Source organism: Pseudomonas sp. AM14(2022) (assembly GCF_036346455.1).
Classification (GTDB): domain Bacteria; phylum Pseudomonadota; class Gammaproteobacteria; order Pseudomonadales; family Pseudomonadaceae; genus Aquipseudomonas; species Aquipseudomonas putida_A.
The window spans coordinates 57,086-114,756 of the sequence record NZ_JAOTNY010000010.1 but is presented as its reverse complement, the minus strand read 5'-3'; the positions used below and the strand labels follow the sequence as shown (position 1 = coordinate 114,756).

At 60.6% G+C, this 57,671-nt stretch carries 54 protein-coding genes and 1 pseudogene (2 of these 55 running past the window's edge); 3 read left to right on the top strand and 52 right to left on the bottom strand.

Going from position 1 to position 57,671, the window contains the following annotated elements; genetic code table 11:
* Positions 1–663: the end of a hypothetical protein gene (locus tag V3W27_RS19705; protein ID WP_330207328.1), read on the top strand. The gene continues 2,283 nt to the left of window position 1, outside the view; 663 of the gene's 2,946 nt are visible here — the last part of the coding sequence; its start codon lies off the left edge, out of view; its stop codon occupies positions 661–663.
* Positions 664–1,146: 483 nt separating this feature from the next.
* Positions 1,147–1,506: a DUF6124 family protein gene (locus V3W27_RS19700; protein ID WP_330207327.1), complete on the top strand. Its 360-nt coding sequence runs from the start codon at positions 1,147–1,149 to the stop codon at positions 1,504–1,506.
* A 229-nt stretch (positions 1,507–1,735) separates the two neighbouring features.
* Here the strand turns inward: V3W27_RS19700 and flhB are convergent, their stop codons facing one another.
* From flhB to V3W27_RS19635, 13 genes and pseudogenes are all read right to left on the bottom strand, one after another.
* Entirely contained in the window at positions 1,736–2,875 is a 1,140-nt protein-coding gene (gene flhB / locus V3W27_RS19695; RefSeq protein WP_330207326.1) for a flagellar biosynthesis protein FlhB, read from the bottom strand.
* A 3-nt stretch (positions 2,876–2,878) separates the two neighbouring features.
* Positions 2,879–3,664: a flagellar biosynthetic protein FliR gene (gene fliR / locus V3W27_RS19690; RefSeq protein ID WP_330207325.1), complete on the bottom strand. Its 786-nt coding sequence runs from the start codon at positions 3,662–3,664 to the stop codon at positions 2,879–2,881.
* A 3-nt stretch (positions 3,665–3,667) separates the two neighbouring features.
* Positions 3,668–3,937, bottom strand: coding sequence for a flagellar biosynthesis protein FliQ (gene fliQ, locus V3W27_RS19685; RefSeq protein ID WP_007920026.1), 270 nt, complete (start codon positions 3,935–3,937; stop codon positions 3,668–3,670).
* Positions 3,934–4,692, bottom strand: coding sequence for a flagellar type III secretion system pore protein FliP (fliP, locus tag V3W27_RS19680; protein WP_003222895.1), 759 nt, complete (start codon positions 4,690–4,692; stop codon positions 3,934–3,936). Before fliP ends, fliQ begins: the two co-directional genes overlap by 4 nt.
* Positions 4,692–5,144, bottom strand: coding sequence for a flagellar biosynthetic protein FliO (gene fliO / locus V3W27_RS19675; RefSeq protein ID WP_103368107.1), 453 nt, complete (start codon positions 5,142–5,144; stop codon positions 4,692–4,694). Before fliO ends, fliP begins: the two co-directional genes overlap by 1 nt.
* Positions 5,145–5,603 (bottom strand): flagellar motor switch protein FliN, encoded by a 459-nt coding sequence (gene fliN / locus V3W27_RS19670; RefSeq protein ID WP_003222891.1) that lies wholly within the window; start codon positions 5,601–5,603, stop codon positions 5,145–5,147.
* Positions 5,604–5,658: 55 nt separating this feature from the next.
* Complete coding sequence (gene fliM / locus V3W27_RS19665; RefSeq protein ID WP_003222890.1) at positions 5,659–6,627, bottom strand: flagellar motor switch protein FliM; 969 nt, start codon at positions 6,625–6,627, stop codon at positions 5,659–5,661.
* Between the two features lie 9 nt (positions 6,628–6,636).
* On the bottom strand, positions 6,637–7,140 hold the full coding sequence (fliL, locus tag V3W27_RS19660; RefSeq protein WP_047599975.1) for a flagellar basal body-associated protein FliL: 504 nt from the start codon (positions 7,138–7,140) through the stop codon (positions 6,637–6,639).
* A gap of 212 nt (positions 7,141–7,352) precedes the next feature.
* On the bottom strand, positions 7,353–8,747 hold the full coding sequence (locus V3W27_RS19655) for a flagellar hook-length control protein FliK (RefSeq protein WP_330207324.1): 1,395 nt from the start codon (positions 8,745–8,747) through the stop codon (positions 7,353–7,355).
* A gap of 106 nt (positions 8,748–8,853) precedes the next feature.
* Positions 8,854–9,201 carry an Hpt domain-containing protein gene (locus tag V3W27_RS19650; RefSeq protein WP_330207323.1) on the bottom strand — a complete coding sequence of 116 codons (348 nt, stop codon included), beginning with the start codon at positions 9,199–9,201 and terminating at the stop codon, positions 8,854–8,856.
* 37 nt (positions 9,202–9,238) lie between these two features.
* A complete protein-coding gene (locus tag V3W27_RS19645; protein WP_247267709.1) occupies positions 9,239–10,936 on the bottom strand; it encodes an ATP-binding SpoIIE family protein phosphatase in 1,698 nt (565 codons plus the stop codon).
* 5 nt (positions 10,937–10,941) lie between these two features.
* Positions 10,942–11,247, bottom strand: a complete 306-nt coding sequence (locus V3W27_RS19640; protein WP_096796263.1) for an STAS domain-containing protein — start codon at positions 11,245–11,247, stop codon at positions 10,942–10,944.
* 192 nt (positions 11,248–11,439) lie between these two features.
* Positions 11,440–11,550: pseudogene (locus V3W27_RS19635) on the bottom strand (flagellar export protein FliJ); the annotation flags it as partial.
* Positions 11,551–11,686: 136 nt separating this feature from the next.
* On the opposite strand from V3W27_RS19635, the gene V3W27_RS19630 reads away from it, so the two are divergent.
* Positions 11,687–12,031 (top strand): hypothetical protein, encoded by a 345-nt coding sequence (locus V3W27_RS19630; RefSeq protein WP_330207322.1) that lies wholly within the window; start codon positions 11,687–11,689, stop codon positions 12,029–12,031.
* 35 nt (positions 12,032–12,066) lie between these two features.
* Here the strand turns inward: V3W27_RS19630 and fliJ are convergent, their stop codons facing one another.
* The 39 genes from fliJ to flgG form a co-directional block, all read right to left on the bottom strand.
* Positions 12,067–12,516: a flagellar export protein FliJ gene (fliJ, locus tag V3W27_RS19625; RefSeq protein ID WP_095139370.1), complete on the bottom strand. Its 450-nt coding sequence runs from the start codon at positions 12,514–12,516 to the stop codon at positions 12,067–12,069.
* A gap of 6 nt (positions 12,517–12,522) precedes the next feature.
* Complete coding sequence (gene fliI / locus V3W27_RS19620; protein ID WP_007966241.1) at positions 12,523–13,881, bottom strand: flagellar protein export ATPase FliI; 1,359 nt, start codon at positions 13,879–13,881, stop codon at positions 12,523–12,525.
* Positions 13,871–14,677 (bottom strand): flagellar assembly protein FliH, encoded by an 807-nt coding sequence (fliH, locus tag V3W27_RS19615; protein ID WP_330207321.1) that lies wholly within the window; start codon positions 14,675–14,677, stop codon positions 13,871–13,873. The genes fliI and fliH overlap by 11 nt, the downstream gene beginning before the upstream one ends.
* A gap of 4 nt (positions 14,678–14,681) precedes the next feature.
* Positions 14,682–15,701 carry a flagellar motor switch protein FliG gene (gene fliG / locus V3W27_RS19610; RefSeq protein WP_007920042.1) on the bottom strand — a complete coding sequence of 340 codons (1,020 nt, stop codon included), beginning with the start codon at positions 15,699–15,701 and terminating at the stop codon, positions 14,682–14,684.
* Positions 15,694–17,481 carry a flagellar basal-body MS-ring/collar protein FliF gene (gene fliF / locus V3W27_RS19605; RefSeq protein WP_027614236.1) on the bottom strand — a complete coding sequence of 596 codons (1,788 nt, stop codon included), beginning with the start codon at positions 17,479–17,481 and terminating at the stop codon, positions 15,694–15,696. The genes fliG and fliF overlap by 8 nt, the downstream gene beginning before the upstream one ends.
* A gap of 15 nt (positions 17,482–17,496) precedes the next feature.
* Complete coding sequence (gene fliE, locus V3W27_RS19600; RefSeq protein ID WP_096796266.1) at positions 17,497–17,826, bottom strand: flagellar hook-basal body complex protein FliE; 330 nt, start codon at positions 17,824–17,826, stop codon at positions 17,497–17,499.
* A 252-nt stretch (positions 17,827–18,078) separates the two neighbouring features.
* Positions 18,079–19,458 carry a sigma-54-dependent transcriptional regulator gene (locus V3W27_RS19595; protein WP_096796267.1) on the bottom strand — a complete coding sequence of 460 codons (1,380 nt, stop codon included), beginning with the start codon at positions 19,456–19,458 and terminating at the stop codon, positions 18,079–18,081.
* A 5-nt stretch (positions 19,459–19,463) separates the two neighbouring features.
* The gene (locus V3W27_RS19590) at positions 19,464–20,657 is read right to left on the bottom strand and encodes a sensor histidine kinase (protein ID WP_167797091.1); all 1,194 of its coding nucleotides are present in this window, start codon (positions 20,655–20,657) and stop codon (positions 19,464–19,466) included.
* 125 nt (positions 20,658–20,782) lie between these two features.
* Positions 20,783–22,258 carry a sigma-54 dependent transcriptional regulator gene (locus V3W27_RS19585; RefSeq protein WP_003222863.1) on the bottom strand — a complete coding sequence of 492 codons (1,476 nt, stop codon included), beginning with the start codon at positions 22,256–22,258 and terminating at the stop codon, positions 20,783–20,785.
* A gap of 172 nt (positions 22,259–22,430) precedes the next feature.
* Positions 22,431–22,727, bottom strand: coding sequence for a flagellar protein FliT (gene fliT, locus V3W27_RS19580; RefSeq protein WP_007966233.1), 297 nt, complete (start codon positions 22,725–22,727; stop codon positions 22,431–22,433).
* Positions 22,728–22,738: 11 nt separating this feature from the next.
* The gene (gene fliS / locus V3W27_RS19575; protein ID WP_027614233.1) at positions 22,739–23,137 is read right to left on the bottom strand and encodes a flagellar export chaperone FliS; all 399 of its coding nucleotides are present in this window, start codon (positions 23,135–23,137) and stop codon (positions 22,739–22,741) included.
* 129 nt (positions 23,138–23,266) lie between these two features.
* Positions 23,267–24,739, bottom strand: a complete 1,473-nt coding sequence (gene fliD, locus V3W27_RS19570) for a flagellar filament capping protein FliD (RefSeq protein WP_103368115.1) — start codon at positions 24,737–24,739, stop codon at positions 23,267–23,269.
* An 83-nt stretch (positions 24,740–24,822) separates the two neighbouring features.
* Entirely contained in the window at positions 24,823–25,182 is a 360-nt protein-coding gene (locus V3W27_RS19565) for a flagellar protein FlaG (protein WP_150367992.1), read from the bottom strand.
* Positions 25,183–25,255: 73 nt separating this feature from the next.
* Positions 25,256–26,116 carry a flagellin domain-containing protein gene (locus tag V3W27_RS19560; protein ID WP_007958307.1) on the bottom strand — a complete coding sequence of 287 codons (861 nt, stop codon included), beginning with the start codon at positions 26,114–26,116 and terminating at the stop codon, positions 25,256–25,258.
* Between the two features lie 237 nt (positions 26,117–26,353).
* Positions 26,354–26,626, bottom strand: coding sequence for a hypothetical protein (locus V3W27_RS19555; RefSeq protein ID WP_330207320.1), 273 nt, complete (start codon positions 26,624–26,626; stop codon positions 26,354–26,356).
* A complete protein-coding gene (locus tag V3W27_RS19550) occupies positions 26,623–27,912 on the bottom strand; it encodes a motility associated factor glycosyltransferase family protein (RefSeq protein WP_330207319.1) in 1,290 nt (429 codons plus the stop codon). The genes V3W27_RS19555 and V3W27_RS19550 overlap by 4 nt, the downstream gene beginning before the upstream one ends.
* Positions 27,913–27,997: 85 nt before the next feature.
* Complete coding sequence (locus V3W27_RS19545; protein WP_096796272.1) at positions 27,998–28,924, bottom strand: ketoacyl-ACP synthase III; 927 nt, start codon at positions 28,922–28,924, stop codon at positions 27,998–28,000.
* Positions 28,925–29,151: 227 nt separating this feature from the next.
* The gene (gene pseI, locus V3W27_RS19540; RefSeq protein WP_330207318.1) at positions 29,152–30,204 is read right to left on the bottom strand and encodes a pseudaminic acid synthase; all 1,053 of its coding nucleotides are present in this window, start codon (positions 30,202–30,204) and stop codon (positions 29,152–29,154) included.
* Entirely contained in the window at positions 30,197–31,702 is a 1,506-nt protein-coding gene (gene pseG, locus V3W27_RS19535; protein ID WP_330207317.1) for a UDP-2,4-diacetamido-2,4,6-trideoxy-beta-L-altropyranose hydrolase, read from the bottom strand. Before pseG ends, pseI begins: the two co-directional genes overlap by 8 nt.
* Positions 31,699–32,394, bottom strand: coding sequence for a pseudaminic acid cytidylyltransferase (gene pseF / locus V3W27_RS19530; RefSeq protein ID WP_330207316.1), 696 nt, complete (start codon positions 32,392–32,394; stop codon positions 31,699–31,701). Before pseF ends, pseG begins: the two co-directional genes overlap by 4 nt.
* Entirely contained in the window at positions 32,391–33,011 is a 621-nt protein-coding gene (locus V3W27_RS19525; RefSeq protein ID WP_247267717.1) for a pseudaminic acid biosynthesis-associated methylase, read from the bottom strand. The genes pseF and V3W27_RS19525 overlap by 4 nt, the downstream gene beginning before the upstream one ends.
* 31 nt (positions 33,012–33,042) lie before the next feature.
* Positions 33,043–34,200 (bottom strand): UDP-4-amino-4,6-dideoxy-N-acetyl-beta-L-altrosamine transaminase, encoded by a 1,158-nt coding sequence (gene pseC, locus V3W27_RS19520; protein WP_330207315.1) that lies wholly within the window; start codon positions 34,198–34,200, stop codon positions 33,043–33,045.
* Complete coding sequence (gene pseB, locus V3W27_RS19515) at positions 34,197–35,198, bottom strand: UDP-N-acetylglucosamine 4,6-dehydratase (inverting) (RefSeq protein WP_007966209.1); 1,002 nt, start codon at positions 35,196–35,198, stop codon at positions 34,197–34,199. The genes pseC and pseB overlap by 4 nt, the downstream gene beginning before the upstream one ends.
* 30 nt (positions 35,199–35,228) lie before the next feature.
* Positions 35,229–38,144, bottom strand: coding sequence for a TIGR00180 family glycosyltransferase (locus V3W27_RS19510; RefSeq protein ID WP_330207314.1), 2,916 nt, complete (start codon positions 38,142–38,144; stop codon positions 35,229–35,231).
* A gap of 55 nt (positions 38,145–38,199) precedes the next feature.
* Complete coding sequence (locus V3W27_RS19505; protein WP_027614220.1) at positions 38,200–38,937, bottom strand: cephalosporin hydroxylase family protein; 738 nt, start codon at positions 38,935–38,937, stop codon at positions 38,200–38,202.
* A gap of 17 nt (positions 38,938–38,954) precedes the next feature.
* Entirely contained in the window at positions 38,955–40,025 is a 1,071-nt protein-coding gene (locus tag V3W27_RS19500; protein WP_123589232.1) for a class I SAM-dependent methyltransferase, read from the bottom strand.
* Entirely contained in the window at positions 40,022–40,873 is an 852-nt protein-coding gene (locus V3W27_RS19495) for an NAD-dependent epimerase/dehydratase family protein (protein ID WP_330207313.1), read from the bottom strand. The genes V3W27_RS19500 and V3W27_RS19495 overlap by 4 nt, the downstream gene beginning before the upstream one ends.
* On the bottom strand, positions 40,870–42,096 hold the full coding sequence (locus tag V3W27_RS19490) for a class I SAM-dependent methyltransferase (RefSeq protein ID WP_330207312.1): 1,227 nt from the start codon (positions 42,094–42,096) through the stop codon (positions 40,870–40,872). The genes V3W27_RS19495 and V3W27_RS19490 overlap by 4 nt, the downstream gene beginning before the upstream one ends.
* On the bottom strand, positions 42,093–42,653 hold the full coding sequence (locus V3W27_RS19485; protein ID WP_330207311.1) for a dTDP-4-dehydrorhamnose 3,5-epimerase family protein: 561 nt from the start codon (positions 42,651–42,653) through the stop codon (positions 42,093–42,095). The genes V3W27_RS19490 and V3W27_RS19485 overlap by 4 nt, the downstream gene beginning before the upstream one ends.
* The gene (gene rfbG, locus V3W27_RS19480; protein WP_330207310.1) at positions 42,650–43,732 is read right to left on the bottom strand and encodes a CDP-glucose 4,6-dehydratase; all 1,083 of its coding nucleotides are present in this window, start codon (positions 43,730–43,732) and stop codon (positions 42,650–42,652) included. The genes V3W27_RS19485 and rfbG overlap by 4 nt, the downstream gene beginning before the upstream one ends.
* Positions 43,714–44,487, bottom strand: coding sequence for a glucose-1-phosphate cytidylyltransferase (gene rfbF, locus V3W27_RS19475; RefSeq protein WP_095139348.1), 774 nt, complete (start codon positions 44,485–44,487; stop codon positions 43,714–43,716). Before rfbF ends, rfbG begins: the two co-directional genes overlap by 19 nt.
* A 255-nt stretch (positions 44,488–44,742) precedes the next feature.
* Positions 44,743–46,749: a calcium-binding protein gene (locus V3W27_RS19470; RefSeq protein ID WP_330207309.1), complete on the bottom strand. Its 2,007-nt coding sequence runs from the start codon at positions 46,747–46,749 to the stop codon at positions 44,743–44,745.
* 220 nt (positions 46,750–46,969) lie between these two features.
* Positions 46,970–50,575: a glycosyltransferase gene (locus tag V3W27_RS19465; protein ID WP_330207308.1), complete on the bottom strand. Its 3,606-nt coding sequence runs from the start codon at positions 50,573–50,575 to the stop codon at positions 46,970–46,972.
* 109 nt (positions 50,576–50,684) lie between these two features.
* Positions 50,685–52,256, bottom strand: a complete 1,572-nt coding sequence (locus V3W27_RS19460) for a flagellar hook-associated protein 3 (RefSeq protein ID WP_150367978.1) — start codon at positions 52,254–52,256, stop codon at positions 50,685–50,687.
* Positions 52,257–52,269: 13 nt separating this feature from the next.
* A complete protein-coding gene (flgK, locus tag V3W27_RS19455) occupies positions 52,270–54,315 on the bottom strand; it encodes a flagellar hook-associated protein FlgK (protein ID WP_330207307.1) in 2,046 nt (681 codons plus the stop codon).
* Between the two features lie 21 nt (positions 54,316–54,336).
* The gene (gene flgJ, locus V3W27_RS19450) at positions 54,337–55,623 is read right to left on the bottom strand and encodes a flagellar assembly peptidoglycan hydrolase FlgJ (protein ID WP_330207306.1); all 1,287 of its coding nucleotides are present in this window, start codon (positions 55,621–55,623) and stop codon (positions 54,337–54,339) included.
* 11 nt (positions 55,624–55,634) lie between these two features.
* Entirely contained in the window at positions 55,635–56,723 is a 1,089-nt protein-coding gene (locus tag V3W27_RS19445; protein ID WP_177325661.1) for a flagellar basal body P-ring protein FlgI, read from the bottom strand.
* A 27-nt stretch (positions 56,724–56,750) separates the two neighbouring features.
* Positions 56,751–57,446, bottom strand: a complete 696-nt coding sequence (flgH, locus tag V3W27_RS19440; RefSeq protein ID WP_027613958.1) for a flagellar basal body L-ring protein FlgH — start codon at positions 57,444–57,446, stop codon at positions 56,751–56,753.
* A 52-nt stretch (positions 57,447–57,498) separates the two neighbouring features.
* On the bottom strand, positions 57,499–57,671 hold the 3' portion of the coding sequence (gene flgG, locus V3W27_RS19435) for a flagellar basal-body rod protein FlgG (protein ID WP_003222804.1). It continues 613 nt past the right edge of the window; the window shows 173 of its 786 coding nt (coding positions 614–786); the start codon falls outside the window, past its right edge; the stop codon is at positions 57,499–57,501.

The following is a 57,671-nucleotide window of genomic DNA, read 5'->3' as shown; positions in this document are numbered from 1 at the left end:
TCGGGAAAAGACGACAACAATGACGACTACACAATCCCGATATTGACCAACCACAAAATAACCCATACGGAAACAACCTCTGGAATAAAAGAAACACTGACGAGAGAAAAACTCGCAACCCTTAAACATGACACCGAATTGAAATTACCCTTTGAAGTATTGCCAGACACCACCAATAATTTGACGCCCATTATGTTTCCGACTTTGATTTTAAAATTATTGAAAAATCCTTTAGTAACTTTAGAGGATTTCGAGACAGGCTCAGTTGGTGATAAACCTGTTGGTACAGTCATGGATTTCCCCAGCATGACGGTAACGGTAGTTGTGGGGCATGTAAAAGTCTTAATTTACGGCGATACTCATGCCCCTCAGATAACATCTATGCATTTATACCTTGCCCCCCGCACAACTATAAGACTCACACTAAAACACCCAGCAAAAAGCATACGATTCGGAATTGCCGACAATTTAAGAATCCCATCATCTTACAAATGCTATGAAGAAAACTTACAACTAGTCAAAGCCGAACCCACACCACCATATGATGGACAAAATCAAATATGGGTTGACATCACCGAAACACCAAATAGAAAAATTAAATACATAGATATAACCGATGGAGGTGGCGACTCAATCCTAGACAACTTCTCAATGAACTATTGAGAAACTTCTCTCTTCCGGCATAAATCGCCGAGCACAGCACATTTCGCCGTGCTCGGTGTGACGGCGAATCCTACAAGGGAAGTGGGATAGCCCTCTGCGCAGTCACTCCGACTTTTTTGCCTTTTAAATCCTAGCGTTTAAAGAACACTTCCAGACACGCCTCCAAGGCTACACATCCTTGCGCCATTGCCTACAGCTACGCCAGAATCCGCCGGCTTGTGCGCTTTGGGGGCGGGTTCTATTGTGGGTCGGTCGCTGACGAATCAGCGATCGGGTTTAGCGATCCGATACCTTACAGACGCTCAATCCCCAGTCTCAATTGCAGGTTTGTCTATCTGCACTTGGCGTCATGGTGGCTGTGCGCGGGAGACCTTCGGGTCTACCCGGGGTTTCTGTGACCCGGATCGCTAACCTGCGTACAGCCGCCACCTTTACTTGTTTAGCGATGAGCCGTGGCGGCCAAATCAACCACGGAGCTTCACCATGATCAAACCAACACCCAACCCACCCGAATCCGACGCCACCTCCCCCTACGAATCCCTCGATTCAAAAAAGCTCCACGAAGCCGCCGACCGCGCCCTCGACCACTACCTCTGCTCGCCCGGCGCCACGCCCATTCAACGCAAAACCCGCTCGATGTACGCCGTGACCGCAGACTTCAAAAACGAAGAACTGCTGGCCGATGCTTGCGAAACACTCGCTTCAGCCAGAACCATCGCCAATGACTTCGCCCACCTCATACCGGCGTCGCAGCGCAGGACGCTGCTGGGCATCGCGCAACTGATCATGCTCGGCGAACTGGCGGTGAATCGGGTGATGGATAATCTGGAGTTGCCGCAGTAGCAGGGAACTGTGACAAGCCCTGGGTGAGGCGTTGTGGCTGCTGACGTCTTCGCGAGCAAGCCCGCTCCCACAGGGATTGGTGTCGATCACAAACCTGTGCCTGCACGCCGAACCCGTGGGAGCGGGCTTGCTCGCGAAGGCGGCCTCACAGTCGACACATGTCTTCAGGCTTAAAAAAACCGCCGCCCCGTTCAATCGGGATGGCGGTTTTTATTGCGTTACTGTCAAGTCAGGAATCGCGCCGCAGATCCGGCGGGATCGGCAGATCGTCTTTCAGCGGATCCGGGCGTTTGCCCTTGCCGGCGCGGTACTGGCGGATCTGGTAGACGTAGGCCAATACCTGAGCGACCGCCAGGTACAGGCCGCCGGGGATTTCCTGCTCGAGTTCGGTGGAGTAGTAGATCGAACGCGCCAGCCCCGGCGATTCGAGGAGCATGACGTTGTTGGCGACGGCGATTTCGCGGATCTTCAGCGCGAGGAAGTCGCTGCCCTTGGCCAGCAGCACCGGCGCGCCGCCCTTCTCCGAGTCGTACTTGAGCGCGACGGCGTAGTGGGTCGGGTTGGTGATGACCACGTCGGCGTCGGGAATCGCCGCCATCATCCGCCGCTGCGACATCTCGCGCTGGGTCTGACGGATGCGCTGCTTGACCTCCGGCCGACCTTCCTGATCCTTGTGCTCGTCGCGCACTTCCTGCTTGGTCATCAGCAGTTTCTTGTGCGCTTCCCAGAGCTGCACCGGCACGTCGACGGCGGCAATGATGATCAGGCCGCAGGCCAGCCACAGCGTACTCCAGCCGACCAGCGTGACGCTGTGAATGATCGCCATTTCGAGCGGCTCGTGGGCGATCCGCAAGAAATCATCGACGTCCGCCGACAACACCACCAACGCCACCCCCAGGGTGATCAGAAACTTGGCCAGCGCCTTGAGCAGCTCGACCACAGCCTTGAACGAGAACATCCGCTTCAGGCCCGCCGCCGGGTTCATCCGGCTGAATTTGGGCGCCATGGAACCGGCGGCAAACAGCCAGCCACCGAGGGAGATCGGCCCGATCAGCGCCGCCAGCAACAGGGTGATCATGATCGGCTGGATCGCCAACAGCGCCATCTGGCCCGACTGCAACAGGAAACTGCCCATGGCCCCCTGATCCATGATCACCTCGCGCGAGAGAGTGAAGTTCAGGCGCATCAGCTCCATCAGGTCTTCGGCCAGCATGCCGCCGAACACCAGCAGCGCACCGGCACCGGCCATCATCACGGCGAGGGTGTTGAGCTCTTTGGAACGGGCAATCTCACCCTTCTCACGGGAGTCTTTTTTGCGTTTGTCCGTGGGGTCTTCTGTTTTGTCCTGACCGCTTTCGCTCTCTGCCATGGCTCAGCGCGCCCGTGCCAGTTCGCGTAACAACTGCAAGGCCTCGGAGGCCAGCGGTTGATACTGATTGAGGATGTCCGCCAGACCGACCCAGACGATGAACAGGCCCAGCACCAGGGTCAGCGGGAAACCGATGGAGAAAATGTTCAGTTGCGGCGCGGCGCGGGTCATCACGCCGAAGGCGATGTTGACCACCAGCAGCGCGGTGACCGCCGGCAGCACCAGCAGCAACGCCGCCCCGAGAACCCAGCCAAGCTTGCCGGCCAGCTCCCAGTATTGCGCCGTCATCAATCCGCCGCCGACCGGCAGCGTGGTGAAGCTTTCGGTGAGCACTTCGAAGACCACCAAGTGGCCGTTCATCGACAGGAACAGCAAGGTCACCAGCATGGTGAAGAACTGCCCGATCACCGCCACCGAGACACCGTTGGCCGGGTCCACCATCGAGGCGAAGCCCATGCCCATCTGGATCGCGACAATCTGCCCGGCCACGGCAAATGCCTGGAAAAACAGTTGCAGGGAAAACCCCAGCACCGCACCCACCAGAATCTGCTCGGCAATCAGCAACCAGCCGCTGAGAGCAAGCGGACTGACGTCCGGCATCGGCGGCAGCCCCGGGGCAATGCATACGGTGATGGCCATGGCGAAATACAGGCGTATCCGCCGCGACACCAGCGTGGTGCCGAACACCGGCATGACCATCAGCATCGAGGCGACGCGAAACAGTGGCAACATGAACGACGCCACCCAGGTACTGATCTGGGTGTCGGTCAACTGAAGCAGCGATTGCATGGCTTAGCCGATGACCATCGGAATGTTTTTGTACAACTGAATGATGTATTCCATGAACGTCTGCACGATCCACGGGCCGGCGACGATCAGGGTCACCAGCATCACCAGCAGACGCGGCAGGAAGCTCAGGGTCTGTTCGTTGATCTGCGTCGCCGCCTGAAACATCGCCACCAACAAACCGACCAACAGGCTCGGCACCACCAGAATCGCGACCATCAATGTGGTCAGCCAAAGGGCTTCACGAAAGATATCGACCGCAACTTCCGGCGTCATGGCGAGACACCTCCGAAACTGCTGGCCAGGGTGCCGATAATCAGCGCCCAGCCATCCACCAGCACGAACAGCATGATCTTGAACGGCAGCGAAATGATCAGCGGCGAGAGCATCATCATACCCATCGCCATCAGCACACTGGCCACGACCAGGTCGATGATCAGGAACGGAATGAAGATCATGAAGCCGATCTGGAACGCGGTTTTAAGCTCAGAGGTGACGAACGCCGGCACCAGAATCGTCAGTGGCGCCTGATCCGGCGTGGCGATGTCGGTGCGTTTGGACAAGCGCATGAACAGCTCCAGATCACTGGTGCGGGTCTGGGCGAGCATGAAGTCCTTGATCGGTACCTGAGCCTTTTCCACCGCCTGCTGCGCGGTGAGCTTTTCCGCCAGATACGGCTGCAGCGCATCGTTGTTCACCCGATCGAACACCGGGGCCATGATGAACATGGTGAGGAACAGGGCCATGCCGGTGAGGATCTGGTTCGACGGCGTCTGTTGCAGGCCGAGGGCCTGACGCAGGATCGAGAAGACGATGATGATCCGGGTGAAACTGGTCATCAGGATCACGGCCGCCGGAATGAAGCTGAGGGCGGTCATGATCAGCAGGATCTGCAGGCTGACCGAATACTCCTGCGCGCCGTCGGCGTTGGTGCCCAGCGTGATCGCCGGAATCGACAACGGATCGGCGGCGAACGCCAGCGGCGCGGCCAGCATCAAGGCCAGCGTCAAGACGATGCGTAGCGCACCCATTACTTCTTATCCTTCTGATCCTTGCCGAGAATCTTCAGCAGATGCTGGGCAAATTCCGGGGTCGCTTTTTCGCTGCTGCTCGGCACTTGCACCGGCTCCTTGAGCACATGCAGCGCAGTGATGGTGCCAGGGCTCAAGCCGAGCAGAATCTGCTCGTTGCCGACCTGCACCAGCATCAACCGGTCACGCGGACCGAGTGCGCGGGAGCCGATCAGCTCGATCACCTGGCCCTTGCCTGCTGGCCCCGATTGCTGCACCCGGCGCAGCAGCCAGGCGAGGAAGAAGATCAAGCCCAGCACCAGCAACAGACCGAACACCAGTTGCGTCAGTTGCCCGGCCACGCCGCTGCTGACCATCGGCGCGGTGGCAGCAGGCACGGTGGTCGCCGTCGACGGCTCGGCGGCCAGCACGCTCAATGGCAGTGCCAGCAAAGCCCAGAGAAACCGTTTCACTCAGCGCAGCTTCTTGATGCGTTCGCTTGGGCTGATCACGTCGGTCAGGCGGATGCCGAACTTCTCGTTGACCACCACCACTTCACCGTGCGCGATCAGCGTGCCGTTGACCAGCACGTCCAGCGGCTCGCCGGCCAGACGATCGAGCTCGATCACCGAACCCTGGTTCAGTTGCAGCAGGTTGCGGATGTTGATGTCGGTGCTGCCCACTTCCATCGAGATCGACACCGGGATGTCGAGGATCACGTCCAGGTTCGGACCGTCCAGCGTCACCGGATCGTTGTTCTTCGGCACGCTGCCGAACTCTTCCATCGGCAGGCGGTTGGAGCTTGCGGCGCCAGCGTCGGCGGCCAGCAGCGCGTCGATGTCAGCCTGGCTGCCATCACCGGTCTCTTCCAGGGCCGCAGCCCATTCGTCGGCCAGTGCCTGATCGTCCTGGGCGTTCATTTCGTCGTTCATCATGTGTCCTCGGCGGGCAACAATTCAGTTAAATACGTGGGGTAAGAGCGCCGCTTCAGCGACGCTCGATCGGCTCGATCACCTGCAACGCGAGGTTGCCTTTGTGCGAGCCCATCTTGACCTTGAAGGCCGGTACGCCGTTGGCGCGCATGATCATGTCTTCCGGCATCTCGACCGGGATCACATCCCCCGGCTGCATGTGCAGGATGTCGCGCAGCTTCAACTGGCGGCGGGCCACAGTGGCGCCGATCGGTACATCGACATCGAGCACGTCCTGACGCAGGGCGTTGACCCAGCGCTCGTCCTGATCGTCGAGGTCCGACTGGAAACCGGCATCGAGCATTTCACGCACCGGCTCGATCATCGAGTACGGCATGGTTACGTGCAGGTCACCGCCACCGCCATCGAGTTCGATGTGGAAGGTGGAGACCACGATTGCTTCGCTCGGGCCGACGATGTTGGCCATGGCCGGGTTCACTTCCGAGTTGATGTACTCGAAATTGACTTCCATGATCGCCTGCCAGGCTTCCTTCAGATCGACGAAGGCCTGCTCCAGCACCATGCGCACCACACGCAATTCGGTCGGGGTGAATTCACGCCCTTCGATCTTGGCGTGACGGCCGTCGCCGCCGAAGAAGTTGTCCACCAGTTTGAACACCAGTTTGGCGTCAAGGATGAACAGCGCGGTGCCGCGCAGCGGTTTGATCTTGACCAGGTTGAGGCTGGTCGGCACGTACAGCGAGTGCACGTATTCGCCGAACTTCATCACCTGGACGCCACCGACGGCAACGTCCGCCGAGCGGCGCAGCATGTTGAACATGCTGATGCGGGTGTAACGGGCAAAACGCTCGTTGATCATTTCCAGAGTCGGCATGCGTCCACGGACGATGCGATCCTGGCTGGTCAGGTCGTAGCTTTTGACACTGCCGGGTTCGGCAGCGTTATCGGTCTGTACCAGACCATCGTCGACGCCATGCAACAGCGCGTCGATTTCATCCTGGGACAGCAGATCCTGCACGGCCATGTCGTGTTCCTACTGCAGTACGAAATTAGTGAAAAGCAACTGTTCGATCACCACTTTGCCCAGCTCTTTCTGCGCCACTTCCTGGACGCTGGCGGTAGCCTTCTGGCGCAACATCTCCTGGCCGACCGGAGTCGCCAAAGTGGCGAAATCCTGACCGGAGAAGAGCATCACCAGGTTGTTGCGGATCACCGGCATGTGCACTTTGAGCGCTTCCAGATCGGCCTGGTTACGCGCCAGCATGGTGATGCTCACCTGCATGTAGCGCTGACGGCCGTTCTGGTTGTAGTTGGCGACAAACGCCGGCGCCATCGGCTCGAAGATCGCCGGCTGCTTGCCGACCGGCGCAGCCTCGGCCGCTGCGGCAGGCTTGCTCTGAGCGCTGTGCATGAAGTACCAGGTCGCGCCCACGGACACACCGATCGCCAGCAGCAGAGCCACCACGATCAGGATGATCATCTTGAGTTTGCCTTTGGTCGCGGGGTCTTTTACAGCTGCTGCTTCGCTCTTCGCCATGCCAATAATCCGTCACTAATCGGGTTTTCACAGTCGCACGGCAAGGCAAGAGCAAGTGTTATGCCAGAAGTGTCGGGTCAGATTGGAAGGCACTGTAAAACCAATGTGGGAGCGGGCTTGCTCGCGAATGCGGTGTGTCAGCCGACATTGATGTCGATTGAACAACCGCATTCGCGAGCAAGCCCGCTCCCACAGGGGGATACAGCGTTGTATCAGGCGTAATAGTCGACGGCGCTGCTGCCGATCACGCTGGTGGTTTGTGCAGCGGCTTCAGCCACTGCCGCCGGCGTCAGCTCTTCTTCCGCCGAATCCAGTCGACCACCCGCAGCGCTGGTGCGACCACTCTGGCCCTGCTGCGCCTGCTCCTGACCCTGCTGACCCTGCCAGCCACGGCTCTGGTCGGAGACATTGACGTCGACCTGGCCCATGCCCTGCTGGGTGAACATGTCACGCAAGCGATGCATCTGACCGTCGAGCGCTTCGCGCACGCTTGGGTGCGCGCTCATGAAGGTCACCTGGGTCTGCTGGTCCGGCACCATGTTCACCCGAATATCCAGACGCCCGAGTTCCGCCGGCTGCAATTGAATATCCGCCGCCTTCAGGTTGGCGCTGGACAGGTACATGACGCGGTTGACGATTTCTTCGGTCCAGCCGCTCTGGTGCATGGCGATCGGTTGATTCACCGGCACCGCGTTCGCGGTTTTCGGAGTGGCCGCCTGAGTCAGCGCCGCCAGACGGTTGGCGAAATCATCGACACGGGTGTCGCTGGTAGCAGCCTTCAGATCTTTCAGGCCGTCGTCGATCAGGCCGCTGAAGGCCTTTTCACCATTCTGACTGGTGCTGTCCTTGTCGGCCTGCACGTCGAGCATGCTGGCCATGCCGGCAGCGAAGTTCTGCGCCGCAGTCAATTCACCGTCGGCCTGAGTCTGGGCCGGCGTAGCTTTCGGTTGGGCCTGGCTGCTGGCGGAAATGTGCCCGCCCTGCTCCATCGCCATACGCAGCGCCGGCAACGAGTCGAGTGGATCGGCCGCCGGGTCGAACGCGCTATCGGTTGATGCCGCCGGATCTTTGACCACGGCTGGCGCCAAGGTGGCGGCCACGACCGGCGTTTCGGTTTTGGCCGGTTCCGGTGTTGCAGCGACTGGCGCTGCCACCACCGGCGCGGTCACCAGCGGCTGCACGGTTTGCGCCAGTGCCGGATCCAGCGCCGGATCCACCGGGGTGGTGTCGGCCAGTGGCGTCTGCGCGCTGTCGGCGGCCGCATCGGCGGCGGCCTTGTCAGCGGCAGCCTGATCATCGGTGGTGGTCGCCGCGGTCTTGTCGGCAGGCAAGGCATTGCCGCTATCGGCAACGGTCTGTTGCGTGGCGGCAGACTTATCCTTGGCGAAATCTTTCTTGTCGCTGTTGTCGGCAACCTTGTCGCGCGCCGGTTTCAACGAACTGTCAGAGTTCGCAAGAGTCTTTTTCGGGCCTTGATCGGCGAACACCTGAGCGAAGCTTGAGGCCTTGTCCCCGGTGTCTGCGGCCATGACCGGCGTTTTCGCGGCGGCGGCTTGCGCCTTGGCCTGGGCGGCAGATTGAAGAAGAACATTGGGGGTCGCAGGCATGACACGGTCTCCGCTGCACTGGGATCGTAGGTACAGTTGCCGGGGATTATTGCAAGTGTCGGGCCAGATTTGTCCGGCGCTTGCGAAAAGCGCCGGACGGCAGGGTTCAATGGGTCAGGGCGTGCTGGCGTTCGTCTTCGTAGATCGGGCGAACATCGGCGAACTCGCGACTGATGTCAGCCACCAGCCTGGCAATGTCCGAGGGGATTTTATTTTTGGCTTCCGATTCCAGCTCCTGGCAGAGCGCCGCCAACCGGACAGCTCCCATGTTGCTGGCGCTGCCCTTGAAGCTGTGGGCAACTTCAGTCAAAGCCTTGGCATCCGCCGTGTTCTGCAGCTCAGCCAAGCGACTTTCGGAATCGGCCAGAAAGGTATCCAGAAGCTCCGGATAACCCTCCTCCATGACTTCGCGCAGTACGCTCAGCGCCTCGCGATCAATATGTGTGTCAGTCACTTGTTCACTCCTTGATCAAGAATCGGCGAATTATGCCTCAACCCTCCCAGAAAAACTCCACGCAAGCACTGCGACCTTCGTCCGACCAACTGGCGTTATGCCCCAACTGCCGGATCAGGCTGACCCCGCGCCCCGACAGACGGACACCATCCAGCGGCCGCTCCATCACCCGCGCCACGTCAAAACCCTTGCCGCTGTCCTCGACGCGGATCACCAGACAACCACCGGCACCTTGCGGCTTGACCTGCAGATGCACGCGCACGTAACCGTCCTGCAGGGCTTCGAGCCGCTCGTTGCGCTGTTCATAGTAACGAGCGAAGCCACTGGCATCACGCTTCAGGCTGGAATCCAGACCAAGAACACCGTGCTCCAGCGCGTTGGAGTACAGCTCGGCGAGCACGCTGTAGATCGCCCCGCCCTGGGTGCGCAAACCGTGCACTTCCTGCAACAACTGCAGCAGATACGGCAAAGGATTGAAGCGCCTGAGCGTCGCCCCGCGAAACTCGAAACCTACCGACCAGTCCAGCGGACAGGATTGACCACTGTCGGAATACACCGGTGCCGACGGCATCACCTGCGCCGCCTCCAGCAAGCTGATCTCGACCATGCTCACATCGTCGCGGGGCTCACCGCGAAAGGCGTGCAAGGCCTGCTCGATCTCGGCGAACAGGTTGTCCGGCTCACGATTGGCGGCGAACAGCTGCTGCAAACGCTCGACACCAAACAACCGGTCGTCGGCGTCAGTGGTATCGATCACCCCGTCCGACAGCAGGAACACCCGGTCGCCCACGGCCATGGTCTGTACTTCGGTGCGATCATCAAACGCTTGCGGACTGAGCACCCCCAGCGGCAAATGGCGCGCCGCCAGCGGCACCCGTTCGCCGGTGGCGATCCGGTGCAGATAACCGTCAGGCATGCCGCCGTTCCACACCTCTACCGAACGCCGCTGAAAACTCAGACAAAGCATGGTCGCGCAGCAGAACATGTCCACCGGCAGGATGCGCTTGAGCTTGGCGTTCATCTCGCGCAGGGTTTCGGCCAGGCCGTAGCCCTTGGCAGTCATGCCGTAGAACACTTCGGCCAGCGGCATCGCCCCCACCGCCGCCGGCAATCCGTGACCGGTGAAATCACCGAGCAGCACATGCATGTCGCCGGCCGGGGTGTAGGCCGCCAGCAGCAGGTCGCCGTTGAACAACGCATAGGGCGATTGCAGATAACGAATATTCGGTGCACTCAGGCAACCCGAATGCGCGACCTTGTCGAAAACGGCTTTGGCCACACGCTGTTCGTTGAGCAGGTAATCGTGATGTCTGGCGATCAGGTCACGCTGTTGCAGCACCGTGGCCTGCAAGCGGCGCAAGCGATCCATCGCCTTGATTTTGGCGGCGAGGATCACCTGGTTGTAAGGCTTCGCCAGAAAGTCGTCGCCACCCGCCTCCAGACAACGGGCCAGCGCTTCACTTTCGGTCAGCGAAGTCAGAAAGATGATCGGCACCAGGGTTTCCCCCGCCAGCGCCTTGATCTGCCGCGCCGCTTCGAAGCCGTCCATCACCGGCATCATCGCGTCCATCAGCACCAGATGCGGTGGCTGACGCTTGAACACCTCGAGCGCTTCGGCGCCATTGGCGGCGGTCAGCACTTCGTGCCCCTGGCGGCGGACGATGGTCGACAACAGTAAACGGTCGGCGGCGCTGTCTTCGGCGATCAGGATCGTCAGCGGCTCTTGCGCCTGCATGGCCGTCAACTGATGTCGAACAGTTTGTCGAAGTTGGAGATGGCGAGAATCTTGCGCACGTCGGAGTTGCTGTTGATCACGCGCACGTCCGACTCGTCGCCGCCGGCATGATCGCGCAGCAGGAGCAGCATGCCCAGCGCGGAGCTGTCGAGGTAGGTGGCATCTTTCAGATCAACCACGATGGAGTCGGGTTTCTGGTTAAGTCGCTCATAGGACTCGCGAAACTCCTGATGGCGCCCAAAATCGAACCGCCCCTTGACCGAAATCGTCAGTTTTTGACCATCCGGAGAGACTTCTGTAACGACTGACATTGACTGGCTTCCTTGTCATTGACGAACGTGTACAAGGTTTAGCACCTGGACAGGGTTGGGGCAAGGCTCAGCGCACAAGCAAATGTGGGAGCGGGCTTGCTCGCGAAGGCGGTGTGTCAGTCAACATTGCTGTCTCTGACACACCGCCTTCGCGAGCAAGCCCGCTCCCACAGGGAATGTTTGGGCAATTTGAAAAGGGTTGTGTCGCGGCAGGCGCTGCGACAACTGGTCCAGCAGCTTCTGCTCGCGCTTGTCTTCGAGGCCTTGCGCCTCTTCGCCGTAGCGCTGCACCCGTTTGCGAAGGAGAAGCTATGCCCTGCAGCCACTCCGCGACTGCCGCTTGTCGCCACTGTCAGATCTGACAGTAGACCGAGGAAAGAGGCATAGACCTTAATCAAGCGGCAGCAATTTCGCTGCGCTCAGGTCAAAGGACTGCATCATGAAATCGCCTAATGCACTTTTCGAAGCACCGTCCCTGGGTAACACCGCGTCACCAAGCATCATCACTCATGATGAATACCTAAAGGGTAAATCCGCCTTGCTGGCAAAATACACTGGTAAAGAAGGCGAACTAATCACGTTTTACCTGGTGTGCGACGCCGTCTATCCCACATTGCATACTGATACAGTCATTGCTGATCATGAGACATACGGTGCTTATATCGATTCTGCCAATCATTGGGATATTTTGGGCAAACAGATACTCGCTTTCTACACCGTAGTAAGTGACTCAAAGCTTCTAGGTTTCTCCGCAATGTTCAGTTTCACAATATTGGACAAATGACTCAGACCATCCTCTAGCACCACTGCTGCGGCACGTTAATACGGATCGTGCCGCGGCAAGCGCTGCGACAACTCGTCCAGCAGCTTCTGCTCACGCTTGTCTTCGAGGCGTTGCGCCTCTTCGCGGTAGCGCTGCACCAGTTTGCGCAAGCCTTCGACCTTGGCGAACGCCTGCTGCCAGGCATCGCGCGCCTTGATCAGGTTGTTCTGGTGCCAGACCAGACTTTGCCGCTGCTGGTCGATGGCCGTATCCAGTTGCGCGAGAAAGCCGTGATACCCCAGCAGCCATTGCCCGGAAACCCCGTCGCTGCCGCGCACGATCCACTGTTCCTGATAATCCAGACGAAAGGCGTCGAGGTCGGCGAGTTTGCTTTCAGCGACTTTGACCTGGCCTTGAAAGTAACCCAGGCGTTGCACGGCGGTTTTCTCGGCCTGTTCGGCCATTTCCACCACCGGCGCCAGGCGCGCAGCTCGGCTCACGGCCATGGCCGGTTACCCACCCGCCGCAGGCGCGAACAGGGTTTCGAGGTAAGCCTGGCTCTCGCCCATGTTGATCTTGTCGTTCAGCCCCTGCCGCTGGTAGCGGGTCAGTTGCGGTTGCAGCGAGATCGCCAGATCGGTCTCGCGGTCGCCACCGGCGACGTAAGCGCCGACGCTGATCAGATCGCGGCTCTGCTGATAGCGCGACCACAGCTGCTTGAAGTACTGCGCGCGCTGCATGTGTTCCGCCGAGACCACGGCCGGCATCACCCGGCTGATCGAGGCTTCGATGTCGATGGCCGGGTAGTGCCCTTCCTCGGCCAGACGCCGGGACAACACGATGTGGCCGTCGAGCACGCCCCGCGCCGAGTCGGCAATCGGATCCTGCTGGTCATCGCCTTCGGACAATACGGTGTAGAACGCAGTGATCGAACCGCCGCCCTTCTCCGCATTACCGGCACGCTCCACCAGTTTCGGCAGTTTGGCGAACACCGAGGGCGGATAACCCTTGGTCGCTGGCGGCTCACCGATGGCCAGAGCGATTTCCCGCTGGGCCTGAGCGAAACGAGTCAGCGAATCCATCAGCAGCAGGACGTTCTTGCCCTTGTCGCGGAAATACTCGGCGATGCGCGTGCAGTACATGGCCGCGCGCAGACGCATCAGCGGCGCATCGTCCGCCGGCGAGGCGACGACCACCGAACGCTTGAGGCCTTCTTCACCGAGGATGTGCTCGATGAACTCCTTAACTTCTCGACCCCGCTCACCGATCAGACCGACGACGATAATGTCGGCCTCGGTGAAGCGGGTCATCATGCCCAGCAGCACCGATTTACCGACACCGGTACCGGCGAACAGGCCCAGACGCTGACCACGCCCGACCGTCAGCAAACCGTTGATGCAGCGGATGCCGACGTCCAGCGGTTCGTGGATCGGGTCGCGGTTGAGCGGGTTGATGGTCGGGCCGTCCATTGGCACCCAGTCTTCAGCCTTCATCCCGCCCTTGCCGTCCAGCGCACGTCCGGCGCCGTCGAGTACGCGACCGAGCATGCTCATGCCCATCGGCAGGCGCCCGGTTTCGGCCAGCGGCACCACACGGGCGCCCGGGGCGATGCCGGCAACGCTGCCGACCGGCATCAGGAATACTTTACTGCCTGAGAAGCCCATGACTTCCGCTTCCACCTGGGATGGGTGATAGCTGTCGTCATTGATGACCAGGCAGCGCGTGCCCATGGCGGCGCGCAGGCCTTCGGCTTCGAGGGTGAGGCCGACCATGCGCAGCAGGCGGCCTTCGAGAATCGGCGCGCCGGCGATTTCAGTGGCGTCGGCATAGGTGCTGAGGCGCTTGGCGAAACTGGTGCGTTCAAGGCGCATCGGGGGTGTCCGCGAGCGGCTCTTCAGGCGCAGCCGCCAGTTGGCTTTCTTCAGGAATGTCCAGACTCAGATCCGGCGCGGTCGGGTGCAGAGCCTGTTCGTGCAACTGGTCGAACAGCTTGGCCATGACCTGGGTCACGCGGGTCTCGATGCTGGCGTCGATGCGGCTGTGTTCGGTTTCAACCCGGCAACCGCCCGGCAACAGCGAGTCGTCTTCGACGATGCGCCAGGATTCCTCGTGACGCTCGCGCAAGGCCTTGGCCTGCTCGAAGTCCTGCGGATTGACGTACAGACGCACGTTGTCCACGCCCAACGGTAGCAGCTTGAGCGCGTCGCGCATGACGTGTTCGATCTGGCTGGAATCGATGGCCAGCTCGCGCTTGATCACCTGTCTGGTGATGTGTTGTACGAGGTCGACCAGCGATTTTTCGATCTGCGTGTCTTGCTCGGCAATCGGCTCGAACAGATGGGTCATCAGTTGCTCGAGGCTGGCGAGTTTTGCCGCCAGCGCCACTTCGGCTTCCTGCCGCACCTTGAGCGTGGCGCTGTGAAAACCTTCCTTCTCGCCGATGCCAAAGCCCTCGTTGTAAGCCTCCTGACGGATGCTTTCGAGTTCTTCCAGGGTCAGTGGCTGGACTTCTTCCAGCGGCACTTCTTCCATTTCCGGCGGTTCGGGCTCCGGTTCCGGCTCGGGTTCCGGTTTCGGCGGATCGAAGCTGGGCAGTGCCCAGGATTCGAAACCACGGACATCGCGGGCGCGGATCAGATCCGTTACTGACTCGTCATGCTTGTCCATGGGCTTAGATCATTTCCTCGCCGCCCTTGCCACCGAGCACGATTTCGCCGGCTTCGGCCATGCGACGGGCAATGGTGAGGATTTCTTTCTGCGCGGTTTCCACGTCGCTGACGCGCACCGGGCCTTTGGCCTCGAGGTCGTCGCGCAACAGTTCGGCCGCACGCTTGGACATGTTCTTGAAGATCTTTTCTTTGACGCCTTCGTCCGAACCCTTGAGGGCCAGCACCAGCACGTCGGAGGACACTTCGCGCAACAGCGCCTGGATGCCGCGGTCGTCGACGTCGGCGAGGTTGTTGAACACGAACATGAGGTCTTCGATCTGACCGGACAGGTCTTCGTCGACTTCGCGGATCGAGTCCATGAGCTGGCCTTCGATCGAGCTGTCGAGGAAGTTCATGATGTCCGCCGCACGCTTGATGCCACCCAGGGTGGTGCGCGAGGCATTCGAGTTGCCGGAGAACTGCTTCTCGAGAATCTGGTTCAGCTCTTTCAGCGCAGCCGGTTGTACGGTGTTCAACGACGACACGCGCAGGATGATGTCCAGACGCACCTTGTGGTCGAAGTTGCCCAGTACTTCACCGGCCTGATCCGGGTCGAGGTACGCCACCACGATCGCCTGGATCTGCGGGTGTTCGTAACGGATCACGTCGGCAACCGCGCGCGGCTCCATCCATTTCAGGCTGTCGAGGCCACTGGTGTTGCCACCGAGCAGGATGCGGTCGATCAGGCCGTTGGCCTTGTCTTCACCCAGCGCCTGGGTGAGCATTTTGCGCACGTAGTCGTCGGAGCCGACGCCGAGGCTGGTCTGGTCGCCGACGATGTCGACGAACTCGCTCATGACCTGCTCGACCTGCTCGCGATGGACGTTGCCCATCTGGGCCATGGCCACACCCACACGCTGAACCTCTTTCGGGCCCATGTGGCGCAGCACTTGCGCGGCATCGGTCGAACCCAGGGACAGCAGCAGAATCGCGGCTTTGTCGACCTTGTTCAGTTTGACGGTTGCGGCTCGGTTATCACTCATCTGCGTTAATCCACTCTTTCACGACCTGAGCCACGCGACCCGGATCCTCGGCCACCAAGCTCTTGATTGCATTCAGTTGTGCGTCGTAACCCTCACTCGGGCTCGGCAACAGAATGCTCTGCGGACCACCGAGGCTCACGCGGTCGTTGGCCAGGTCGCCGTCCAGGCCGCCCATGCCACCGAGTTCCACGTCGCTGCCCAGACCGGCCAGCTCCTTGCCTTTGCCGCCGCCGGTGATGTTGTTCAACACCGGACGCAGCACACCAAACACCAGCACCAGGATGAACAACACACCCAGCACTTGTTTGACGATGTCCCAGAACCATGGCTGGGAGTAGAACGGAATATCGGCAACCACTTCACCGCGTTCGGCGGAGAACGGCATGTTGATCACGCTGACGCTGTCGCCACGGCTGGCGTCGAAACCGACCGCGTCCTGCACCAGACGGGTGAAGCGCGCCAGCTCATCGGCGCTCCACGGCGCGCGGGTGGTTTCGCCGTTGGCTGCATTGACCTTGACCTGATCGTCGACCACCACCGACACCGACAGACGATTCAGGCGACCCTGCTGCTGTTTGGTGTGGCTGATGGAACGGTCGAGCTCGAAGTTCTTGGTGGATTGTTGACGCTTGTCGGCCGGGTACGGCGCGAGCATCGGCTGGCCGGTGGCCGGGTCCATGATCTGCTGACCGTTGGCATCGACCAGTGGCTGACCTGGCTGAATCATGCCGGTAGAGCCTTGCGCGCCACCGGTGGTTTGCGGGGCCGAGGCCGGCGCCGGCGGCTGGTTGCTCAGGGCACCCGGCACACCTTGCGGGCCATTGCTGGCGGTGCGTTGTTCATTGACCGACTGCTCGCTGCGCAACGCCGGTTGGTCCGGGTTGAACTGCTCGGCGGTGGATTCGACGGCACTGAAATCGATGTCGGCCGAGACTTCAGCCTTGTAGCGATCGTTGCCCAGTACCGGTTGCAGAATGTTGTGTACGCGCTGGGTCAGCATGCTTTCCATGCGGCGGCTGTAATCGAACTGCTTGCCGGCCATGGTCATTTCGGAGTTTTCCGCCTGATCGGAGAGCAGGTTGCCCTTCTGATCGACGACGGTGATCTGCGATTTGCTCAATTCAGGCACGGAGGTCGCCACCAGGTTGATGATCGCCACCACCTGACCCGGCTCCAGCGAACGCCCGGAGTACAGCTCGACCAGTACCGAAGCGCTTGGCTTGCGCTCATCACGCACGAACACCGAACTCTTCGGAATCGCCAGGTGCACGCGGGCGCCCTTGACGTTGTTCAGGCTGGAGATGGTGCGCGCCAGTTCGCCTTCGAGACCGCGACGGTAACGCGTCGCTTCCATGAACTGGCTGGTGCCCAGACCCTGTTCCTTGTCGAGGATTTCGAAACCGATGTTGCCGTCGCTGGGAGTGACACCAGCGGCCGCGAGTTTCATCCGCGCACGGGACAGGTCGTCAGCCTTGACCAGCAAGGCGCCGGAGTTCGGCTCGACGGTGTAAGGGATGTCGGCGGAGGCCAGGGTGTCCATGACCTGCTTGGCGTCCATGCCGGCAAGGCTGCCGTACAACGGACGGTAATCCGGCTGCTGCGACCACAGCACCACGGCAAAGCCAATCGCCACGCTCGCAGCCAGGCCGACCAACAGGCCCACCTGACGCAGCATGGTCATCTCGGAGAGGTTTTCCAGGAAGGACAGGCCGAACAGCGGCGGTTTGCCGTCTATCGGGGTGGCCTTGGCCGGAACGTTATCGGCGACTGCTTCTGCCATGACTCAATCTCGTCCTTAAACCGGCATCTGCATGATGTCTTGATAAGCCTGAACCAGTTTGTTGCGCACCTGGGTCAGAGCCTGGAACGACACGCTGGCTTTCTGCGAGGCGATCATCACGTCCGTCAGATCGACGCCGCTCTTGCCGATTTCAAATGCGTTGGCCAACTGAGTCGACGCCTGTTGGGTATCGCTGACTTTGTTGATGGCCTGACCGAGCATGTCGGAAAAGCTGCTGCCTGCCAGTTCAGGGACGGCGGCAGTCGTTTTCGGCGTGGCCATGGCGTCCATTTTCATGGCCTTCATGTCCATCATCAACCGATTAAATTCAATACCTTGGCTCATGGTCTACTCTCTTGGGCGGCCCGCAATTTTTTGACACTCACTCGGCGGGTACACAGGTGTTAGCAACAAGGGTGCCAGCTCGGCTGGTCTTGTTTCACAAATGCCGCTGTGGTCTGTGCGCTATGTCGGGATCACCGCAAAACAACTGTGGGAGGGGGCTTGCTCCCGAAGGCGGCGTGTCATTCAACAATGATGTGACAGACCTGACCTCTTCGGGAGCAAGCCCCCTCCCACCGTTATTCGCGTCAACTTTCAGGTGGCGAACAGATAACCTTCGACGTCCATCCCGGCATCACGCATCTGCGCCAGTTTGTAACGCAGGGTACGCGGGCTGATACCGAGCTTTTCCGCAGCCTCCTTGCGCCGGCCACGCTCGGTGCGCAGGGTGTCGATGATCATCTGAAACTCCCGTCGCCGCAGGTCATCGCCCAGCGCACCGGCGGATTCGGCCTCGACTTCGATCTCGCGCACCAACGGCTGCACCGGCGCCGCGGTGTAGGTCACTGCGCCGGTCAGACAGAAATCCTGCGGCTGGATCAAACCACCCTGCTGCAGAATCAGCGCCCGTTGAATCGCGTTATCCAGCTCACGCACGTTGCCCGGCCACGGGTAGTGGGTCAGGCAAGCCTGGGCTTCTGGCGAAAGTTTCGCCGCCGCATGCTTCATTTTATTGACGTGTTTGTTCAGCAACCGCTCGGCCAGCGGCAGGATATCGGCAGTGCGCTCGCGAAGTGGACGCCAGGCCAGGGGGAAAACCGACAGACGGTAAAAAAGGTCTTCACGGAAACGCCCCGCCGCCACTTCGCCGGCCAGATCACGGTTGGTGGTGGCGACCACGCGAATGTCCAGGGTGATCGGCTTGCGCGCACCGACACGCTCGACTTCACGCTCCTGCAGCACCCGCAGCAACTTGGCTTGCAGGCCCAAGGGCATTTCGGAAATTTCGTCGAGCAGAATGGTGCCGCCATCGGCCTGCTCGAATTTGCCGGCCTGAGCCGCAATGGCGCCGGTGAACGAGCCTTTCTCGTGACCAAACAGCGTGGCTTCAAGCATGTTGTCAGGAATCGCCGCGCAGTTGATCGCGATGAACGGCTGATTGGCACGATGGGAATGCTGGTGGATGTAACGCGCCAACACTTCCTTGCCGGTGCCGGACTCGCCGGAGATCAGCACCGTGGAATCACTGCGTGCCACCCGCGCCGCCAGTTCGAGCAACTGCGCACTGGCCGGCTCGACCGCCACCGGACCTTCACTCTCCGTCACACTGATGCAGCCCAGAGCATGCCGCGACACCAGATCCAGCAACGCCTTGGGTTCAAATGGCTTGACCAGGTAATCCGCCGCGCCCTGACGCATCGCATCCACCGCACGCTCGACCGCGCCGTGCGCAGTCATCAGCAACACCGGCAATTGCGGCTGCCGGGCACGCAGCAAACCGAGCAGTTGATGGCCATCCATGCCGGGCATGTTGACGTCGCTGACCACCAGACTGAACGCTTCGCGCTCGACCGCCTGCAACGCCTCTTCGGCGCTGCCGACTGCATGGTAGTCGTGGCCCGCCAGCAACAGCGTATCGGCCAGCGCTTCGCGCAACGAGCGGTCATCCTCGACCAGCAAAACCTTGATGCCCATGACGTTTACTCAGCTCCGTGTACAGCGGAAAACAGCGGCAGGATCACCTGCGCGCACGTGCCGCGCCCGACCCGCGAGCGCAACTGCAATTCTCCCTGATGTGCCCGCGCCACTGCCTTGACCACGGTCAGGCCCAGCCCGGTGCCGGTGACTTTGGTGGTGAAAAACGGTTCGCCAAGGCGCTCAAGCACCAGCGGCTCGATGCCGCTGCCGCTGTCGCTGACGCACAGGCGCAGGCTGTTGTCGCGGGTGTAGCAATGAACTTTCAAGCGCACGTTGCCATCGCTGGCCTGAATCGCGTTTTCGATCAGATTGAGGATCGCCCCGACCAGGGTGTCGCGGTTGCACAGCAGTTCGCCGGCATGGCTGTCGCACTGCCAGCGGATTGGCAGATCCTGCACATGGGTCAGCGCCGCCGCTTGCAGCGCCTGCATCAAAGTATTCGGGGTGATGCGGTCGGTCAGTGGCAGCTCGCCACGGGCGAACACCAACATGTCGCGCACCTGATGCTCCAGCTCATGCAGGCGCTCCTTGAGGCGGCCGGCGAAGCGCTGCTGGGTGGCGACGGGCAATTCCTGCTCAGTCAAATGACTGGCGTAGAGCAACGCAGCGGACAACGGCGTGCGGATCTGATGGGCCAGCGAGGCGACCATCCGTCCGAGCGACGACAGGCGCTCGTGGCGCGCCAGTTGATCTTGAAGGTGGCGGGTTTCTGTCAGGTCGTTGAGCAGCACCAACTGCCCCGGCTCGGCATCCAGCGAGCGGGTGGCAATCGACAGGCGTCGACCGTTTTTCAGAGAGATTTCATGACCGTCGTCTTCACGCGGGGCGAAGCAACGGGCGATGACGTGGCGCCACAACTCGCCCTCCAGCGGCAGCCCCAACAAATCGATTGCCGCCGGGTTGGCTTCGCGCACCATACCGTGGCCGTCGATCACGATGACGCCACCGGGCAACAGATCAAGGAGGTTTTGCAGACGGTTGGCCAAACGTTCTTTTTCGGCCAGCTCCTGCATGCGCTGGGCACTGACCACCGCCAGCTCGCCCTTGAGCTCGGTAACCCGGGCTTCAAGCATGCTGTAGGAATCGGTCAGTTGACTGGACATCTGATTGAACAGCGCGAACGCGTGCTCAAGACCCTGACGACTCGCCTGCTCTACGGACGACGGTTGCCCCTCGGCATGGGAGGCAGATGACATCTGGGCGTGGGGCATTGTGTTCTCTCGCTTGGCTGACCGTCAGTTAAACGGAACGTTGCGAGGGATGTAGCAATACCCGTGCCTAAAAAAAACTGCTTATAAATGAAGGCGTTGAAAAACAGGCGTCAATCATCCGCCTGTTCGTCTCCTTCGCGCCGGCTCATGCCGTACTTGCGCATCTTCTCCACCAGCGTGGTGCGACGAATGCGCAGGCGTTCGGCGGCGCGCGCCACGATGCCATTGGCGTCGTCCAGCGCCTGCTGGATCAGGCCCTGTTCCAGACCACCGAGGTAGTCCTTAAGGTCCAGGCCTTCCGGCGGCAGCATCGCGTTGGCGGTGAAGTCCGGCGTATGACCGTTGATCGCCACGCGCTCTTCGAGATCGCTGCGCAGGCTGTCGACCATCTGCTCGTCTTCGTCGTCGACGTAGCGGAATTTCTTCGGCAACTCGACCACGCCGATCACCCCGTACGGATGCATGATCGCCATGCGCTCCACCAGGTTGGCAAGCTCGCGGACGTTGCCCGGCCAGCCGTGACGGCACAGCGACATGATCGCCGCCGAGTTGAAACGGATCGAACCGCGCTTTTCGTGTTCCATGCGCGAGATCAGTTCGTTCATCAGCAGCGGGATGTCTTCGACGCGCTCACGCAGCGGCGCCATCTCGATCGGGAACACGTTCAGGCGATAGTAGAGGTCTTCGCGGAAGGTGCCGATCTCGATCATGCTTTCGAGATTCTTGTGGGTCGCGGCAATGATGCGCACGTCGACGCTCTGGGTCTTGTTGCTGCCCACGCGCTCGAAGGTGCGCTCCTGCAGCACGCGCAGCAGCTTGACCTGCATCGGCAGCGGCATGTCGCCGATTTCATCGAGGAACAGCGTACCGCCGTTGGCCAGTTCGAAACGCCCGGCACGGCTGGTGATCGCACCGGTGAAGGCGCCCTTCTCGTGGCCAAACAGTTCGCTTTCGAGCAGCTCTGCCGGGATCGCCCCGCAGTTGACCGGCACGAAAGGCGCGTCGCGACGCTTGGAGTGGTAATGCAGGTTGCGCGCAACCACTTCCTTGCCGGTGCCGGACTCGCCGAGGATCAGCACGCTGGCGTCGGTATCGGCCACTTGCTGCATCATCTGCCGGACATGCTGAATCGCCCGGCTGGTGCCGACGAGGCTGCGGAACAGGTTGGGCTCGCGATGACGACCGCGCTCGCGGGCCTGGTCGTACATCTCGCGATAGACCTGGGCACGGTGCAGGGAGTCGAGCAGTTTGCTGTAGCTGGGCGGCATTTCCAGGGTCGAAAGCACCCGGCGGCGCTGGTCTTCCGGCAGGTCGACGGAAGAATTATCGCCCATCAGCAAAACCGGAAGGAACTCATCCCACGTCGAGAGTGTCTTTAACAAGCCCAAAAGTGCACCCGGAGCATTTACCGTCCCGATCAGTACACAGATGACTTCACGACTCGATGACAAAGAGCCGACAGCCTGCTGCCAGTCATGGCTGCCGCAGGGTAAATTTTCTTCGCCGAGAAAATTTAAGATCACCGCCAGGTCGCGGCGGCGGACGCTATCGTCATCGATCAGCAGAATTTTGGTTTCACGCCACATGCAATAGCAACTTCCCTAGTCAACTCAATGCCCGAAAAATGGGGCAAGCGAGACGCTTGCAGGACACCTTGTGCCTGTAGACGCCTGAAATCTGAAAACAGCCACTAGTTAAGTCAAAAAACCGTGCACAGTCAAATTTATGGCGCACATGTCTGGATTAACTGGGGGTTAATTAACCAAACAGATGGTAAACCTTTGCCGCCTTTTGCGCTTGGGTGATCTGCGACATCTCATTGGCTATCGCCTGGCGCTCACCCATCGCCGCCTCCAGAAGCTCCTTGTAGACATGGAGCAATTCCTCAAGGTTACTGCGCAAGGCCTCCTCATCCAGCGAGGCCTCGGCCATGACGTCTTCCATGCAGGAACGGCAAGCCAGATCCAGCTCGCCAATGGCTTCCCAGTTGCGTTCGGCCAGCGCACTGACCAGCGCTTCACGGGTGTCGGCGATTCGCTGCAATACAAGACTCATGGTGCTCTCCTTTAAAACTGCGGAGCAGGCTCGGGGGCGATGGCATCCCAGCCTTCTTTGACCGTGCTCAGCAAGCCGGCGACCTCATCGAGAATGCGCGGATCGCTGTTGATGTTGGCCTCGGCGAGTCGCTTCATCATGTAGATGTACAGCCCGTCCAGATCGGCCAGTTCATCGGCACACTTTTCCAGATCCAGACCTTCGCGCAGCCCGCTGACAATGCCAATGGCCTTGCTGATCGAGGTGCATTTGCCAGGAATGTCCTTGCGCTCGATGGCACCCTTGGCCTGAGCGATGCGGGCCAGCCCGCCTTCCATCAGCATTTGCACCAGACGGTGCGGACTCGCCTCGGAGGTCTGGGCGTGCGCGCCGACTTTCTGATATTGCCGAAGGGCTAACATTGGGTTCATGTTCTACCTCATTGCCACAATGACTCGTATAACCAGTGTATCGCCAACGAATCACAGAACTTTAGATCAAAAGACAAAAACCCGGCGCACGCCGATAAAGCGTAGCCGGGTTTTTGTCGTTATTGCCTGTTACTTCGCGGATTGCTGAGCGTTCAGCGAGCTGAAGAACGACGTGATATTGCTCGCCGTCGCCTTCATCTGCCCTACCAGCAAGTCCATGGCGTTGTACTTGGCAGTCAACGTCTTGGTCAGGTTGGCAACACGCAGATCCAGCGCCAATTGCTGGCTGGTCAGGCTCTTGGTGTTGTTGTTCAGAATGGACATGCGCTGATCAAGCAGGCCTACGGCAGTAGGGGCGCTACCGGCAGGCGCCTTCAGATACGGATCCACTGCCTTGTTCATGCGCGCCAGCAGACCGTTGGTGTCGTCGGTCCCGGTGAACATCTGCTGCACCTGGCCAGCCTTGCCGGGCTGAGCCATGGTTTTGGTGAACGCAGCAGTATCAAATGTCAGGTTGCCGGTGTTGCGGTCGGTCATCACACCGATCTCCGACAGATAGGACAAAGAACCCTTTGCACCAGCACCAGGAGCAGTCAACTGGCCACGGATGTCGGCGATCAGCGAACGCGGCAACGAGTCACCGGTAAACGCCGCCTGCACTGTCAGTTTGCCGTCTTCATCAGGCGTAGCCTTGGAAAGCGTGTCGATGGTGGTCTTCAGGGTGTTGTAGGCGTCAACAAACGCCTGAACCGACGCCTGCAGCCCCTTGGTGTTGGTATCGACGCTGACAACGGTCGGCGTGGCAACGCCACCAACGAGAGGACTGACAGTGGTCAGATTCAGGGTCAGGCCGCTGATTGCACCACTGACCGTATTGCTCTTGCTGGAAACCTGCAGGCCGTCGATGGTCACCTTGGCATCTTGTGCAGGGCCATTGACGTTGCCAGAGGCGCCTGCCGCCGGATTGGTACCCATCGGCTGAGTACCGTCGATCTCCAGACCGGCAATCCCGCTGACAGAGAGGTCGGTACCTGCGCCCGTCTTGTTCGAGCTGATCACCAGGCGTGAAGCACCGCTGCTGTCGGTCACGATGTTGGCAGAAATACCATTTGAGCCCTGAGCCGTGTTGATTGCGTCACGGGTGCTCTGCAAGGTCGCATTGGCCGGGATCGTGACATTGTAATCAGTGCCATTCTGACTGATTTTCAGGGTACCACTCGGAATGGCACTGGCAGCACCGCCGGCGAAAGAAGCGCTGGCAACTTTCGAGCCAGTGGCCAATTGATTGACAACAACGTTGTAAGTCCCCGACACCGCGGTGTTATCGGAGGTGGCGCCGAGAATCGCTGTGTTGCTCGAGGTCGCCGTGAAGCCGGCAAATGCCGGGTTGGTCTTGCTGCCCAGGTTGGTCATCGCCGTCTGGTACGCGGTCAGCGCACTCTTCAACGTGCCGACACCGGAAATCTTCAGGGTATTGGTTTTGGTCGCGGAATCGATCTGCGTCTGCTTCGGCGACTTGTCGGCGTTGACCAGCGCGGTCACGATCGCGCCGATGTCCAGGCCGGAACCCAGTCCGGAACCCGGTAGAATTGGACTTGCCATGTGCATCTCCCTTCAGATTGTTGCCAGACTTTTGACCCATCCAGGCGTCATTCAAGAAAGACAAACACTATTCATGCCAGCTATCAGACTTTGGCGTCGAACAACACATGGCTTGCGTTGGCGAGGCTGTCTGCGAGCTTGAGTGCTTCTGCGGAGGGGATCTGGCGTACGACCTCACCCGTCTCGCTTGCGATCACCTTGACGATGACCTTGCCAGAGTGCTCGTCGATCGAGAACTCCAGGTTACGCTTGATCGATTGAACGAACTTCTCGATCTCTTGCACGGCCAGTTTCAACTTGGCGTCATCCGTTTGCTGACTTTTCCTGTCAGCGACCGGTGCGTCGGCCGGTACAGCCTTTGGCGTCTCCGACGGCTTATCAGCAACAGGCGTCGCTGGCTTGGGAGCCGGATAAGACACGTTAAGCTTTACGCTCATGTCCATGCTCATCACCTCCTAACGTAAAAAAGCGAGAGAGCGCGACCAGCGCACCCTCCCGCCCAAACTCATTCCGAAATTACTGAAGCAGCTTCAGTACAGCGGAAGGCAGTTGGTTGGCTTGAGCCAGAACAGAGGTCGAAGCCTGTTGCAGGGTTTGCTGCTTGGTCAGGTTAGCAGTCTCTGCGGCGAAGTCGGTATCTTGTACGCGACCTTGTGCAGCAGTGGTGTTCTCGGTGATGTTCTGCAAGTTCTGGATGGTGCTGGTCAGACGGTTTTGCGAAGCACCCAGGCTGGCACGAGTTGCACCGATTGCAGCGATAGCGGCGTCGATTGCAGTGATCGCGTTGTCGATGTTCTGCGAAGCAGAACCAGCGCCAGTACCGGTGGTACCAGTCAGAACTACAGTACCGCTACCTACGGACAGGCTGACGGCGTCGAACTTGGAGCTCAGTACCAGGTCGATGTGGTTAGCCGAACCGGTGTTTGCGCCAACTTGCAGGGTTACAGTACCAGCCGAACCGTCCAGCAGGTTTTTGCCGTTCAGGTTGGTAGCAGCCGAGATACGGGTGATTTCGTCAGACATCTGAGCGAATTCAGCGTTGGTTGCGGTCTGGTCAGCAGTGCCGTTGGTGCCGTTACGTGCTTTAACAGCCAGTTCACGCATACGCTGCAGGATGTCGGTCGAAGCTTGCAGAGCGCCTTCAGCGGTCTGAGCAACGGAGATACCGTCGTTGGCGTTCTGGATGGCTTGGGTGTTACCACGGATCTGCGAAGACATACGGTTCGAGATCTGCAGGCCAGCAGCGTCGTCTTTTGCGCTGTTGATTTTCAGGCCGGAAGACAGGCGCTGCATCGAAGTCGACAGAGCGTCGGAAGCGCGGTTCAGGTTCTTTTGAACGTTCAGCGACGTGGTGTTGGTGTTTACTGTTAAAGCCATGACGAATTCCTCGTTGGTTGGGTACTGCGGCTTCCGGCCCTGGCAACCGCCTGGAATGGCCTAGAGAACCTTCGTAATAGTTATCGTCGGGTTGGCAAGTTGCTTGAGGGCTTTTTGAAAAAAATTTGCCATCACCCTGCCACCCCCGAGAAAACAAGGGCTTAGCGCCCTCCCACCTGCGAAAAAATGACGCCATAAAACCGACCCGCGCGCAAAGCCGCGGGCCAGTGCGGTCGCTCATTTTGCCGATCGTGCTTTTTGCAACACTTCGATCAGCTCGTACTCCATCCAGTCAGCCAGCCCCAACCAGTCCTGACGCTCCTGACAATCGAGCATGTGCGTGAGTACAAAGGACCAGTCCTGCTGAGTCGGCGTAGACGCAGCTATCAACAACTGCTGCGCGCCCTCGAACACCTCGACCATATCCAGCGCCGCCTCGACATCACGCCCTAGACGAAACAGCCCGGCGCAGTGGCGGCACTCGTCGACGCAGCGCTCAATCGTCTTCATTGCACAAACTCCTGATTGAACTGCGTCCCGGCGATCAGTGCGCCCGCTCGACTGCTGTTGAAAAACTGCACCTGCGGATGCGCGGCGATATAGCGCTCCAGTACACACAGATAGCCGCGAAAGTTCAGTTGGGTGCTGACCCGCTGGCCATGGCCGTCCTGCACCCAATGCCGCGCCTGATCGACCCCTGGCCCCAGATCACCGTCATTCCAGCCAGCATGGGTCTTGTTCATCGGGAAGGCGAAGTCAGCGCCAAACAGGGTAATGCGCGACGCGCCCATCTTCACCGCCAGATCCACCGCCGGATGAATCACGCTGCCACCGACATGCAGTTGTCCGCGCGGGTATTGCTCACGCAACGTGGCGTACACCGGGCTGGCCGAGTAACCGCCATAGCGCTTGCCTTTCCAGGCGGTCAGCACCGCAGGATCGCTCATAGGCAGATACACCAGCGGGATGCCAGCGGAGTCCTCGAACGGCAAATGCCGGAAGCTGATGCGCTGATCGATGGTGACCACCAGATCCGGGACGATCCCGTGTTCGCGCAGTGGCCGGTAAGCGGTATCGACGCACATCAACAATGGACGTTCGGCCTGCGCGTGCACCTCCGCCAGACGCTGGAAATGCCCTTCCAGGGTCGGCCCGGTGCCGATCACATAGATTTCCCGGCCATTGGCGCTGCCGAACAACTGCGCCACATCGTCATCACCCAGCAACACCGGCAGGCAGTCCTGCAAACGCTGTTGAATGAACGGCAAGTTTGGATCGAACTCACGATTGTTGAAGCTCAGGTGCACTTCGCTGACCAGCCGATCGCGGATTTTCGCGTTGAAATCATCAGCCAGCAGCATCTCGGCCGGCAGGGCGAAAAACGGTGTGCAGATGTCTGACAGATCACCGGCATAGAACAGCTGCACACGCGGATCTTCCAGCCATTGGCGCTGATCGAGCAGTTGCAGCACCAGCGCGAACAACGCGCCATTGAGGATATGCACGTACAACCGCTCAAGGCCAGCGCGCTCCAGCAGCTCCGCTGGCAAATCGCCGAGGCCAGTGCCATAGACGTGCAACTGCGGCTTTTCCGCCAGACTGGCAGCCTGGATGCGGGCTTCGTGGACCCGGTCGTGGCGGCTGGTCAGTTGAATGCCATTGACACTGAGCGTCGAGCCCAAGCCCTGCACCAGTTCGGCTTGAACGACTGAGGTGTCTTCCGCCATCAGCCGCTCGAACAACGCCGGCCAGCGTTGCTGGATGACCTGGGCGTTGGGTTGGAAAAACTCGCTCATGCCGCCTAGCGCTCCATTCAGGCAAAAAAATAGCGTTCAAGGGTAACCTTGAACGCTATTTTTGTATCCGCCGTTTTTGACCAACTCAAGGACGATAGATGATCGCCGAGCCCCACGACAGACCGACACCGAAACCGCTCAGGGCAATGCGCTGCCAGTCGGAATCGAGTACGTGTTTTTCCAGCAGCAGCGGGATGCTCGACGACACCGTATTGCCGGTCTCGACCATGTCCTTGATGAACTTCTCCGGCTCGCCTTCGAAACGGCGGGCCACCGCATCGACAATCGCCGCACTGCCCTGGTGAATGCAGAAGGCGTCGATGTCGTCAGCCTTGAGGCCGGAGTCGTCGAGCAATTCGTGCAAGTGCGCCGGGACTTTGAGCAGCGCGAAGTTGAACACCTGACGGCCGTTCATGAAGAACACGCCATCGGTGACTTTCAGGTGCGGTGCGCCGGAACCGTCGGTGCCGAACTTGGCCTTGCCCAGCGCCCATGAAGGATCTTCGCCCATCCAGGTCGCGGTGGCGGCATCGCCGAAGAGCATGGTGGTGTTGCGGTCTTCCGGGTCGACGATTTTCGAATACGGGTCAGCGGTGATCAGCAGGCCGTTCTTCAGGCCGGCGGCTTCCATGAAGCCCTTGATCGCGTAGATGCCGTAGACGTAACCGGAGCAGCCCAGGGAAATATCGAACGCCGCGACATTAGTCGGCAGACCGAGTTTGTCCTGGACGATGGCAGCGGTGTGCGGCAGACCTTCTTCGTCACCGTTCTGGGTGACGACGATCAGCGCGTCGATCGATTCACGCTTCAGTTCAGGGTTGCTGGCAAACAGCGCATTGGCCGCTTCCACGCACAGATCGGAGGTTTCCTGTTCAGCGTCTTTGCGCGGCAGGAAGGCCGAACCGATTTTGCCGAGGATGAATTCTTCATCCTTCTCGAATTTTGCACCTTGTGCGTAATTGTCCACGCCGGCTACAGGAACGTAGCTCGCAATGCTTTTTATGCCAATCATTACGGCTTCCCAATAAAAAACAGCCCAAAACCACCGCTCGCAAGGATTCGAGGGGCGCCGACAAACAGAAAACGGCCGCCACAAAGGGCAGCCACGGGGAGCGCAAAGGGCTATCACTGGAACCGATTACACGGCCAGGCGCCATCTCCCCGGTCAATACAATACAGTGAAGATGCGCGTTATGACTCGCAGGTCACGCTATTTTGCCGAATCGGTGGCAGATCGGGTTATTCGACCAACGACCAGTCCAGCGGCGTGCCACGTTTGATCGCCTGACGAGCGCGGCGACCGAGGACGGCATCGGTGTGCTTGGGCGGCAGACCGAGACCTGGGCGAATGGCGCGCAGATTGTCCCCGGAAAAGGCTTCACCGGCCGCCATGTCGGCAGTGACGTACAGCGAACGGCGATAGACCAGCGACTTGCGCTCGGCCTCAGTGACGCCGTAATGCACTTGGCCCATGGCCTGCCAGGCGCGTTCGGTTTCCACCACCAGACTGGCCAGTTCCGCCGGTTCCAGCGAGAAACTGGCGTCGACCCCGCCCGCCGAACGGTCGAGGGTGAAGTGTTTCTCCACCACCGTCGCCCCGAGCGCCACAGCGGCCACGGACACGCCAACGCCCATGGAATGATCGGAAAGACCTACCTCGCAACCGAACAGTTCACGCAGATGCGGGATCGTGCGCACATTGCTGTTGAGCGGGGTTGCCGGGTAAGTGCTGGTGCATTTGAGCAGCACCAGATCCTTGCACCCTGCCTCGCGGGCGGCGCGCACGGTTTCGTCGAGCTCGGCGATGCTGGCCATGCCGGTGGAGATGATCAGCGGTTTGCCGGTCGCCGCCACGCGACGAATCAACGGCAGATCGGTGTTTTCGAAACTGGCGATCTTGTACGCCGGCACATCGAGGCTTTCGAGAAAGTCCACCGCCGTGTCATCGAACGGCGTCGAGAACGCGAGCATGCCCAACGCTTTGGCCCGGGCGAAAATCGGCGCGTGCCACTCCCACGGGGTGTGGGCCTTCTCATACAGGTCGTACAGCGAAGTACCCGCCCACAGGCTATTCGGGTCTTTGATGAAAAACTCGCCCTCGGCCAGATCCAGGGTCATGGTCTGCGCGGTGTACGTCTGCAACTTCAAGGCGTGCGCGCCAGCCTTGGCGGCGGCTTCGACAATCTGCAGGGCCACCTCCAGCGACTGGTTATGGTTGCCGCTCATCTCGGCAATGATGAACGGCGGCGCATCGGCACCGATCAGACGCTCGCCAATCTTGAAACTACTCATCGCGGTGATCCTTCAAAACCTTGGTGAACGCGCAGGCACTCTGGGTGAATCCGGCGTCACGAAACACATTCAAAGAGGGGCGATTGCCCGGCAGCACCTGAGCGGTGACAACGGTCATCTGCGGCCAGTGCTCGCGGACGAATACCTCGCCTCGCGCCAGCAGCGCCCTGCCCCAGCCGAGACCGAGCCGTCCTTCCAGCAGATACAGCGACACTTCGGCTTCAAAGCCGCGCAAGTCATAACGCAAGACGCCGACCGCGCCGTCATCGGCCTCGGCAATCAACAGCAGACGCTGCGGATTGCGCAGGCTCGCATTGAGCCAGCTCAGGTGCTGCGGCCATTCGATTGCAGCCGTGTCCAGTGACCAACGGCGTACAGCCTCGGCATTGCGCCCGTCGAACAGCAATTGCGCGTCATCCAGAGTCGCCAGGCGCAGCTTGAGCACTGCACCGGCGAGTGCCGCCGCCACGCGCAAAGCACCGCGCCCATCGACCAGTTGCCGTGAACGCTCGGCCAGACTCAGGCGCAGATAGAAATTGTCGACGACAAAACCGATGGCGTCGCGCAGTTGTTCGACGCTGACCTGCTCGCGGGCGCCCATGAACACATGCGCCCCCGCCGCTGCCATGACTTCGCCGTTGGCCTGCTGATTGTTCGATACCGCGATGCAGAGGGTCGGCAGGCCGAGGGCTGCACGCTCCCAACTGGTGCCGCCACCGGCGCCGATAAACAGATCGGCCGCGGTCATGCGTTGCTGGAAATCGCTGACGAAACTGTGCAGGCGCCAATGCGGCCGTGTTGCGGCCAGTGCCTGCATTTGCGCCCACGCAGGATTGTCTGCACCGGCGACGAAATCCACTTCCAGCTCTGCGAAATCCTTCAGCGCCAACATCGCGTGATGGGTCTGCATCGCCGCATCGAAACCACCGAAATTCACCAGCACCCGGCGCGCCTTGGGCTTGATCGCAATGGCCGGACAGACGAACTCCTCGCGCAGCATGGCGTAGCGCGGACCGAGCAAGGTGCGGCAGTCTTCGGGCAGCAGCGGCGCATAGTTTGCGCTGAGACCGGACAGATTCTGATTGAGCAGCAGATCAACGCTGTAACGGCGAGTGGCGAGATCGTCTACTGCCGCGATCCGAGGTGCCCAACGGCGCGCTGCGGTTTGCCAGTGATGATCGAGGCCGTAGTGGTCGGCGATGATCCAGTCGAATGCGGCGTGACCTGCCAGCAAGGCGTCCAGCGCCTCGATGTCTGCCTGCCACGGCAGCATCGATTCGATGGCCTGTTGCGGGTCTTCGTCGGGGTAGAAGGCCGGCAAGGCGAAGGTCTCGAAACCTTCGACAGCCAAGGCATCAAGCCGATGCCCGGGCAACCGCCGACAGGCAAACGCGACATGACTGCCCTGTTTGCGCAGCACTCGCGCCAGCGTCAGACAACGGGCGATGTGGCCACTGCCGATGGTCGGCGAAGCGTCAGCGCGGATCAGCACTCTCATTGCAGTTCTCCGCCGGCCTTGAGCGCGGCGTAGAGGTATTCGGCGCGTTTCCAGTCTTGCAGTGTGTCGATGTCCTGTACCAGATGTCGCGGCAGAATGACCGGCAGACTCGCGGACGAATACAACACTTCACCGCGCAACCACGCCTCGCTGCGGCCCCAGTAGAACTGGCCGGCGTCCTGAAAAGCGTCGGGCAGATCCTGCGAGCGAGTATTGCGAAATTCCGGGTACAACGCGGTCAATGCGCCCTGCCCGTCCAGCGTCAGCGCCCGCTGCACCGGGAAACCAAAGCTGCACACGGAGAACGCAAAGGCTTTGTCCGGGTGCTGCTGCAGCAAATCGAATCCCTCGCGCAGAAAACGACCCTGCAACAACGGCGCCGTGGCGTACACGCAGCAGGCGTAATCGAAGGCTGGCAGTTGCTGCAAGGCATGCACGATCACCGCAGCGGTGCCGGTAAAATCATCCGCCAGTTCAGCAGGACGCAGGAACGGCACTTGCGCACCATGGGCCAGCGCCAACTCAGCAATTTCCGCGTCATCGGTACTGACCACGACCTGTTCGAACAGGCCACTGTCGAGCGCCGTACGGATCGAGCGAACGATCATCGGCACGCCGTCGAACGCCAGCAGATTCTTGCGCGGGATGCGCTTGCTGCCGCCACGGGCCGGGATGATTGCGACGCTGTTCAAGGACGTTTTTCCAGCAGAAACCAGGTGATGTCATCCACCGGGAATTGTGGGTCACGGTGATAACCAAAGCCGTAATCGAGCAAGTGCAGATCGGCATACCGGTCGAGCATTTCCCCGGCGAAATCGCGCTTGAACAGCTTGCCGCTGTTGCCACGATAGGACACTTCCACCGGTGCCGGATTGTAGTACTCGGCGATCAGGATGTAGCGCTGGCTCAACGCATACAACTGCGCATAGGCGGTCGGCAGCAGCTCCGGCGCCAGATGGATCAGCACGCCTTTGCTCAGAGTCAGGTCGTAACTGCGCTCGCGCGGAAAGTCGAACAGCGAGCCGTGCCAGATCTGCGCGATGCCCAGTGCCCGCGCCTGAGCACAGGCGTTTTCATTGATCTCGACGCCGAACAACTCACTTTGCGGCAGCAGTTGATGCAACGCCTGCAGGTTGTTGCCGGCATTGGTGCCCAGCTCAACCACACTGTCGATGCGCCCGGCGCGGCTCAGGGCCTTGGCGAACAACGCCAGGTTGGCCGCCACCAGCGGTTGTCCGACGTTGCGATCGACATACTGGTTGCCGAAATCGCCCTGCCAGAATTTTTCCTGCTCACTCAGATCACGCATTGCACAGTCTCATTCGCCGCCGCAGCGGGGTTTATTCGGTCAGCCGGCGCAATTGCTCAACCACATGATCCTGCTGCTCATCACTGAGCAACGGATACAGCGGCAGGCTGATCGCCTCGGCGTAATAACGCTCGGCTTCTGGGAAGTCGCCCTCGGCGAAACCCAGTTCGCGATAGTACGGCTGCAAATGCACCGGAATATAGTGCAGGTTCACGCCGATGCCGGCGGCACGCAAGCCTTCGAACACCTGACGGTGGGTCAGGCCGATGCGCTCGGTCTGCAGGCGCACCACGTACAGGTGCCACGCCGATTCCGCCTCCGGCTGCGCGCTGGGCAAGCTCAGTGGCAGGTAGGCCAACAAACGGTCGTAGCGCGCCGCCAGTTCGCGGCGACGGGCGATGAAGCTGTCCAGTTTGCCCAGTTGCGACAGACCCAGCGCCGCTTGCAAATCGGTGATCCGGTAATTGAAGCCCAGCTCGATCTGCTGGTAATACCACGGGCCGTGGCTGGGTTCGCTCATCTGCTGCGGATCGCGGGTCATGCCATGGCTGCGCAAGCGTTGCAGGCGCTCGGCCAGTTGCGGGCGATTGGTCAGGACCATGCCGCCTTCAGCACTGGTGATGATCTTCACCGGGTGGAAACTGAACACGGTCATCGCCGCAAAGTCCCCGCAACCCACCGGACGCCCGGCGTAGCTGGCGCCCACCGCGTGCGAGGCGTCTTCGATCACCGTGAAGTTGTAGCGCTCGGCCAGTTCAGCAATCTTGCGCAGGTCACAGCTCTGCCCGGAGAACGCCACCGCCACCAACACTTTCGGCAGCGTGCCGTCCTGCTCGGCCTGATCGAGTTTCGCGGCGAGGGCGAAGGCATCGAGGTTCCAGGTCAGCGGATCGATGTCGACGAAATCCACGTCGGCGCCGCAATAGCGCCCGCAGTTGGCTGAAGCCAGAAAAGTGTTCGGCGTGGTCCACAAGCGATCACCCGGGCCAAGGCCGGCAGCGAGGCAAGCGATGTGCAGCGCCGCCGTGGCGTTGCACACCGCCACCGCGAAGTCTGCCTGGCAACGCTCGGCCATTGCCTGCTCGAAGCGCTCGATGGTCGGGCCTTGAGTCAGCCAGTCCGATTGCAAAACCTCGACCACGGCATCGATGTCCGCCTGATCAACGCTCTGCCGACCGTAGGGAATCATGCCGACAACTTCGCGTGCAGCTCGGCGATCTGTCCGATCGAGAGGTAGTGCGGATTGGTGTCGGAACGGTATTCGAAGTCTTCACTTACGGGCCGGCCACGTTCGCCAAGCTTGTCCTCGGAGAAATCGACATCGACGCTGGTGAAGCGGATCGACGGCTGAATGGTGTAGTGGTCTGCGAATTCCAGGGTCATCCGCGCATCGTCCAGCGGCACCATCAGTTCATGCAGCTTTTCCCCGGGACGAATACCGACGTTCTTGTGCGGCAGATGCTCGGCCATGCCCCGCGCCAGATCGACGATGCGAATCGACGGAATCTTCGGCACGAACACTTCGCCGCCGTGCATCCGCGCAAAGCTGTCGAGGACAAACTGCACGCCATGATCCAGAGTGATCCAGAAGCGGGTCATGCGCTCGTCGGTGATCGGCAACTCCTGCGCACCGTCGGCAATCAGCTTGCTGAAAAACGGTACGACCGAACCCCGCGAGCCCGCCACGTTGCCGTAGCGCACCACGGCAAAACGGGTCTGCTGCTCGCCGGCAATGTTGTTGGCGGCGACGAACAACTTGTCCGAGAGCAGCTTGGTCGCGCCGTACAGGTTGATCGGGCTGGCGGCCTTGTCGGTGGACAGCGCGACGACTTTCTTCACGCCATTGTCGATGGCGGCGGCGATGATGTTCTCCGCACCATTGACGTTGGTGCGGATGCACTCGGTCGGGTTGTACTCCGCCGCCGGCACCTGCTTGAGCGCCGCCGCGTGCACCACGTAGTCGATGCCGCGCATGGCCTGCCGCAGCCGGTCGGCGTCGCGCACGTCACCGAGAAAGTAACGCATGCACGGCGCGTTGAACGTCTGCTGCATTTCGTATTGCTTGAGTTCATCGCGGGAGAACACCACCACGCGCTTGGGCTGGTATTGCTCAAGCAGACGGGCGATGAATTTGCGCCCGAACGAGCCGGTGCCGCCAGAGATGAAGATCGATTTACCGTTGAACATGTGCTGATTCCTGTTCCTTGTCCGACGGACTCAAGCGAGTAACTGCGACCAGTCCAGCGACGCACTGTCGTTCAGACCATACCCTTTGCCGCTCAGGCTCAGGTTGGCGTTGTACGCCTGATCCTGAGCGAACGCGGCGGCCCATTTTTCCTGTAGCGCTGCCAGTGCCTGGGGTGCCTGGGCAATCGCGCCCTGATGCAGGACCTGCACCGACGGCGTCCATACCGTGAGGTAACCGGCCTGAGCGGCTTTCAGACACAGATCGACATCGTTGAAAGCGTCGCCGAATGTGCTGTCGTCCAGACCATCCAATGCTTCAAACAGTTCTTTGCGCACCATCAGGCACACGCTCGATACCGCCGAGCAGTTCTGCTCCACCGACAACCGGTACAGATAGCCGTCGGCATCATGTTTCTCACCGACGAACGCCGAACCCACCCCGCCATGCATACCAAGGATCAGCCCGGCCTGGCTGACTTTGCCGTCGCGATCGACCAGCTTCGGCCCAACCACACCGATTTCCGGACGCAGGGCATGGTTGAGCAGCGAGTCCAGCCAGTTCGGGTTGACCACTTCCGCGTCGGCCGCAAGCAATACCAGGTATTCGCCCTGCGCCTGGCGGCTGGCGGCGTTGAGCAATGCCGGTACGCTCAGCGATTGATCGGCACGCAGCACCTGGACTTTCGGATGCTGGTACGTACCCAGCCAGTCATTGACCTGGGCCGATTGCGTGGCCGTGGTGGCGATCAGGATCTCGTAATGGTGATAACGGGTGCGCAGTTGCACCCCTTCGAGACAGCGTTGCAGGGCGGGCAGGTCATCGCCGGCCGGAATCACGATCGATACCAGAGGACGATCACTGTGGTGGTAATCGATCTGATAAATGCCCGGCACCGCCGAGGTGACCTTGGCCTTGTAGCCGCGATTGCCCAGGTGGCGCAACAGCGCCAGACGCTCATGCGCGTTTTCTTCCAGCGACGCAGCTTCGGTGATCAGCAGCGGCTCGTCGAGATGGGCCAGGCTGTTCAAACCGTGCTCTTCGATGATGCGCAGCAGCACGTCAAATTCCAGCGCCTTGTTGAAATCGGCGCGGTAGCCGCCTATCTCGATCAAAGCGTCACGCCGCACCAGCCAGTGTCGCGCCATCAGGCCCGGCAGGCTCAAGAGCAGGTCAAGGTTGAAGCCGGGACGGAACACATCCATCAGCGCGCCCTTCTCCCCGCGCTGAATCTCGTCGGTGGAAACAGCACGGCAATCGCCTGCGGACATCAACTCCAGGCTGGCGCGCAACAAACCACTGGCGGTGAACTCGTCGCCCGCCTCGGCCAGCAGCACCCAGTCGCACGGCGACTGACGGGCACTCTGATTGAGTTTATCGACCAGGTTGGCCGGCGTAACCCGGACAAAGTGCAAAGTGTTCTGCGCCGTGGTGGCCGCCGGCGCTTCGCCGGTGGTGAACACGACAATTCTGAACGCCTTGCATTGGCCTTCGAGCAGGCTGTCGAGGCTGACCTGCAACTTGTCGATGTCATCGTCCAGATCCAGCAGGAAGATGCCGAACTGCGGGCCACCGCCGTTGACCGACAGGTGCTCGGCAATCGATGCCAACTGAGCACCATCGGCCTGACGCGAATCCAGCCACTTGAGCAGTCGGCCGGACTGCGTCTGGTCGAACACCTGATGATGGTCTTCCAGCGTCAACGCTTCGAGACGAGCATTCCAGTCGCGCATGTTCTGCGCTTCTTCGTCCTCGCCGGCCAGTTCCAGCTGTTGTGCCAGACGCTTGACCACGGTGCGGTTGAACGCATTGAGGTCGTGCGCCTGCCACAAGCGATCCAGAACACTTTCCGGGGTATCGTTGTTGCGCGCCTGCAGCAAGTGCGCCTGACGAGTCCACACACCCTCCAGGTCGCGCAGTTGAATGCGCCCGGCGGGCATGGCGTGCAGCATGAATTCGAACTGTTCCAGACGATCGAAAAATGGCTGGTTGTAAAACGGCATCTCGACGTATTGCAAAGGCCCGAACCGCCGGTCAGGCCTCTTGAGCGACTGATTCCAGGTGGACTGAATAATCAGTTCTGCCGTCAGTGCCCGGCCGCTTTGCAGGCTGTCGACCATCGCCTCGAAGCTCTGCAGGGCAAACGCCTTGCCCTGTTGCGCATCAAGATCCTTGATACCGGTCGGCAGCGACGCAAGGAATTCAGCGAACGCTTCTCGCTCGGCGACCGATTTGGCGTCGACGTAAGTCAACGAGTGATACACCTCGGTGCTGTGCTCGGAATTGCCGTAGTTGATCTCGCGCACCACATAGGGCATCGGCAGAATCCGCGCCTTGGCACTCGCCAGCAGGAAGTACACGTGGCCGATTTCCTGCCACTGGAAATTGGTGCCCGCCGGCAACGCCGAGTGCCAGATCTTCATCAGATCGGTACGGGTCACCGCATAGAAAGGCGGGATGTACTGACTCATGTAGTCGATGACCCGATCCTGAGCCCGCTCGGACGCATAATCTTCCTGGACTTTCTTGTCGCGACGGTAATAGCTCACACCACCCGACAGCGTCAGGTACATCAGGCAATAGCCATGGCACATGCCATAGTCCGGATTCGCCTGCAGGAAACCGACGGACTCGGCCAGCGAATCGTGCAGGATGAAATCGTCGTCAGCCGCCAGCACCATGTACGGCGTGGTCAGTCGCTCTACACCGTACGCCAGTTTGGCCTGCATGCCCCAGTAGGCGAATTGCGGCACGTGATGGTAATCGACGGCGGAAAAATCCCCCTCCGGCCGCTCGGGTGTGGAGTCCAGCACCATGATCCGGCAGGGCAAGCTGCTGTAATACTTCACCGCCCGGCGCAGGAACGCCGGCCGATTGTGAGTAATCAGCACCACGGTCAACAGCTCGTTGAGCGGTAGCGCCAGTTCAGAACTGTACTTGCCTTGCATAACTTCTCTCCACAACCGGCGACTCGCCGAGATAACGCTTTGGTGATGTTGCGAATTAACGAACGCGACGCAGATAGCCGTCCGGCGCCACGGTGATCAGCAGCTTGTTTTGCAATTGCTGGTCGATCTCGAAATCCTGGTTCTCTTCCAGGTACTTCCACACCGCGGTTTTCGGGTTATCACCCGGGCCCCATGGGCGATCCGGGAAGAAATCGGCCGGCATGTCTTCGACCACGGTGTCCATCACCACGCAGTAGCTGTCGACCGAGACCAGCGGCGCATACAGGCGCAGCTCTTCGAGCACGTGGTCGTGGGTGTGGTTGGAGTCGAGGACCAGAATGACCTTCTTGCCTTTGGCCGCCGCCTGCACCTGAGCAGCGATGGCCGGGTCGATGCTCGAACCTTCGATCATCTTGATGCGCTTGGCCATCGGGTGGCTTTCGATCGCTTCACGGTTGTGCGGGCGGATGTCGAGGTCGATGCCCAGCACTTCGCCGTGACCTTGCAGTTCCAGCAGGGAGGCGTAGTAGATGATCGAACCGCCGTGGGCGATGCCGCACTCGATGACCAGATCCGGCTTGACCTGCCAGATGATCTCCTGCATTGCCATCATGTCCTGCGGCAGCTGGATGATCGGGCGGCCCATCCACGAGAAGTGGTAGCTGTACTTGTGTTTGGCCGATTCGTTGAAGAAATCACGGGCCAGGCCAGTGAGTTTCTGGTCGTCACCCTGCTGGGCGATCTGCTCGCGGCATTCGGCTTCGAAGGCTTGGTTGATGCTGTTGTCGGTCATGTTCAAAGTCTCAATGGTCACTGGAACGAAGCGCTGTCGACGGCGTGATAGACGTAGCGTCCACCGGTCATCCGCTTGATTTCTTCGAGGTAATTGGAGTTCATCACAAACAGGTTGGCGCCTTCGGGCAGCGCATCCATCGCCTCTTGCGGCGAGGACACTCGCGCGCCGCTCAGCGGCAGATAACGCCCCTGCTTGGCCGGGTTGATATCCACCACGCGATCCACCGCGACACCGGCGCGCTGCAGGAACAGCGAATAGATCACGCCTTTGGACGATGCGCCCCAGATCGCCGAACCCTGCTCGGGTGCGGACTGAATGATCTGCACTGCGCGCTCAAGGCTGGCGGTGAAACCGTCCGGCAGCGTCAGGCGTGGCACCGGTTGCTGCGGGGTCAGGCGCAACGTCGAAAGGTCGGCGACGATGTACAGGTATTGGCCGCCAAACAGGTGGCCGGCCTCGTGCACGGTGCCGAACATCCGGCGCAGGTCATCGAGGCGGAAATAATTGACGTGCTCATAGAACAGGTCGAACCAGGCCTTGTGCTCGAGGATCCAGTCGAAGCATGGCACTTCGATGTAGATCTGCCCGCCCTGATTGGCTTCGGCGATCACCGCCAGAAAGCTCACCGGGTCTTCGATGTGTTCCAGCACATGGCGCAGGACAATGGCGTCAGCTGCCAGGCCAAGACCACGGGTGAACGGCGCCTTGATCACGTCGGCGTTCTCGCCTTCGTAGGCCGGATCGATCCCGGTGATCGAATAACCGAGGCCCTTGAGCAACTCAAGGAAGTAACCCTTGCCGCAGCCGACTTCGATCAGCTCCTGGCCCTTGAAGTGTTTGGCGATGATGCCTTCGACGTCGCTCAGGTGCTTCTGGAACTGGCCCGAATGGGCCTGCTCGTTCTGATAGTCGGCGTCATAGCTGAGCTTGTCGGCGTCGAACGCGGCGTTGAAGATCAGGCCACTGCGCTCATCCTGCACCAGCAGCATGTCGGCGCTGGCCGAAGCCTTTGCCGACTCCGGGTCGGCGAAGGTGCGGTTCTGCAACACCGGCAGGTCGGTGACCCGATACAACTCGTGCCTCATTGCGGCTCTCCCAGTAGCTGTTGCAAACGCTCGGTCACGGCCCAGAACGCCATCGGTTCATGGCTCGGATAAGGGTAATGGCCAAGGTTCAGTTTCAGTGCCGCACCGCGCTCGCGCAGCCGTTGTTCAACCAGTGCGCGCACCGATACCGGTTGGCCACTGGCGCAATTGATCACGCCGTTGAAATCGCGCTGATGGACGATCGTGGCGAGGTAATCGGCGGCGCTGGCGATCGGCAAAAAGTCGCGCAGTTGCTCGCCGCCAGACATGTTGAACGACGCCTCCCCGGCATCGATCGCCCGGTCCAGCGCTGCCAGCAGACTGTTGGGGTTCTGCCCTTCGCCATGCAGATAGAACAGACGCGCCCACTGCAAGGTGAACGGTTTTTCCTGCTGCAGATTTTGCAAGAACAGGTGCAGCGTGTGTTTGGCCAGACCGTAAGGGTTGCTCGGCTGCGGCTCGACACTTTCGCCGAGCGGGCCGCTTTGCATGCCGTACTCGAAGCAGGTGCCGGTCACCAATACTTGCGCCACACCCGCCTCGACCGCGCCTTTGATAAAGCGGTAGTCGGCCATCAGGTTGTGCTCGAAATGAAACAGCGCCCGATAGTTCGGCAACCCCGGCCAGGCCAGGTGCGCGAGGACGTCGATACCGTCGGTGAGCGCCGCAATGTCCAGATCCGCCGCGTGAATATCCGCCGCAACGAATTCGACGTCATTGATCCATGGCATGCTCGCCGCAGTCTCGACATTACGCGCCACCGCACGTACCGCGCAGCCACGGGCGAGCAACGCCGCGACCAGATGCCGGCCGACGAAGCCCGTGGCCCCGGTGACCAGAACGTTCACAGGATTTTCATCTCAGGCACGGCGATCACGAAGCGCCCGTCCCACTGACGCACTTGCGCCAGTTGCTGACTGACTTCGTGCAGCAGGTTCCACGGCAGCACCAGCACGTAATCCGGTTTTTCGATGTCGATCTGCGCCGGCGCAACAATCGGAATACGACTGCCCGGCAGGAACTTGCCCTGCTTGTGCGGGTTGGCATCGGCCACCCACGCCAGCAGATCCGGCTTGACCCCGGCGTAGTTGAGCAAGGTGTTGCCCTTGGCCGCCGCGCCATAACCGACCACCCGCTTGCCGTCGGCCTTGGCCTGCAACAGAAAGCGCAGCAGTTCATGCTTGATGCGTTCGGCAGCCGGCGCAAGGGTCGCGTAGTACTCAGGGGTTTTCACCCCGGCATCCAGCTCGGCCTGCAACTGTTGCTGCACCGCCGGCTGCACAGCACGACGCTCTCCGTCCTGGCGCTGCACGAACACCCGCAGCGAACCGCCGTGAGTGCTCAACTGACTGACGTCGAACACTTCCAGACCATTGCGTTCGCACAGAGTCTGCACCGCGGTCAGCGACAGGTAGGAATAGTGCTCGTGATACAGCGTGTCGAACTGCGCGCCAGCCATCAGCGTCAGCAGTTGCGGAAATTCGAAAGTAGCGACGCCGGTCGGCTTGAGCAGCGTGGCGAAACCACCGAGGAAATCATTGATGTCCGGCACATGCGCGAGCACGTTGTTGGCGGCCATCAGGTCGGCGCCCCAGCCTTCGCCTTTCAACTGTGCTGCACTGTCGCGACCGAAGAACACTTCACGAATCTGCAGACCCTTTTCCCGCGCCGCTTGCGCGGTGCTGCGGGTCGGCTCGACACCCAGGCACGGAATACCGCGAGCAGCGACGTACTGCAGCAGGTAGCCGTCGTTGGCCGCCACTTCGACCACGCGGCTGTCGGCGTTCAGCGCAAAGCGCTCGACCATCTCGGCGACATAACGCTCGGCATGGGCCAGCCAGGTGCTGGAGAACGAACTGAAGTAGGCGTACTCGGCATCGAACAGGCTGTCGGCGCGGGTGTAATCCTCGGTCTGCACCAGCCAGCACTGCTGGCACACGGCGACCTTGAGCGGCACCCACTGTTCGGCCTGCTCCAGGCGCTCGGCGTGCACGTAGGCGTTGGACGGTGGCGAGGTGCCGAGGTCAATCAGCGGCAGGCTCAGCGGTGCGGCGCACCCACGGCAGTTCATAGACGCACTCCGGCAAAGTGTTGATCGAGCGCAGGATGGCTGGCATCACGCGCTGACAAATTATTGACAGGCAACGGCCAGGCAATCGCCAGCCGTGGATCGTTCACCGACAAGCCGCCCTCATGCTCCGGCGCATAATCAGCGCTGTGCAGGTAAAGCAGTTCGGCGTCGGCGGTCAGGGTCTGGAAGCCGTGAGCAAACCCGGCCGGAATCAACAGGCTGCGACCATCGCCAGCCTTGAGGTGCTCGGCGTGCCAGTGCAGAAAGGTCTCGGAATCCGGACGCAGATCCACCGCCACGTCCCACACTTCACCGCGCAGGCAAGTGATCAGCTTGGCTTCCGGCGCATTGGCATTCTGGTAATGCAGACCGCGCACGCTGCCCTTTTCACGGGTGCAGGAATGGTTGATCTGGCGGATGTGAAATTCGCTGCCGAACGCACTCAGGCTGCCTTCGCAGAACAGCCGGGCGAAATGCCCGCGCTGATCTTCGAAGCGTCTGTGCTGGACGCTGAACAGCCCGGCCAGCGGCAACGCCTTCAAGGAAAACTCGCTCACAGCGCGCCTCGGTACAGGTTCAGTTGGCCGAGAGTGACGTTGCGCATGTCATCGCCGTTCTGCCACGCCAGATGCCAATCGAGGGTCTGGGTCAGGCATTGCTGCAAGGTCCAGCGTGGCTGCCAGCCGAGTACCTGACGGGCGCGGCTACTGTCGAGGCGCAACAGGCCAGCCTCGTGCAGTTCGCTTTTTTCGATGCGCAGACCACGTGCCTGTGGCCAGCGACTGGCGAGCAGTTCGACCACTTCGCCGACGCTGCACATGTCCGCCTCGCCCGGACCGAAGTTCCACGCCCCGGCGTATTCCGGGCCTTGTTCGTAGAGGCCGGCAGCCAGTTGCAGGTAACCGGCCAGCGGTTCCAGCGCGTGCTGCCACGGGCGCACGGCTTGCGGGTAACGCAGGGTCACCGGCTCGTCTGCAGTCCAGGCCTTGAGCACGTCGGGAATCAGGCGTTCAGGGGCGAAGTCACCGCCACCCAAGACGTTGCCGGCGCGCGCGGTGGCCAAGGCCAGACCGTGTTCAGCGTACTTGTCGGCCGGGAAAAACGACGCGGCGTAAGACTGCGCCAACAGTTCGCAGCAAGCCTTGCTGCTGCTGTAAGGATCGTGCCCGCCGAGGGCTTCGTCTTCGCGGTACGGCCACAGCCATTCCTTGTTGGCGTAGACCTTGTCGGTGGTCACCAGCACGCAGGCGCGTACGCAACCGACCTGACGGATCGCCTCGAGCAGGTTCAACGTGCCCATGACGTTGCTGGAATAAGTGCCCAGCGGGTCGCGATAGCCTTCACGCACCAGTGGCTGCGCAGCCAGGTGCAGGACGATTTCCGGTTCGGTGTCGGCGATGATCTCCAGCAGCGCGCCGAGATCGCGCAGATCACCGCGTTGATCGTTGATCCCTTCGTGAACCCGCGCCAATTCATACAGGCTCGGTTCGGGCGACGGATCCAGCGAGAAACCGCTGACTTGCGCGCCGAGGCTTTGCAGCCACAGGGTCAGCCAACTGCCCTTGAAACCGGTGTGACCGGTGACCAGTACGCGCTTGCCGCGCCAGAAATCCGCACTCAAGCCCATTGCTTCCATGGGGCCTCCCCGCTCTGCCACAGCGCTTCGAGGTGGTTCTTGTCGCGCAGGGTGTCCATCGGATGCCAGAAGCCTTCGTGCTCGAAGGCGTTCAGCTGTTCATCCTCTGCCAGACGCGCCAGCGGCTCGGCTTCCCAGGTGGTTTCATCGCCAGCGATGTAGGACAGGACTTTGGGCGACAGCACGAAAAAGCCGCCGTTGATCCAGCCACCGTCGCCACGCGGTTTTTCGGTGAAACCCAGTACCTGATCGCCCTGGCGCTCAAGGGCACCGTAACGTCCCGGCGGCTGCACCGCGGTGACGGTGGCCAGGCGACCGTGGGCTTTGTGGTAATCGACGAGTTGAGCAATGTTGATGTCGGAAACGCCGTCGCCGTAGGTGAAGCAGAACGCCTCTTCATCCTTGAGGTAACGGCCGGCACGCAGCAGACGGCCACCGGTCATGGTTTCCTCGCCGGTGTCGATCAGGGTGACGCTCCACGGCTCGCTGTAGTTCTGGTGTACGTCCATGCGGTTGTTGCGCATGTCGAACGTGACGTCGGAGGTGTGCAGGAAGTAGTTGGCGAAGAAGTCTTTGATCGCATAGCCCTTGTAGCCCAGGCAAATCACGAAGTCGTGGATTCCGTGAGCGGAATACTGCTTCATGATGTGCCAGAGAATTGGCTTGCCGCCGATCTCGATCATGGGTTTGGGCTTGAGGTGCGACTCTTCACTGATGCGCGTGCCGAGGCCACCCGCCAAAATAACTGCCTTCATCGTCTCCCCTCTCGTTCGTCACCGGGCTGCGCATGGCTTTGTTGAGCGATGCGGGCCGTCTGGCTAACCCTTTTGCCGCCTGCGGCGCCGCTGCGATGACCGCGAGCGCTCGTTTTATGGCGATTTGAGGGGGACTTGCAGGAAACGCGCCAGCTCCGCGAGCGCTACGTCGGCGGGAATTCAAGGCATGAAAAAGGGATGAGTCCGTTGCCGGAGTCATCCCTTTCATCAAGCTACTTCAATGAATCGGACGGATCAGCCAAACATCGCGAATCCATCGATCGTGGCAGGCAGGTCGTAGGACTGGCCGTCAGCGGTCTGCAGATGTTCGATGTTGTTGTACCCGGCATACCAGCCCTGCAGCTTCACGCCGTTGTCGGGAACGCCGGCGCTGCCGTCGTTGGCACCATGCAGATAGGCGTCGTCACCGATGCGGGTGACGTTCAACTGGCTGATATTGGCGATGGTGTTCAGGATCAGGGTGTCATTGATATCCCAGCCCTCGTCCTGAATCGATACCAACCCAGTGGTGTTCACGATATAGGTATCGTCACCCATACCGCCCAATGCGATGCCGCCAGTGCCCGACTGCCCCGTGAGATTGAGGTTCAGCACGTCGTTGCCACTGCCACCTGACAACAGATAACTGTTGCCGGTGCCGGTGAGCACGTCAAAACCGTCATCACCAAAGGCACTGCCGTTGTGGACCGTGATGGTGTCACTGCCTTGTCCACCGTCCGCCACAGTGCCCAGGTCATTCGCAGCACTAACGATGACGTCATCGCCGTTGCCGCCGAACAATTTGTCAGCCTGCGCCGCGTCGCCGTCGAGACCGGACTTCAGCCCGCCATAGAGATGATCGTTGCCATCGTTGCCGTTCAGGGTATCGTCACCACTGCTGCCTTCCAGAATCGTATCTTCCCTGTTGGCACCCAGCTCATCGTTAAAATGGCTGCCACGCAAGCCTTCGACATCGTAATGCGTGTCACCGTCAGCCGTGCCGTTCTGGCCGATTCTCCACAGCGTGGCCACCACACCCGTGTCGCTGTCCTCATAGCTGACGATGTCCATTCCCGCGCCGCCCACGAAGACATCCCGTCCGGCGCCACCGTAGAACAGGTCATCGCCGCTGCCGCCGAAGATGTAGTTGTCGGAATCATTGCCATAACCGGTGAAATCGGCTGTACCGGTGTAGGTCATTTTCTCGATGAACGGATCCATCTTCATGACCGACAGGCTGGTGTACAGCTCGTCAAACCCCATGCCTGAGTCTTTCTCGACGATGGTCACACCCTCGCTGTTGATCGTGTAGACGTCGCTGCCCCAGCCACCTTCGAAGGTCACGCCGCCCGAGTTGGCAGTGAAGTGATCGTCCAGGTTAGTCCCGACAACCTTTTCCACATTGATCAAGGTGTCGCCCTCGGCGTAGTCGCCGGAACCGAAGCCCTTGCCATCACGAAACTCGATGCTGACCGCGTCGTTGGAACGGCTGTAATCGACGGCGTCAAAGCCATCGGCACCGTCCATGACCATTGCGCTTGCGTCGGCGAAGATCACATCGTTGAAATTCGAACCCTGCACGGCCTCGATGCTCGAGTAGGTATCGCCGAATGCAATACCAGTGGCGCCCCACATGCTCGAGAGCTCGATACTGACGCCTTCAAGGCTGTCGGTATAGCTGACGGTGTCGAAGCCCTCGCCGCCAATGAACTGATCGCCACCGTCGCCACCCCACAGCCAGTCATTACCGGCGCCGGCAATGATCACGTTGTGCTCGGCATTGCCGTAGCCCTTGAAGTCGCCGATTCCGGTGAAGGTCATTTTGTCGAGGAACGGGTCCATCTTCTGGATGTTAACGCTGGTGCGCAACTCGTCGTAGCCGCCGCGCTCGTCTTCGATGATCGTCACGCCCTCACTGCCGATGATGTAAACGTCATCCCCGCCGCTGCCTTCCAGCGTGACGCCGGAAACCGAACTGGCAAGGGTGTCATCAAGGAAGCTGCCGACCACTTTTTCGATGGCAACCAGCGTGTCAATGGAACCATCTGCCTTCGTGACGCTGGCAAGCCCTTGACGGATATCGACGCTGACGCCCGAAGACATGATTCGATAATCCACGGAATCAAAACCCTCGCCACCATCCAGCAGATCGGCTCCGGCAGTCCCCCAGATCTGATCATCCGACTCCAGTCCGAAGAGCTCGTCGTTGCCTTCACTGCCGCTCATGACATCGGCTTCACTCGTCCCATAAATCACTGCCATTTGCTTCTTCCTTGCATTGTTGTTGAGTCCGGAAACCTGCCTCCCGGTAACAAGCCGATCACGCCAGCAGCAACCGTCCGAGGTCAGCGAATAGAGAAGTATCGACAGGAAAAGCGCTATGCTTGAGGCTCTGCGGTAAAAAAGTGTCGATACTGATACAAACAGGATATTTAAGACGCAAAAAAGGCGACTCGAAAGTCGCCTTTTTCAGCAGTGCCGGTCAATCCGCCAGCCAGCCGTTTTCCCAATAGCGCAGGTTGTCGCCCCGCAGTACGTAGTCGCGCAATACGATTTCTCGCAGTTCATCGCCCATGCGATAGCTCGCATCGGGATCGGCCAGGTGCATGCGGATCGCCTGCAGCCATTCATCGGTGCTGTTGGTCTTGACCCGGGTGCACGGCAGGTAGCCGCGATAGGCCTCGGTATCGGTGCAGATCACCGGGTAACCGCAGGCGCCGTACTCCAGCAGACGCAGGTTGCTCTTGCAGTCGTTGAAGATGTGGAATTCCAGTGGCGCCAGCGCCAGATCGAGATTCAGGCTTGCCAGTTTGGCCGGGTACACTTCCAACGGGATTACCCCGTGGAATTCATGCATGTACGGACGCAGATCATCCGGGCACATGCCGAAGAACACCCAGTCGACTTCATTGGCCAGCTCACGCACAACATCGGCAATCACCGCCAGGTCGCCGTGGTGACTGGTACCCCCGCCCCAGCCGACTCGTGGTTTTTTCGAAGTGCGGCGCTGGCTGCGCAAGTCAGTCCACAAGTTGCGTGCGAGCATGTTGGGGACGACGCGAATGTCGTGGTGCATGTCCGACAACGCATTGGCCAGTGGCTGGGTCGATACCACCACCCGATCACACAGGCTGATCGCACTGCGCACCATCCGCTCCATTTCCTGTTTATTGGGCATGTTGCGAATATGCGCATTGCGATGAGGAACGTCGATCACATAGTCATCAAGCTCAAAGATGCGCCGGGCATGACTGAATTTCTTCAGTGGCGGAATCTCATCAATGGCACCCTGCGAATAACGCCCCTGCAGCACAATCACGTCCGGGGACTGACGCTCGATATCAATGATCGACGGCAGTCCATAGCAAATCCGCCCTTCAGCGCGGTTGGCCGCTTCCAGTTCGATCAGCGGCTGGCTCATGCGGTAGTGACCGATGGCCGAGGCGTTGATCGGCACGGCAAGCACGTTCGGCAACTGCGCCCGGGAAAATGCACTCCAGCCGGTACGCAGGCCCGGTTCCAGGCTGAAGCTCGTCGCACCGACACCCTGCAACGACAAATTGACGTTGAAGGCCGGATCACGGGCAATGCGCGGCAACCAGCGCTGGTAGAAGGTTTCCTGCTCCTGAAGCTGCAATTGCTCCTCTTCTGCCGTCGCCTGGACACTGGGGCGTGCGCCCAGTGCCAGCAAGGCATAAGGGGTCCACACCACCAGGTATCCTTCCTGACCGATCCGCAGGCACAGATCCACGACATTCAGCGCCTGTTTCAGCGCCTGTTTCAGCGCTTGCTCATCGAGACCGGCGACAGACTCGTAAACCGCCTTGCGCACCATCAGGCAATCGCCACCGACGGCACTCAGGTCATGGACCGCTTGCAGCCGGAACATGTAACCATCCGACTGCAACGACTGACCATAGAACGGCAAACCCACTGCACCTTGCAGACCAAGAATCAGACCCGCGTGCAGCACGCACCCATCAGGATTGAACAGCTTGGCGCCGACCACGCCGACTTCCGGACGCTGCGCATGATTGAGCAATTCGTCGAGCCAGTCGGCCTGGGTGATTACCGCAAACGAATTGAGCAGCAGCACGTATTCACCACGCGCCTGCCCTACCGCAAAATTATGCAGCGCCGCTGCGTTGCCCTGCTGCGGGTAGTTCAGGACACGAATCCGCTCGCCGCCCAGTTGCGCCATACCGTCCAGCCAGACCCGCGCCTCGTGGCTTTCACTGCCATTGTCGACCAGCAACAACTCGTACTCGGAGTAAGCGGTCTTCTCCAACAGCGTCTCGACGCAGCGCTGCAAGGCAGCCGTCTGGTCCTTGGTCGCAATAATGATCGACACCAGCGGACGCCGGGCATGGCGATAGTCGACACGATTGAGCAACCCGGAACTGCCACGGCGGATTTCGTGGGCAATCCCCAGGCGCTGCAGATGGGCCTCGAGTACACGCGGATTCTGCTCGATGACCGCCGGAGCGGCGAGCCAGGCGGACAGATCGAAGGGCGATTGCACCAGAACTTCGGCGACATGCCCGACCACCTGCGTACCATCACTCTCGACCATGCGCCACAGCACGTCGTGGGGGGCCAGTTCGGCGAACGTCGCCGCGAATCCGCCCAGCGCCAGAAAGCGTTCGCGCTTGAACGCCAGCGCGCGCCCGACGTACGGGTAACTGCGCAGCAGGTCGAGGTTGAAATCCGGTTTGAACGCAGGCTCCGCCGATTCGCCGTTGCGCAGGCTGCCTTCATCGCTGTACAGACACGTCAGCGCCGGAGAATGGGCAATGCGCTCGGCCATGATCAACAACGCCGGCACCACCGGACGATCGCCGGCCTGCAACAGGTAGAACCAGTCGGCCCCTTCCAGTTGCGGTAACAATGCATTGATCTGCTCCAGTCCGTCGTCCTGCAACGGCATGCGGAACACCCGACCATCGAGCTCGGCCTCGGAACAGGCAGCGGACAGCACCAGAATCAACTCCGGCAGATAATCCTGTGCGGCAAGCGCCTCCAGCGTGCGCTCGACACCGTCGCGACTGCCGTCGCGATCGATGACGATCGGGACGATGCGCGGCTGATGCGACCAGCCAGCCAGGGTCTCCGGCAGCAACTTGCGCTGCCCCTCGGTGAGCACCCGGCACTCCAGCCATTGCGCATAAAGCTCGGCAAAACTCCAGCTGTCGATGCCGACACACCACTCCTGGCGACTTTGTTTGGTACCCAGGGTGCGGCTCAGAGGCAGCTCTTCCCAGACCCGGGGTGTCTCATCAGCCTTGGTCAGCGGAATGTAACGAACCCAACCCGGCGCAGGCGCAGATTCGCCGCTGCGCGCCTTGAGCATTTGCAGAATCCACTCGCGCTCGACTTCAACCGCATCTTTCATCGACTGCTGGGCGCTCAGGCGCTCCGGGTACAGTCGCTCGGCACTGAGTACATTGTTGGACACCGCCACGTTGCCGCGCCGCATCAGACAGACGAACAGCGCGAAATCCAGGGTTGCCACAAAGCAGTGGCCTTCCTGGGTCAACGCCGGCAGCAACTCGACAAGATCTTCCCGGCGAAACAGCGCATTGGTGAACCCACCCAGCACATTGACCGGAAACTTTTCAAAGATGCCCAGCAGGTCGTCGCCCTTGAACAAGCCACTGAGCGGAGACAGCGAAGTGTTTTCCAGACGCGCTGGAAGAATGATGTCGTCAGCGTCCCAGAACAGACGCTGAGCCAGCACCAGCCGGACTTCCTCACGCACCATTTCCTGCGCTTGCTGTTCAACACAGGCGGCGTATAGATGGTCGTCGTCGCACAGAAATTTGACCAATTGGCCCTGCGCCTGTTCCAGGCAGGCCTTGAGATTGCCGACCATGCCCAGGGTGCGCGGATTGCGCACGTAACGCACGGCGACGCCGGACTGCTCGACTACCGCCGCAACGATGGCTTCAATCTCGCTGCCGCGGCTGTCGTCGCAAACGATGATTTCGAGTTGGCCATAAGTCTGGCTCACCGCACTGTTCAAGGTCCGCTCGAAGAAGCGCGGATTGAAGGCGGGAATGACCAGACTGACGAGAGGAAGTGGATTCACGGCGGGCTCACAGGCGGTACGAGCCCGCTCGGTAAAGCGAGCCCATGAAACCGCAAAAAAACATTAACTGAAGGACGAGACAAACGGGCGCCTGCGCGCCCGTCCAATGTCAGATCTTGTTGAACAGACCCAACTGACTGATCTTGCTGAACGCCAGTTGCGAGGCTTGCAGCATGGTCTGCTGCAACGTCAGGCGGGTCATCACCTCGGCCGGATCCGAATCACGGATCGAACCCTGGGTCGTGGTGTTGGCCTGGATCAGGCTCTGGTTGGTGGTGTCCTGGTCATCCAGCGACTGACCGCGCGCACCGATCGAGGTCACTGCAGCGCCAATCTGGTTGGAGGCGCTGTCGATGTTGCCCAGCGCCGACTCCATGGCCCCCTGGAATTTCTGCTTGGCTACCGGATCACCATCGACCGGCATGTTCAGCGCCGTGACCATCTGGCCCAGGGTGTCGAGCACGTTCTGGGTCTGGTGGTTGTTGGACTGGATCGAGAACTGATCGCCCGCACCCGGCGTACCGCCAATGGCGAAGGTCACACCGGCGGCCGTGGCGTTGCTGCCGACCATGGTGCCCGACGACACCGGTTTGCTGTCAGCGGTCACAGGGGCCGCGTACAGGTCGAAATCGGTGGCGCTGGTGAACTTCAGCACCGCGCCGCCGCCCGACGGGAAGGCCGCGCTGTACGCCGCCTGGTTGGTCACGCTGGAGCCGGTGATGACCGCCGTCGACGGGTTGCCCGGGCTGCGCGCAGTGGTGAACGAATCAGGCGTGGCCGACAGCTGGAAGCTGTGACCGGCGATGACCGCATCCGGGTTGGTGTCGCCGGCCTTGAGGTTGATGTTCAACTTCATGTCGACGCCACGGAAGCTGACGGTCTGGTTGGCACCATTGCTGTTGCTGATCAGGCCGTTCTGGCTGGCTTCGGACGTCACGTCGTTGCCCAGGGCATCGGTGATTTTCAACTGCGTGCTGCTGATGAAATCCACGGTGTATGGCTGGCCCGCCGTGAACTTGGCGTTGTAGGTCGCTGCGGTGCCGACCGTACCGTTGGACAGCACCACACGACCGTCATCCACCGCCGGAGCGGTCATGCTGGTCTGGGTGCGGCTGGTGTTGATGGTCTGCTGGAAGGCGTCCCAACCGGTAGTATTGGTCGCGACCGACATACCGTCGCCAATGCCCAGGTTGATCTGAGTCTGGTCACCGTTATAGGTGTAGGTGCCGTCGACGTTTTGCGAGTACGGCGCGGTATCGGTCTTGGAACCGGAGAACAGGTAGTTGCCGTTGGCATCCTTGGAGTTCATCAGGCCCAGCACTTGTTGCTGGATCTGGCTCAGTTCCGCCGCGTACGCCTTGCGGTTGTCGTCGGTGGCGATACCGTTGTTGGCGGCCAGGCCGATTTCCTTGGCGCGCTGCAGAGCCGTGGTGATGGAGTTCAACGTCGACTCCTGCACGGTCAGCGAGCTCTTGGTGGTGTCGATGTTGCCCTGATACTGGTCGAGCATCGCACTTTGCTGACCCAGCTTGAGCAGGCGACCGGCGCCGATCGGATCGTCGGCAGCGGTGTTGATGCGCTGCAGGCTGCTCGCTTCGTTGGCGGTCGCGACCGTCTTGCTGTAGTTGCGCTGATATTGAGCAGCTTGCGTCGCGTAATACTGGGCGGTGGAAATGCGCATGAATTACGACTCCTTAAAGACTGTTGATCAGCGTGGCGAAAGTTTCCTGCGCAGCTTTGATGATCTGCGAAGACGCTGTGTAGTACTGCTGATACTTGACCAGGTTGCCGGTCTCTTCATCGAGGTTGACCTGGGACAGCGAATCACGCGCGCCCTTGGCCTGATCGAGGATCACCGAGGTGGCTTCATTGTCGGACTTGCTCTGCGCAGCCTTGGTACCAACGTTGGTCACCAGTTTGTTATAGGCGTCGGTCAGGCTGATGCCCTTGCTGCCGCTGCCGGTGTCCACGGTCTGCTTGGTCTGCAGGCCAACCAGTGTCTGTGCGTTGCGGTTGTCCGAAGACGCCGCGCCGGTCAGGTTGATGGTGAAGGTTTCGCCGGACTTCGGCGTCGCGCCCACGGTGGTCTGTACGGTGAAGGTCTTCTGCACGTTCGGCGTGACCGTGGTGTCCATCACCGGAGCACCGGTGGAGTCGACCATGCCGACCTTGAGGTTCAAGGTGTTGGCCTGCCCCGGCACGATGGTGCCCGAACCGATGGTGTTGCCCTTGGCGTCGACCATGTTGTACGACTGGCTGCCGCTGGCGACCGCACCGAACACCAGTTTGACCGGCGTCGAATATTTGAGCGCATTCTGCAACTCGGTCTGCGACGCCGGGTTGTAGATGTCGAACGAATCAGTCAGCGTCGGCTGGGTGTAGGTACCGGAATTGTTGGCACTGGCCACGCCGGTCAACGGCGCTGCCGCAGCGATTTTCTTCGGATCGGTCAGCACGGTCTGAATAGTGCTTGCCGCGTTACGGGTCGGCGTCACCTTGAACGTGTCGCCCGCGCTCAGCGCCCCGCCGTTGAGGGCCAGGGTGAAGCCGTCGATTACCGGCGGTGGCGTGGTCGTGGTGCTGAACGAGCCCATGTCGGTGCCATCGGAGCGCTTGACCGAATAGTTGGTGGCGCTGGTGAAGGTCACCTGATAATCGCTGGTGGTCAGCTTGCCGGTGTCCTTGATGGTGACATCGAGGTTGCCCGACCCGGCGCTATTGGTCGACTGCGCAATGCTGCGCTGGCTGACCAGCGCGGCACTGTTGATGTTGTTGAAGATCGCGGCGCCGAAGTCACCGTTCTTGTCGATGCCCTGGGCTTGCTGGCTGTTGACCTGATCGGCCACCACCAGCGCGACACGCCCCAACTCATTGAGCGAAGGGTCGAGCACTTCTTTGCGATAGGTCAGCAGGCCACCGATTTCGCCACCGCTCATGGCCGACGTGATGTCAATCACGCTTGAGCCACGGTCCAGCTGAATGGCCATGCGCGTCGGATCGTCCTTGCTCGGCACGGTGCTCAAGGTGTTGGTGGTATTGCCGATCACCAGCGGCTGGCCGGTGCCGATGTACACGTCGAAACTGGTACCACGCTCGACGACCTGTGCACCGGTCAGCTCGGAGAGCTGACGCACCGCTTCGTTACGGCTGTCGAGCAAATCGTTCGGCTGGCCGCCGCTGGTGGAAATCTCGCCGATCTTCTGGTTCAGGTTGGCAATCGAAGTCGCCAGCTTGTTGACCTGGGACGTCATGTCGCCCAGGTTGCCATTGATCGTGGTGTTCTGATCGTTCAGCTGCTTGGCCAGCGCATTGAAACGGCTGGTCAGGGCCTGCGCACCGGTCAGCACCGACTGACGGGAGGTGTCATCAGTGGCCGAGGTCGCCACGCCCTGCATCGAGGTAAAGAACTTTTGCAGCACACCGGTCAGGCCGGTGTTGGTATCGGACATCGAGACATCCAGCGCAGTGGCCTGGGCACCGTACGCAGCCGCTTCGCTATTGAGCGAGGTGGCGGTATGCAGCTGGTTTTCGAGGTAAGAGTTGTAGACCCGGCGCACATCGGCCAGGGTCGTCCCCGTACCGATGAAGACGTTGCCGAACTGCTGCGAGGACTTGGTGCTCTGCACGGTTTGCTGGCGTGAATAACCGGCGGTGTCGACGTTGGCAATGTTGTTACCTGTGGTCGCGAGAGAGGAAGAACTCGCGGACAACCCCGACATCCCGATATTGAGCAAACTCATGATTCAAACCTTACCGTGTGTTTATAGAGGCGTCGTTGAAACGCCGGCCGCAGCGTAGTTTTCGAAACTGTTCATCTGCTTGGCTATCTGCGAAATCTTCGTCGCGTAGTTCGGGTCGGTCGCGTAACCGGCCTTTTGCAACTCGCGTACAAACTGTTCTGGGTTATCGGCCGACTTCACGACATCTTGATAGCGATTGTTGGTCTGCAGCAAAGTCACCAGATCGTGGAAACTGTCCTTGTACGAGGCATAGGAACGGAACTGCGCCGTCTCCTTGACCATCTGCCCGTTGCGGAACTCGCTGGTGATTGCCCGGGCCGAATCGCCGGTCCAGTTGCTGCTGGCCTTGATGCCGAACAGGTTGTGACTGCTGCTGCCATCCTGGGCGCGCATGACCGATTTGCCCCAACCGGTTTCCAGCGCAGCTTGTGCCACCAGGTAGCGCGGATCGACGCCAATACGCGCGGCGGCTTCTTTGGCCATCGGCAGCATGGTGTTGACGAATTCGTCGGCGGAGCTGAAAGCGCGCTTGGCCGGCGCCAGCGGAATCTGCGCCATCGCCCGACCGTAAATCTGCATCTGCCCGCCGGACGCCTTGGCGTCTTCGGCACGGCTCAGCCAGTCGCCGTTGTACAGCGGGCCGGCGCCGGTGGCGGCCGTAGTCACGGCACGTTGTGGCAAGGCATTGGTGGCGGTCGGCGTGGCGGACGGCACCAGACCGGCGAGCAAACGATCAGCCAGTTTCGGCGGCAATGCCAGACGACGTTTGTTGATCATCGCCATATCATTGCTGTGCGAGGCTTCGGTATTGGCGACACGCCCGGAACGCGAGGCCCACAACGGACGCTCGCCATTGAGCCGCGATAACGGCCCATTGGTGGCGGTGGTGCCGGCAGCAATCGGGGTCTGCACCCCAGCGGCTTTCGCCGCCTCTTGCTTGGCGGCGGACGCGGCTGCAGCCTCACCCGGTGCCAGCGGTTTATTCCTCGACATCTGCTTCATCAGCACGTCGGCCAGACCGATACCACCGCCCTCGCGGGACAGCGACACCGCCAGTTGCTGGTCGTACATTTCCTGATATTGCTTGGCCGCCGGCGTGTTCATCGGGTTGTCTTTACCCAACGCCTCAGTGGCCGAACGCATCGACTTGAGCATTTCGCCAAGGAACAGCGATTCGAATTCCTGCGCCACTTTGCGCATGTTCGCATCGCTGTTCTTGTCGCCGACCTTGAGCTGGTTCAGACGATTGAGGTCGGAGTACGAACCCGAATCGCCAGTGCCCACCAGACTGCCTTTGCGCATATCCATGGTCGGCGTCCTCAGATCACGATCAGGTCGGCTTGCAACGCGCCGGCCTGCTTCAGTGCTTCGAGAATGGCCATCAGGTCACCCGGTGCCGCGCCAACCTGGTTCACCGCCCGCACGATCTCGTCGAGGGTGGTGCCCGGGCCGAACTTGAACATCGGCTTGGCTTCCTGTTCGGCGTTGACCCGCGAACGTGGAACCACCGCGGTCTGGCCGTTGGACAATGGGCCCGGCTGACTGACGATCGGGTCTTCGGTGATGGTCACGGTCAGGCTGCCGTGAGTCACGGCGGCCGGCGAAACTTTCACGTTCTGGCCGATGACGATGGTGCCGGTGCGCGAGTTGATGATGACTTTCGCCACCGCCTGACCCGGATCGACTTCAAGGTTTTCGAGGATCGACAGGTAGTCGACGCGCTGGCTCGGATCGAGCGGCGCCGTCACACGGATCGAGCCGCCGTCGATGGCTTGCGCCACGCCAGGGCCGAGCATGTCGTTGATCTTGTCGACGATACGCTTGGCCGTGGTGAAGTCGGAACGGTTGAGGTTCAGCGTCAGGCTGTTGCCCTGGTTGAAACCGCTCGGTACCGAACGCTCCACCGACGCACCGCCCGGAATACGACCGGCCGACGGAACGTTGACGGTGATCTTCGAACCGTCACGCCCTTCGGCATCGAAACCACCGACCACCAGGTTGCCCTGAGCGATGGCGTAGACGTTGCCGTCGATACCCTTGAGCGGGGTCAGCAACAGGGTGCCGCCGCGCAGACTCTTGGAGTTACCGATGGACGAAACGGTGATGTCGACCTGCTGACCCGGTTTGGCGAACGCCGGCAGATCGGCACTCACCGATACCGCCGCGACGTTTTTCAACTGCACGTTGCCCGATCCCGGCGGCACCTTGATGCCGAACTGCGAGAGCATGTTGTTGAAGGTCTGCAGGGTGAACGGGGTCTGCGTCGTCTGGTCGCCGGTGCCGTTAAGCCCGACCACCAGGCCGTAACCGATCAACTGGTTGGAACGCACGCCGGAAATGCTGGCGATATCTTTCAGCCGCTCGGCGTGGGCACCAAAGGCTGCGGACAACAGGGCCGCAGCCAGCATGAGGCTCTTGAAATTCAAAGTCGCCACCTAGAAAGGGAACAGCGGGCTGAGGAAGAAACGGTCGAACCAGCCTGGCTGACTCGCATCGGCAAACGAACCGGTGCCCGAGTAGGTGATGCGCGCATCGGCGACACGGGTCGACGACACGGTGTTGTCGGTGGCGATGTCATCGGCACGCACCAGACCTGCGATCCGCACCAGCTCGTCGCCGGTGTTGAGGGTCATCCACTTCTCGCCGCGCACGGCTATGATGCCGTTGGGCAACACGTCGGCCACGGTCACGGTGATCGAACCGGTCAGGGTGTTGCCCTGCGCCGCCTTGCTGTCGCCCTTGGTCGCGCGGTCGCCGCTGTAGCCGACGTCGAGGCTCAGATCATTGCCACCCAACGGGTTGTTGGTGGTGCCACTGCCGCCAAACAGCGAAGTCAGGCCGATGCCGGTCTTGCTGTTCTTGGCCACCTGGGAGTTGGCGTTTTTGCTGGCCTGAGTCTTCTCGTTCAGGGTGATGGTGATGATGTCACCGACCCGGAATGCCTTGCGGTCGCTGTACAGGTTCTGCTCGAAGCCGGCCTGATAGATCGAGCCGTTGTTGGCCGCGGACGGCAATGGCGTGCGTGGCAACACCGGAGCGTAATAAGGGTCATTGGGCTTGGGCGTCGGTGCGACGCAGCCCGCGAGCGAGACGACCCCACCCAATGCCAGAACAGATACGAAGCGTTTCATGACCCTACCTCACGGTGTTGCTGGCGACCTCATGGCCGCCCCATAGACTTGATTACAGATTCTGCGTTACGAACGAGAGCATCTGGTCGGCGGTGGAGATCACCTTGGAGTTCATCTCGTAGGCGCGCTGAGTGGTGATCATGTTGACCATCTCCTCAACGGTACTGACGTTGGAACCTTCCAGGGTGTTCTGCAGCGTGGTACCGAAACCGTTCAGGCCCGGGG

Bases quoted from the DNA above. Each gene is read 5' to 3' on its own strand.
- V3W27_RS19700 (WP_330207327.1), top strand. From the start codon at position 1,147: ATGATCAAACCAACACCCAACCCACCCGAATCCGACGCCACCTCCCCC.
- flhB (WP_330207326.1), bottom strand. From the start codon at position 2,875: ATGGCAGAGAGCGAAAGCGGTCAGGACAAAACAGAAGACCCCACGGAC.
- fliR (WP_330207325.1), bottom strand. From the start codon at position 3,664: ATGCAATCGCTGCTTCAGTTGACCGACACCCAGATCAGTACCTGGGTG.
- fliQ (WP_007920026.1), bottom strand. From the start codon at position 3,937: ATGACGCCGGAAGTTGCGGTCGATATCTTTCGTGAAGCCCTTTGGCTG.
- fliP (WP_003222895.1), bottom strand. From the start codon at position 4,692: ATGGGTGCGCTACGCATCGTCTTGACGCTGGCCTTGATGCTGGCCGCG.
- fliN (WP_003222891.1), bottom strand. From the start codon at position 5,603: ATGAACGACGAAATGAACGCCCAGGACGATCAGGCACTGGCCGACGAA.
- fliM (WP_003222890.1), bottom strand. From the start codon at position 6,627: ATGGCCGTGCAGGATCTGCTGTCCCAGGATGAAATCGACGCGCTGTTG.
- fliL (WP_047599975.1), bottom strand. From the start codon at position 7,140: ATGGCGAAGAGCGAAGCAGCAGCTGTAAAAGACCCCGCGACCAAAGGC.
- V3W27_RS19655 (WP_330207324.1), bottom strand. From the start codon at position 8,747: ATGCCTGCGACCCCCAATGTTCTTCTTCAATCTGCCGCCCAGGCCAAG.
- V3W27_RS19645 (WP_247267709.1), bottom strand. From the start codon at position 10,936: ATGCAGGCGCAAGAGCCGCTGACGATCCTGATCGCCGAAGACAGCGCC.
- V3W27_RS19640 (WP_096796263.1), bottom strand. From the start codon at position 11,247: ATGTCAGTCGTTACAGAAGTCTCTCCGGATGGTCAAAAACTGACGATT.
- V3W27_RS19630 (WP_330207322.1), top strand. From the start codon at position 11,687: ATGAAATCGCCTAATGCACTTTTCGAAGCACCGTCCCTGGGTAACACC.
- fliJ (WP_095139370.1), bottom strand. From the start codon at position 12,516: ATGGCCGTGAGCCGAGCTGCGCGCCTGGCGCCGGTGGTGGAAATGGCC.
- fliI (WP_007966241.1), bottom strand. From the start codon at position 13,881: ATGCGCCTTGAACGCACCAGTTTCGCCAAGCGCCTCAGCACCTATGCC.
- fliH (WP_330207321.1), bottom strand. From the start codon at position 14,677: ATGGACAAGCATGACGAGTCAGTAACGGATCTGATCCGCGCCCGCGAT.
- fliG (WP_007920042.1), bottom strand. From the start codon at position 15,701: ATGAGTGATAACCGAGCCGCAACCGTCAAACTGAACAAGGTCGACAAA.
- fliF (WP_027614236.1), bottom strand. From the start codon at position 17,481: ATGGCAGAAGCAGTCGCCGATAACGTTCCGGCCAAGGCCACCCCGATA.
- fliE (WP_096796266.1), bottom strand. From the start codon at position 17,826: ATGAGCCAAGGTATTGAATTTAATCGGTTGATGATGGACATGAAGGCC.
- V3W27_RS19595 (WP_096796267.1), bottom strand. From the start codon at position 19,458: ATGGGCATCAAGGTTTTGCTGGTCGAGGATGACCGCTCGTTGCGCGAA.
- V3W27_RS19590 (WP_167797091.1), bottom strand. From the start codon at position 20,657: ATGTCATCTGCCTCCCATGCCGAGGGGCAACCGTCGTCCGTAGAGCAG.
- V3W27_RS19585 (WP_003222863.1), bottom strand. From the start codon at position 22,258: ATGTGGCGTGAAACCAAAATTCTGCTGATCGATGACGATAGCGTCCGC.
- fliT (WP_007966233.1), bottom strand. From the start codon at position 22,727: ATGAGTCTTGTATTGCAGCGAATCGCCGACACCCGTGAAGCGCTGGTC.
- fliS (WP_027614233.1), bottom strand. From the start codon at position 23,137: ATGAACCCAATGTTAGCCCTTCGGCAATATCAGAAAGTCGGCGCGCAC.
- fliD (WP_103368115.1), bottom strand. From the start codon at position 24,739: ATGGCAAGTCCAATTCTACCGGGTTCCGGACTGGGTTCCGGCCTGGAC.
- V3W27_RS19565 (WP_150367992.1), bottom strand. From the start codon at position 25,182: ATGGACATGAGCGTAAAGCTTAACGTGTCTTATCCGGCTCCCAAGCCA.
- V3W27_RS19560 (WP_007958307.1), bottom strand. From the start codon at position 26,116: ATGGCTTTAACAGTAAACACCAACACCACGTCGCTGAACGTTCAAAAG.
- V3W27_RS19555 (WP_330207320.1), bottom strand. From the start codon at position 26,626: ATGAAGACGATTGAGCGCTGCGTCGACGAGTGCCGCCACTGCGCCGGG.
- V3W27_RS19550 (WP_330207319.1), bottom strand. From the start codon at position 27,912: ATGAGCGAGTTTTTCCAACCCAACGCCCAGGTCATCCAGCAACGCTGG.
- V3W27_RS19545 (WP_096796272.1), bottom strand. From the start codon at position 28,924: ATGATTGGCATAAAAAGCATTGCGAGCTACGTTCCTGTAGCCGGCGTG.
- pseI (WP_330207318.1), bottom strand. From the start codon at position 30,204: ATGAGTAGTTTCAAGATTGGCGAGCGTCTGATCGGTGCCGATGCGCCG.
- pseG (WP_330207317.1), bottom strand. From the start codon at position 31,702: ATGAGAGTGCTGATCCGCGCTGACGCTTCGCCGACCATCGGCAGTGGC.
- V3W27_RS19525 (WP_247267717.1), bottom strand. From the start codon at position 33,011: ATGCGTGATCTGAGTGAGCAGGAAAAATTCTGGCAGGGCGATTTCGGC.
- pseC (WP_330207315.1), bottom strand. From the start codon at position 34,200: ATGATTCCCTACGGTCGGCAGAGCGTTGATCAGGCGGACATCGATGCC.
- pseB (WP_007966209.1), bottom strand. From the start codon at position 35,198: ATGTTCAACGGTAAATCGATCTTCATCTCTGGCGGCACCGGCTCGTTC.
- V3W27_RS19510 (WP_330207314.1), bottom strand. From the start codon at position 38,144: ATGCAAGGCAAGTACAGTTCTGAACTGGCGCTACCGCTCAACGAGCTG.
- V3W27_RS19505 (WP_027614220.1), bottom strand. From the start codon at position 38,937: ATGACCGACAACAGCATCAACCAAGCCTTCGAAGCCGAATGCCGCGAG.
- V3W27_RS19500 (WP_123589232.1), bottom strand. From the start codon at position 40,025: ATGAGGCACGAGTTGTATCGGGTCACCGACCTGCCGGTGTTGCAGAAC.
- V3W27_RS19490 (WP_330207312.1), bottom strand. From the start codon at position 42,096: ATGAACTGCCGTGGGTGCGCCGCACCGCTGAGCCTGCCGCTGATTGAC.
- rfbG (WP_330207310.1), bottom strand. From the start codon at position 43,732: ATGGAAGCAATGGGCTTGAGTGCGGATTTCTGGCGCGGCAAGCGCGTA.
- rfbF (WP_095139348.1), bottom strand. From the start codon at position 44,487: ATGAAGGCAGTTATTTTGGCGGGTGGCCTCGGCACGCGCATCAGTGAA.
- V3W27_RS19470 (WP_330207309.1), bottom strand. From the start codon at position 46,749: ATGGCAGTGATTTATGGGACGAGTGAAGCCGATGTCATGAGCGGCAGT.
- V3W27_RS19460 (WP_150367978.1), bottom strand. From the start codon at position 52,256: ATGCGCATTTCCACCGCCCAGTATTACGCGACGCAAGCTGCTCAATAT.
- flgK (WP_330207307.1), bottom strand. From the start codon at position 54,315: ATGAGTTTGCTCAATATCGGGATGTCGGGGTTGTCCGCGAGTTCTTCC.
- flgJ (WP_330207306.1), bottom strand. From the start codon at position 55,623: ATGGATATGCGCAAAGGCAGTCTGGTGGGCACTGGCGATTCGGGTTCG.
- V3W27_RS19445 (WP_177325661.1), bottom strand. From the start codon at position 56,723: ATGCTGGCTGCGGCCCTGTTGTCCGCAGCCTTTGGTGCCCACGCCGAG.
- flgH (WP_027613958.1), bottom strand. From the start codon at position 57,446: ATGAAACGCTTCGTATCTGTTCTGGCATTGGGTGGGGTCGTCTCGCTC.